Raw genomic sequence first — 55,646 nt, 5'->3', positions numbered from 1 at the left:
CCTGTTGGGCCGTCGAGAAATGGACAAATCCGTCGGTAACGTCAATCGGCGCGCCGTCTGACGCGCCCTGATCCTGCAGCGTGGTCCATTCATCGGACCTGAAAATCTTGTAAATCAGCATGAGGTGGTGATGCCTTGCACGGCGTGGGGAATCAAGGCGGATTTCCCCCTTTGACTCTTTGTTTCAGTCGGCGCACGATCCCTGCAATCAACGACAGGGAGTTTCATTAATGTTGATCCGTTTTCTGGCATCTACTGCCATTGTGGGCCTGACCGCAGGTGTTGCGGCCGCCGACTACAAACTGACCATTCTGCACACCAATGACTTCCATTCCCGGTTTGAGCCGATCAACAAATATGACAGCGGCTGCGACGCCGAAGACAATGCCGAAGGCAAGTGTTTCGGCGGTTCTGCGCGCCTTGTGACCGCAGTGGAAGAAGCCCGCGGCCGCGCTGAGAATTCGATTCTGGTGGATGGCGGAGATCAGTTTCAGGGTTCGTTGTTTTATACCTACTACAAGGGCAAAGTCGCGGCCGAGTTCATGAACCGGCTGGGTTATGACGCGATGACCGTGGGCAACCACGAATTTGACGACGGCCCCGAAGTGCTGCGCGGTTTCGTCGACTCCGTCGATTTTCCGGTTCTGATGTCCAACGCGAACATTGCTGACGAAGAACTGCTGACCGACAAGATCGCGAAGTCGACGGTTATCGAGGTTGGCGGTGAAAAGATCGGCCTGATCGGCCTGACGCCTCAGGATACGGACGAACTGGCCTCACCCGGGCCAAACGTTACATTTTCCGACCCGGTTCCGGCCGTGCAGGGAGAAGTGGACAAGCTGACCGGCGAAGGCGTCAACAAGATCGTTGTTCTAAGTCACTCGGGCTATGGTGTGGACCAGCGCGTGGCGCAGGAAACCACCGGCGTTGACGTGATCGTAGGGGGGCATTCCAACACGTACCTGTCGAACGTGTCCGACAGGGCCGTCGGGCCTTACCCGACCGTCGTGAATGACGTTCAGATCGTTCAGGCCTACGCCTATGGTAAATTCCTGGGCGAGTTGAATGTGACATTCGACGACGACGGAAATGTGATCGAGGCCGTTGGTGAGCCGCTGATCATGGACAACACCGTGACCGAGGATCAGTCCGCGCTGGACCGGATCGCCGAGTTGGCGGTTCCCCTGGATGAAATCCGCAACAAAGTTGTGGCCAATGCTGCCGATGCGATTGAAGGCGACCGCGCGATCTGCCGCGTGCAGGAATGCCAGATGGGCAATCTGGTTGCCGATGCAATGCTGGCCCGTGTGGCGGATCAGGGCGTTCAGATCGCCATCGCCAATTCCGGTGGCTTGCGGGCCTCGATCGATCCGGGCGAAGTGACCATGGGCGAGGTTCTGACGGTGTTGCCGTTCCAGAACACATTGTCGACCTTCCAGATCAGCGGTCAGGGGGTCATCGACGCCCTGGAAAACGGCGTGAGCCAGGTTGAAGAAGTCAAAGGCCGCTTCCCACAAGTGGCCGGTATGGCCTTCACATGGGATCCGTCGGTTGCCCCGAACGAGGGACGCGTAACCGAGGTGATGGTGGCCGAAGGCGATGGCTTCGTGCCGATTGACCCGGCGGCGACATATCTGGTCGTGACCAACAACTATGTCCGCAACGGTGGTGACGGCTATTCCATGTTCGAGGGCGACGACAAGAAAGCTTATGACTTCGGGCCGGATCTGGCGGATGTCACCGCTGAATACCTAGCCGCGAACGCGCCGTATACGCCTTATCTGGACGGACGCATCAAGCAGAAGTAAGCATCCCGACACCAACGACAAAGGCCGCATCCCCGATGCGGCCTTTTCTGTTCGGTGTGATTTGTGTCAGCTGAGATCGTATTCCGGCCAAAGCTCGGGATCGAAGCCGTTCAGCATCGGTTGGATGTGGTCTGCGACTTGACGCCAGCCGCCGATTGATTTGGTCGAAATCTTCTTTCGAACCTGATCAATGCTGGCGGTGCGCACCTGCTTTTTGTTCTTTTCCGGGTGCATCATCGTCTCGTGCCATTCGAGGCCAAGGAAGTCCGCAACCTGCCGGCTATAGGTTTCGGGGTCAGTGACGAGTTTTTCATACGGCACGGTCAGAATCCGGTCGCCGAAAATGGTTTCCCAATGGGCGATGTACTTGCGGTACATGTTCGCGGAATGTCCGATTGCTTCCAGATTGGACGCATATCTCATACCCGGTGCCGGGAAGCGCCTGATCCATTTCGACAAACCGACATCGCGCGGATCGCGCATCATATTGATAACTTTCGCATTCGGGAATGCAGAAAGTAAGAATCCTACCTGCTGGTAGTTGTGAGGCAACTTGTCGACAAACGCGATTGATGTCTCCGGGACCGGTGGCATCAGGCGGCGGAAATCTCGGGCAAATTCCTCCGCGTCTTTCGCGTCATAGGCTTTGCCTTCATGGATAAAGTCGTAGGACAAGTCCGGCCCTACAGTCAGTTCCCCACACCCTGCGACATCCGGAATCGAACTCAGCATCATTTCCATGAGTGTCGTCCCGGAGCGCGGTTGGCCGATGACAAAAATCGGGATCGGCCCATCGACCACCTCGGAGGAGATCGGAGTGTCAATTTCGGGGAACAACTGCACAATGCGCCGAAGTTTCTGGCTTTCGTCGCCGAATTTGTACGGATTCAACTCGTGTTGCAATTCGTTGGCCCGCGCAAACCCGGGCATTGCGGCAGTCAGCCCATGCAGAACGGATGTGATTTGCGCCTTGGCGAACTCAAGCTGCGAGACAGGGTGATCGCTGTTGTCGATGGCAGTAGCTACAAGCGGTTCCAGGTCGCGCGCGCGGTCCTCGTCGGCCATGTTGGACAACTGCAATAGTGACGCCACATGAGCGGGATCATTGGTGATGATCCGGTCGAGAATCTCGGCGGCATCCTTTTTCTTGCCCTCCTGATGAAGAATCGAGGCTTTTTGGAATGCGACTGCGTTGTCGTCTGGCGCCAGTTCATAAGCGCGATAGGCGTCCTGCCTGCAGTTGTCGCTGAACCCAATTCTGTCGTAAGCGCGGGCTCGGGTCGTCAACAGCGTGACATCGTCCGGAGATTTTTTGAGTTTTTCGGTCGCATGTTCAACAATCTCGCGCCAGTTGGATCCTTTGAGTTGGATCTCATCCACAACGCGAACAAGCTCTGCGTTGTTGGGAAACTGCTCCAGCATTTTCTCGGCATAAGCCAGCGCGCGCGGGATCTGGCCTGTCTGCATCAGAGCGTTTGCAAGGTTTTCAGCAAACTGAGGGTCATCGGGTTTGCGACGCGCGGCTTCGACGAAATGGGGAATGGACTTCTTGTACTGTTTCAATTCGGTGAAAACAAAACCCGCAATGGCTTGAAAGTCCGTATCCTTTGGAAACTTCTTGATCCCCAACTGCGCTTTTTTAAGTGCCTGCGGCAACTTACCTGCCTCGAGATCACCAAGCGCTTTGCCCTTCAGGGATTTAGCTGTTTGATTTGCCATGTGACCTCGTGTGAACCTGAGCCTGTAGAAAAAAATGTCAGTGGTTCATTACCTATGTGCGGACGGTTTGCAATAACTCTTCCCAACGACGCAATGGCGCAGCTGTTTTCTGCGCGCCCGGCGAACAGCCTTCCGGGCGTTCCCAATTTCAATGTGTGCCCGACCAATCAGGTGCATGTCGTGCGGACCGGTGAAGGAGGCCGCCAGCTTGATCCGATGCGGTGGGGGTTTCTGCCGCATTGGTACAAGGCGCAAAATGATGGCCCGTTGCTGATCAATGCGCGGGCTGAAACCCTGGCCCAGAAACCCGCGTTCCGCGCGGCCTGCCGCGAGCGGCGTTGCCTGATTTTGGCGACAGGGTTCTATGAATGGACCAAATCCGACCAAGGACAGCGGTTGCCCTGGTATATCTCGCGCCGCAACAACGAACCGATTGCCTTCGGCGGTGTCTGGCAGGACTGGGGTCTTGAAGGTGAACGCCAAAGCACCTGCGCCATCGTCACCACTGCGGCCAACGGAAATCTGGGCAAGATCCATCATCGGATGCCATTGATCCTAGAATCCGACGACTGGGCGCTTTGGCTGGGTGAGGCGGGTAAAGGGGCGGCCCGGCTGATGCGTCCCGGTGCGGAAGATGTGTTGACCTACCATCGGGTTGATCCTGCGGTGAACTCGAACCGGGCCAGCGGCGCAGAACTGATCGAACCAGTCGAGGAGTGAGCTGGCTTTTCTTTCAGCCAAGCCCAAGATAGACCGCAGATATGGTTCTGAAATTCACCACCCTGCCTGACCTCTACACACACGACTTCGATACCGTGATCGATGTGCGAAGCCCTGCAGAATACGCAGAGGATCATTTGCCGGGTGCCATCAACCTGCCGGTTCTGGACAATGAAGAACGGGCGAAAGTCGGCACGATCTACGTTCAGGAAAGCCCGTTTCTGGCCCGCAAGCTGGGCGCGGCTCTGGTGTTTCGCAATGCTGCCGCGCATATCGAAAACAGCCTCAGCCATCACGAGGGAGGATGGCGGCCTCTGGTCTACTGCTGGCGCGGAGGGCAGCGGTCAGGGTCTTTCACCTGGATGCTGCAGCAAATCGGGTGGCGTGCCGACGTAGTTGAAGGTGGCTACCGCACCTACCGCCGGCTGGTGAACCGCTATCTGTACGATGACGTCCTGCCGCACCGCTTTGTGGCGCTGGACGGATATACAGGAACGGCAAAAACCGAATTGCTCGCGCATCTCGCAAAGCGAGGCGTGCAGGTTCTGGACCTTGAGGCGCTGGCCAATCATCGCGGCTCGTTGCTGGGTGAAATGCCCGGAGGACAACCCAGCCAGAAAGGGTTTGAGTCCGCATTATCCGCCGTGCTTTGTCGGATGGACGCCAGTCGGCCAGTGGTCGTCGAGGCCGAGTCTTCCAAAATCGGAAGACTGATCCTGCCGCCCAGCCTTTGGAACGGGCTGCGAGCGGCTCCTCGTGTCCGAATTGATGCCCCGCTTGCGGCGCGGGCAGATTATCTGGTCGCTGCCTATGATGACATTCTTTCAGATCACGAGCGGATGCGTGACCGGCTGTCACCGCTGCGCTTTCATCGCGGCCATGACGTCGTCGATAACTGGCTGTCCCTGATGGAGGCCGGAGATAAACGTGGTCTGACGCGGGCGCTGATGGATCAGCACTATGATCCGGCCTACGCCAAGTCGCAGAAGGGTAGGGGTGCTCAGGTCATTGCGGAGCTTCAGGCCGACCGGCTGGATACCGACAGTCTTGCCGATGTCGCTGCCCGGATCGAACAGGTTCTGGCCCGGCTTTAAAGACGCAAGCCCAGAGCCTTGGTTAACCGACCGACAATAGCTGCGGGATATCCCGCGTCACGAAGCGACGCGCACAGGTCCTGAGCCTGGTCCGGGGCGACCGCAGCCAGCAATCCTCCGGCGGTTTGGGGGTCGAATAACAAGCCTGCTTTACCTTCCGCGGGCAGTTCCGGAGCTATTGCCCTGTTGTCAGCGAAAATGCTCGACCGGATGCCGTTCGAATACAACTCTTCAGCGCCGACCATTACAGGCACGGCCTCAAGATCCAGTGCTGCACCGCAACCCGAAGCCTCGCACATTCCCTTCAGGTGGCCGGCCAGACCAAAACCCGTGACATCCGTCATCGCATGCGCGCGCCTGAGGATTTCGGCGGCTGTGCCCTGTGGGTGGGTCATGTGGCGAAATGCGGCCGCGACCCACGCGCCATCGGCCTGACCAGCCATTTCAGCGGCCATCAAAACACCGCTGCCAATGGGTTTGGTCAGGATCAGTGCATCCCCCGGCAGACCACCGGCCAGAGTAATAGGTTCCTGGGCGCAAAGACCGATGATGGTGAAACCGATGGTCATCTCATCGCCCATAGAGCTGTGGCCGCCAACAATCTCGGCACCAGCCTGCCGCAGAACGTCGCTGGCGGTTGTCATGATTTCCGTCATCGTGCGGTGCTGCAACGTGGCGGACATGCGGGGCAGGATCACAGTTGCAGTCGCCGCCTGCGGCGCCGCACCCATCGCCCAGATATCACCAAGCGCGTGCACGGCCGCGATGCGCGTCATCAACACGGGGTCTGCGGCGAAGCTGCGCAAGTGATCCGACGTGATGACCTGACGCGCCCCACCCGTTGTCAGCAGGGCCGCATCATCGCCGGGCAGGGGGGTGACATCCGAGCGTTCGGGCGCAGGCAACGTCTGCAAGGCTTGCTGCAAGGCACCACGCCCAACTTTGGCACCGCAACCGCCGCACATCGGTTTGTCACCCAATGCTTCGCGCAAACCGTCCGCATGATGCCCGGGCAGTTTCGGTATTGCCATCTGCGGCAGGTCACGAAATCTGTTCATGAATTTCTGGTCGATGTGGTTTTTCCATTTCCACATCAACGGACCGCTGAATGACGTTCCCAACTTTTCCGCAAGGGCGGACTTCCTGCCCAGCGAAATCAGTTTCAGATAATCTTTCTGCGGCACGTACCGCCGCATCCGTCCCGCTCCCAATGCCGCGCGCAGATTGTCAAACAAAACCGGCGCTTCACGGACCGCATAGACGCCGGCCTTGGGGCGCGGGTTGTCGGACAGGTGCGCGCAATCGCCGGCGGCAAAGATCAAGGGGTGGCTGGACTGCAGATGCGCGTCGACACGGATGTAGCCACCCTGCATCTCTAACCCTGTTTCAGCGATCCAGTCATAGGGTCGCGCACCAGCGGCTCCGGTCACGAACGCGGCTGGGATGTGGCGGCCATCCTCCAGTTCAACATAATCCTTGCCGATCTGGCGAATGGAAGCGTTTTCGAAGATCGCGATCCCCAGGCTTTCCATCGCCTGTCGGATGGTTTCCCCGGCCTTGGGGCCTGTGGCCGTCAAAGCCGTGGCGTTGTCGATCAACGCGACCCGGGCGTCGCGGCCCTGCGCCCGCAACGCATGCGCCATCGCCATGACCAGTTCGACCCCGGCAACACCGCCGCCAATGACCGCGACTGACGCGGGCCCGGGCGTCTTCAGGTAGTCGGCCCAACGTGCCGCAAATAGGCCCAGAGGCTTCGCCGGCACCGCATGTTCCGCAAATCCGGGCAAGGCGGGCATGTCAGAAGTTATGCCCACATTGACCGATGCGACATCAAACGAAACAGGCAGGTGCCCTGAAACGTGAACAACCCGTCTTGCTGGATCCAGGCCGTTTACCGCGCCCAGAATGATGCGCGCCCCGGCAAATCGCGCCAGCTTTACCAGATCGATGTCCAGCTCGTCCCGCCTGTAATGCCCGGCCACATAACCCGGCAACATGCCGGAATAAGGCGCGGTTGGGCCGGGATTGATGATGGTCACTCGCGCGCCGGGCAAGGGGTTCATTCCCCACTTGCGCAGCACAAGCGCGTGCGTGTGGCCCCCGCCGATCAGAACCAGATCGCGGGTCAAAGGCAACGGAGGTGTATGCATCAGGTTCAGTTCGCTGTGTGATCCGGGACGTCTTCGACCTGCTCGACCGCGTGGGTGGCCCAAAGCTCATCCTCGCCTGCATCCGGCAGATCGCCGGGCGATTCATGGCGATGAATGTGCCATTTGGCAATGAACAGGGCCGTGATCGGCGCGGTCAGGAACAAAAACAGCGTTATCAGCAGCTCGTGCAGCGACGCGTGATCCTCCAGCAGGACGGAATGAAAGATCGACGCCAGCAGAACGCCCCCAACGCCCAGAGTTGTGGCCTTGGTCGGCGCGTGCAGCCGGGACATCGGATCCTTCAGCTTGATCATGCCAAACGATCCCACGAAACCAAATATGCCCGAGACGATCAGGAAGAAAGCGATGAGAAATTCGAAAACGAAACCCATGTCGCCCTCACTCGATAATGTTGCCACGCAGCATGAAGCGTGCGTAAGCCACCGTTGAAACAAAGCCCAGCATGGCGATGATCATGGCGGATTCAAAGAAGATCTCGGTTCCCAGCCTGAGACCGTAAAGGATCATCAACGCGATGGTGTTGATGACCATGGTATCCAGCGCCAGTACCCGCGTGCCGACACCGTCGGCCGTCACGATCCGCCATAGACACATCATGATCGCCGCGCCAAAACAGGCAAAGGTGAAATAGATGGCATAGGTGATCATTCGAAAATCTCCTTGAGGCGACGTTCATAGCGTTGCTTGATCTGGTCCCGAACCTCGTCAGGGTTCGGGGCGTCAAGGCAATGGACCAACAGATTGTGCCCCTGCGCAGACAAATCGCAGCTGACGGTGCCCGGCGTCATGGTGATCGTTCCGGCCAACACGGTAATCGCCTCGGGTGTGCGCAGTTCAAGCGGAATACAGACCCAGTTTGGTTGCCGATCACTGTCGCGCTTGAACAGGATGATCCGGGCGACCGCGATATTGGCCATCACAATGTCCCATAGAACGACAAGCATGTATTCCACGATCATCGGCCAGTTGCGCAGTATGGGACGGTCCGGCCAGTAGGGCTGCGTGATGAACGGGATGATGATCCCCAGAATCAGACCAAACACCAGCGAATTCAGCGAGGGTTGGTTGGCAAGCAACATCCACACAAACGTCAGCAGAATGGTCAGATGCGGGTGCGGAAATATCCGGTGTAGCAGTTTGATCATTCTTCACCTCCCATGACGGCCGAGATGTAATTTTCGGGCGAGAACAATTGTCCTGCCGTGCCTTCAGCGTAGGTCAGCGCCGGGCCAGCGAACAAGGTCAACAGCATCAGGCCAAGGACCAATCCGAATACCGCCGTGAATGCCAGCGCCGGTTGAGGTTCGGGCGCAGGCAGAACGACGTCTTCATCTTCATTTTCGGTCTCTGCTGTGGTGTTAAGCTGCGCGTCGTGGCTTTTCCAGAAGATCAGCGAACCGGCCCGGGCCAGTCCGACGATGGTCACAAAAGACCCGATCAGGATCACCGCCCAGATTGCGTTGGCGTCCGGGGCATCCCGCGCGGCGTCCAGTACCAGCAGTTTACCGACAAAACCGGACAGTGGCGGCATACCGGCCAGCGCAATTGAGCCCACGAAGAACAGCGCCGAAATCAACCCGCTTTGCGGCATCGGATTACCGGGCTCAATGGCACCGCCGCGCCGCTGCATCACAAGGTCTGCCACAAGGAACATAAGCGCTGTCGCCAGTGTCGAGTGGAAAATGTAATATAGCGCGGCAGCGGTTGCGCCGGGCGAGAACAGCGAAATCGCAATCAGCAAAGTGCCCATCGACGCAATCGCGCAGAACGCGACCAGGCGCGCGATGTGCTGTGCTCCCAGAATGCCGATTGCTCCGACCGCCAGAGTGACCAATGCAGCTGGTTGCAGCCAAGCTCCGACCAGGCCTTCTGTCACTGCGACGTCGGGACCAAAATCCAGGGTATAGACCCGCAGGATCGAGTATGCGCCCACCTTGGTCATGATCGCAAATAGCGCGGCCACAGGCAAAGGCGCGTTGGCATAGCTGGCGGGCAGCCAGAAATGCAGCGGCAGAACGGCGGCCTTGATGCAGAAGACCAGCAGCAGCAGTACCGCGCCGACCCGTAGCAAAGCTGTATCTTCAGGTGGAATTTCGGCCACGCGCAGCGCCAGATCGGCCATGTTCAAAGTGCCGGTCACGGAATAGATGGTGCCAAGTGCAAACAGGAACAGGGTCGAGCCAAGCAGGTTGTAGGTGACGTACTGAACCCCGGCTTTCAGCCGTACAGAACCACCTCCGTGCGTCATCAGGCCGTAAGAGGCGATCAGCAGAACTTCGAAGAAAACGAACAGGTTGAACGCGTCTCCGGTCAGAAAGGCGCCACAAACACCCATAAGCTGGAAGTGGAACAGGGCGTGAAAGTGCTTTCCCCTGTCGTCCCAGCCGGAGGCAATGGAATACAGAACGATGGGAAGGGCCAGCAATGCCGTCAGCAGCACCATCATGGCCGACAGTTTGTCCAGCACCAGCACGATCCCGAATGGCGCGGGCCAGTTGCCCAGTTCATAGACCTGAATGTCGCCGCCCGACGCTTTTGCGGTGATGGTCAGGGCGATACCCAGCAGGCCTACGACACCGGCGACCGAAAAGATGCGCTGCAGGTCCAGATGGAATCGCAGTACCATGATGATGAAGGGGGCCAGGATCGCGGGCAGGACGATCGGCGCAACGATCCAGTGATTCATGCGTCTTCTCCTGCGCCGTCCACGCTGTCCTGCGCGCTCATGTCGATGTGGTCATCCATGGACGACAGATAGGCGGACAGGGCGATCATCACGATCACCGCCGTCATACCGAACGAGATCACGATGGCCGTCAGCACGAGTGCCTGCGGCAGCGGATCGGTGTAGGGCACGTCCTTGTACTTGTTCAGAACCGCCGGCGCATTCAGCGCCAGCCGCCCGGTGGCAAACAGGAACACATTGACTGCATAGGTCAGCAAAGACAGGCCCAGAATGACGGGGAAAGTCCTGCGACGAAGGATCAGGAAGATCCCGGCTGCGGTCATGACGCCTACGGCAGAGGCTACGAGCGCTTCCATCAGGCCTGCTCCTTCTCTTGGTCTTCTTCTGGCGGATCATCCCGAAGCGGGTTGATATCCATCGGGAACTCCTGCGCCATGCCCGGTTGCCATGCAAACCGTGACAGGCTGTCCAGCGCCAGCATGACAGCACCCAGAACGGCGAGGAATACGCCGGTGTCGAACAGGATGGCGGTGGCCCATTCGAACTCTTCCAGCGGCGGCCAGTGAATGTAGCCGAAATCGCTGGTCAGGAACGGCCTTTCATTGAACCACGCGCCCAGTCCGGTCGCAGCGGCTATCAGAACGCCCCAGCCGATTGTTCCGTGGTAAAAGAACCTCTGCCGTTCAATGGCCCAGGTGTATCCGCTGGCCATGTATTGCATCAGGTAGGCGATCGCGACGATCAGACCCGCGATAAAGCCGCCGCCGGGCTGGTTGTGGCCGCGGAAAAAGATGTAGGCGCCCACCATCAGGGCAATCGGCATCATCACGCGGGTTGCAACCACCATCATAAGCGGGTGCGAGTCGCCCGATTGCGGCCAGTGCGGTTTGCGGTTCAGAAGATAGGCCCGGACATTTGTGCTCAGAACCGCCTCGGTCAGGGCAAAGATGATCAGCGCGGCAATGCCCAGAACGATGATCTCGCCAAAAGTATCAAAGCCCCGGAAGTCGACGAGAATGACGTTGACCACGTTGGTGCCGCCGCCGCCCTTGTACGAGTTCGCCAGATGGAAATCCGATATCGTCGGAAAAGCGAAATCGCGCAGCATCAGCGCATAGATCAAGGCGCCGCTGCCGATCCCCGCCACGACAGAGATCGCCGCATCCCGCCAGCGGCGCTGGGCGCTGCTGTCCCGTGGGGTTTCGGTTGGCAGAAAGTTCAGCGACAGCAACAGCAGGATCATCGTGACCACTTCGACCGAAATCTGCGTCAGCGCCAGATCCGGAGCGGACAGGTAGTTGAACGCCATTGACACGATCAGACCCACAACACCGATCAGCACCAGTGACAACAGGCGGTTGCGGTGGAACCACATGATCGCGAGCGTTGCTCCCACCAGACAGATCCAGCCGATAATCGGTATGATTGGTGCGGGCAGCGGCACCCGGGTCTCAAGCCCGATTGTGCCGGTCGAATAGGCGTAAAAACCCATCCCCAAGGTAAAGGCGATCATGATGATGGCATAACGCGAGATGACGCCATTGTGCAGCTCGTCCGTGACCCACTGGCTGAGCTTTGTCAGCGCGCCGATCACTGCGTCGAAGATGTCTTTTGCCTCGGGCCGGGGCAGCGCGTTCCAGACCTGTTCTCCGCGCTTGTGCAGCGACACCAGGAAAAAACCTCCCAGCGTTGCCACGATGGACATGTAAAGCGCCGGAGTAAAGCCATGCCACAGTTTGAGCGAATAGTAGGGCAGCTTCTCTCCGCCGATCACCGCGCTGGAGACAACGGCGACCAGCGGGCCAACGATGGCGGCGGAATACAGACCGATCAGCACAACCAGAACCACAAGAAATGCGGGGGCCAACCACAGCCCGACGGGCGGATCATGCGGATGTGCCGGGTAATCGTCCCGCTCGGGGCCAAGAAAAACGTGGCCCACAAAGCGGAAGGAATAGGCCGCTGAGAAAAGCGCCGCCAACAGGGCCAGACCGGGCACCAGATAATGCGAGTTCAGCCATGTTGTATGGACTGTTTCCTCAAGCATCATTTCCTTGGAAAGGAACCCGTTCAGCGGTGGCAGGCCAGCCATCGACAGGGCTGCAATCGTCCCGATGGTGAAGGTGATCGGCATCAGGTGCCGCAACCCGCCCAGCCGTTTGACGTCACGGGTTCCGGTCTCGTGGTCGACGATCCCTGCGGTCATGAACAGGGCGGCCTTGAACGTTGCATGGTTGATGATGTGGAAGATGGCGGCCACGGCGGCAATCTTAGTGCCAAAGCCCAGCAGCATGGTCACAAGACCCAGATGCGACACGGTCGAAAACGCCAGCAAGGCCTTGAGGTCATCCTTGAACAGCGCAATGCAGGCACCGATCAACATCGTTACCAGACCGGTTGTTGCCACTATGTAGAACCAGGCCTCGGTCCCGGCCAGAACCGGCCACATCCGCGCCATCAGGAACAGCCCGGCCTTTACCATCGTGGCTGAGTGCAGGTAGGCCGAAACCGGTGTTGGTGCGGCCATCGCGTGCGGCAGCCAGAAATGGAACGGGAACTGCGCTGACTTGGTGAAACAACCCAGCAGGATCAGGATCAGCGCGGGCATGTAGTAGGGCGACGACTGGATCAGCTCCTTGTTCTGGAGGATAACGCTCAGGTCGTAGGACCCCACGATATTACCAAGGATCAGCATCCCGGCGATCATCGCCAGCCCGCCTGATCCGGTGACAGCCAGCGCCATGCGCGCGCCCTGACGCCCCTCGGGCAGGTGCCGCCAGTATCCGATCAGCAGGAAGGAACTGAGCGACGTGAGTTCCCAGAAAATCAACAAAAGCAGAATGTTGTCGGACAGAACGATGCCCACCATCGCGCCCTGGAACAGAAGAAGATAGGTATAGAACTGCCCCATCGGGTCTTCGCGGGACAGGTAGAACCGCGCATAGAGGATGATCAGCAAACCGATCCCCAGGATCAGCAGGGCAAACAGAAACCCCAGCCCGTCCAGCATGAAATTCGCGTTCAGTCCCAGCCCCGGTATCCAGTCGAACCTGGCCGTCACCACCTCGCCGCGCATGACGGACGGAATGTGGATCAGCAGCCCCATCAGTGCCAGAAATGTGGTCAGTCCGGCAGCCGAGGCCGCCGCGTTTCGTCCCGCCCGGATCAGAAGGGCTGGGAACACAGCTCCGAGGAAGGGAAGGGCCGCGATAAGGAATAGGGACAAGTGCGATACTCCGGTCTGGGCGGTCAAAGTGGTATTGATTTTGTAAGGATAATTCTCTGACTGTCCAGCGATTGCAAGATTATGCGCCCGTTTCGGCGTGAAGGGCGCGCGGATTTTCCTTTGGGGCGAAAATGACGCGAACTTGATCCGGCCGATGCCAATTCGACGCGGCAATGTGCTTCGCCCTGTGATAAAACCGATTTGTCGGCATGGGAGCGCGGCGTGGCAGAAAAAGTGAACCTAACGCGAAGGCGGGTAGTTTTGGGTGTTGGTGCCGCCATCGCCGCCGGCTTTGCGATACGGCAGTACCGTCTGATTCCACAGGATTATTCCGGTGGACGGGTTCAGGTCGCCGGCGCGTATCAACAGGCAGTTTCGGGGGACATCCTGCTGGTGGATATCCGCACCCCCCGGGAATGGCGCGCAACCGGGATTGGCAGGGGCGCGCATCCGCTTGATATGCGCCGCGAGGACTTCGTGCAGGCGCTCACGCAGCTTGCAGATGGCGATCGGTCTGCACCTGTTGCACTGATCTGCGCCCGTGGCGTCCGGTCGGCGCGGCTGAGCAATCAACTGACGGCTGCCGGTTTTACCAATATTATCGACGTCCCCGAAGGCATGCTGGGCTCGGCCGCCGGACCGGGTTGGCTGCGCGCAGGGCTGCCGGTCGAAGCTTACAAAGAGGACATTTGATGAAAGCGAAATTCTGGCTGGCGCTGAGCCTTTCATTCGCCGGACAAACGGCTTTGGCCACTTGTGCCGAATCTGAAGGTACGTGCGAGACCCCGTCCGGCGAATACCACATCGAATTGCCAAAGGCCGAAAACCCGGCGCTGGTCGTGTTCCTGCATGGCTATGGCGGCAGCGGCAGCGGTACGATGAAGAACCGCAATATGGTTGATCCGCTGCTCGCGCGTGGCTATGCGGTGATGGCACCCGAAGGGGCAATGAGCAACGGGCGCAAAAGCTGGAACTTCTATCCCGGCTGGGAGGGGCGGGACGATACCGCCTTTCTGACCGAAGTGGTGCAGGACGCAGCCGACCGATTTGGCATCGACAGCGACCGGGTTGTGCTGGGCGGGTTTTCCGCAGGCGGGTTCATGGTGAACTATCTGGCCTGCGATGCACCAGAGACGTTTTCGGCCTATGTGCCCGTGTCAGGAGGCTTTTGGCGGCCAAATCCCGAAAGCTGCGCAGGGCCGGTCAAGCTGTTTCACACCCATGGCTGGGCAGACAATGTAGTCCCGTTGGAGGGGCGCATACTGGGTGGGGGCCGGTTCCATCAGGGGGATATCTTTGCAGGATTTGAAATCTGGCGTGAAGCCAATGAATGCCCGGATACCAAACCATCCGGGTTTTCGATCACGGGCAATTTCATGCGCCGAAACTGGACAGGCTGCGCCGAAAACAGCGCGCTGGAGTTTGCGCTGTTTCCTGGTGGTCACGGTGTTCCCAAAGGGTGGGCGGACATGATGGTGGACTGGTACGAAGGCCTGCCCGGAAGCTGATCATTCCGCCGGGGTCATCGTCCCCTTGCCCTCGATCAGGCGTTTCAGTTCGTCACGGTGGCGGCGGGCCGAACGGGTGATTGCGGGTTCGGCGAAGTCCTCGCGCATACCGACCATGCGCCGGGCCGTTCCTGCGGACACGCCGCTAAGCGCGGACAGCGGTATAGCCAGGGCCAGGCTGATGGCGATCGGGGCCAGCCAGACCGATACCAGCCCGGCCAGAATCCCAACGCTCAGTGCGATCCCGCTGATCGTTTCCAGAGCGTGGCATAGAACAAGGGTGCGCAGGCTATAGCTACCGCCGTCGCGGGCTTGCGGGGACCAACCTTTTTGGATGCCCAACGCTGTTCGGAAGACTGCGATCATCTGTTGTACCATCAGGATCGGGGCATAGAGGATCGACAGGATCACCTCGGACAGAAACGAGATGAAAAACCGCCGCCCGCCACCGAAATCGGAATAGCGAACACCGCTAAGGGGCAGGGCCACGACGCCCAGTACCTTGGGCGCCAGCAACATTGCATACATGACCAGAATGATCAGCACGTGGCGGGTTTCAGTCATTTCCGGCCATTGCGGAAATAGCGGGTTGTCTGGGCTGAAATAATGTAGAACCGACGCATCCTCGCCCTGACCGATCAGCGCCCACATGACCAGCAGCGCGAACCACAGCGGTGACATCAGATAGCCGACCGCACCATGAAACATGTGGAAGCGGGACACCGCGCGGAATCCGGCGGAGCCCAGCAGTTTCAGGTGCTGCAGGTTGCCCTGACACCAGCGGCGGTCGCGCATGGCGTGGTCAATCAGGGTGGGCGGTGTCTCTTCATACGATCCGCGAATACGCGGCAGGAATCGCACACCCCAGCCGGCGCGGCGCAGCAACCCGGCCTCGACAAAGTCGTGGCTCATGATCAGTTGGTCCTGCCCGCTGAAAGATCGCAGTTTGGGCAGCCCGGCGCAGCAGGCAAAGGCACGGGTACGAATGATGGCATTGTGGCCCCAGTAGTTGCCTTCCTGCCCGCACCAGCGGGCCAGACCTTCGGCAAAGGCAATGCCATAAACTCCGTTGGCGAATTGCTGCATCCGGGCAAAGACCGACTGCGCACCGATCAGTTGCGGATAACTCTGGATCAGGCCCGCGCCGGGATCACGCGCCAGAGAATCCGTCAGGCGGGCGATGGCGCGGCCGGTCATCAGACTGTCGGCATCCAGCACCAGCATCGCATCCCAGTCCGCGCCCCATCGACTGACCCAGTCGGCGATGTTGCCGACCTTGCGGTCGGTATTCTGTTCGCGGCGGCGGTAATACAACTCCAGCCCGGGTGCGAGCGAGGTTCGCAGCGCCTCGACGCTGGCCTGTTCCTGCGCGGCAATCTCGGGGTCGCGTGTGTCGGACAGGATGAACATGGCATAGTGATGCTGGCCGCCGCGCGCCCGCAATTCTTCCAGCATGGTCCGGGCATTGCCCAGAACGAACCACGGCACTTCGTTATAAACCGGCATCAACAACGCGACGCGCAGCGGGGTCGGGCGGGTCTGGTGTTTGGGCTGCTCCTGCCGCGCAAGCGACGCCATGCCCAGAAGAACGGTGCAGACCGTGAACGAGATCCAGAAGAAATTGAACGAGATCAGCGTCAGCAGAATGCCCTCGATCAGGTTGATCCCTTCGGCTCCGAACCAGTCGGACATCACCCACAACAGGCCCAGCGTTGCGGCCATCGCGGGTGAAAAAGCCAAGGCGCGCCAGAACCCGGCAGACGGATTGTCCGTCCGGGAAGGAACCTGTGCGTCACGGAACCCGGCGCTGAAATCCTGCGCCGGCATGGCCAAAAGCGCCTCGGGGGGCATGATATGCAGATCGCGGTTCATATGGTCCATCTGTACAGCCAGACCTCGGAGGCCGGTTGTTTTCCGACAAGCAACTGCGCGCGCAGTTCGACATGATCCCGTTCGGCGGGTTCAAATGAAAATGCCAACCGCATTCCGCCGGTATCCGGGTTGCGTTGCAACACACCGTCCGAGGTTTCGGCATGAGGCGAATCCACAAAGATCGAAATCGTCTCGAGGTCGTCGAACAAATCGCTGGCCTCAAAGTCGATGACGGCCAGACGCCCTTCGCCGAACGTGTTTTCGCCCATTGCCGTGTTGATTACGCTGGCCATCGGCGTACGCTGAGGATTGTCGCCCCAGATCAGGCGGTAGGATATATCGATCTGGCTGCCCGCAGCATACGGGGCAGCCGGTCGCCAATAGGCAACGATGTTGTCGTAGATTTCCTGATCGGCAGGAATTTCGACCAGCGTGACCGAGCCTTTGCCCCAGTCGCCTTTGGGTTCGACCCAAAGGCCGGGGCGTTTGTGATAGTTCGCTTCAAGATCAGCGTAATCCGAGAACTCACGCTTCCGTTGCATCAGGCCAAACCCGACCGGGTTGGTGTCGACGAAGGAAGAAATCTGCAACCGCGTCGGGTTGGCCAGCGGCCGCCACAGCACTTCACCCGCGCCGTTGCGCACCATCAGCCCGTCGCTGTCATGCACGGCGGGGCGGAAATCGTCGAAGCGGCTGTGATTGGTCTGATCGAACAGGAACATCGAGGTTCCGGGCGCGATGCCCACATGGGTCAGATCCTCGCGCGGGAACAGGGTCGCCTCGACCTCCATCACGCAATCCGCGCCTGCGGTGACATCAAAGCGGTACGCGCCGGTTACGCTGGGGCTGTCCATCAGCGCATGGACGATCATGTTGCGTTGCCCCGGCGCGGGGCGCTCCAGCCAGAAACGGATGAATTCGGGGAATTCCTCGCCATCCGGGTCGCCGGTCTTCAGCGCCAGCCCGCGGGCTGACAGGCCATAAACTTCGTGCAGGCCAATGGCGCGGAAATAGCTGGCACCCTGCCAGACGCAGAATTCATCGGTTTTACCGGGGCGGTGCATCTCGGTGCGCAGGCGCAGACCGGAGAATCCCAGAGTGTCGTCCACGGGCAGGTGTGGCACGTCTTCGGATTTGTCGAACATCGCCAGATCGAACGCGACCGGTGTCGTCATGCCGTTTTCAACGGTCGAGACCTGAACAGTGCGCGGGAAATAAAGGCCCGGGGTAAAGAAATCGATGTTGAAGGGTGTCTCGGTCTCGTACCACAACGCCCGGTCCAGCCGGAACCGGATCGAGCGATACTGCTGATATGTCAGGTCCTGCCATTCCTGCGGCACCATCTCGCGTTCCGCATAGGGGCGGCTGGCCAGATCGCGGGCAAGCTTAATCACATCATTGCGGTCAAACGGAACCTCACCGCCAGTCGCAAACGCGGATGGGGCAAATGCCAGTGCCGTCGATAAGGTCAGAAATGCGCGGCGTGTAAGAATCATTTCTTAGATTTCCATGGTTGCGATTTGAACCATGCGGCCAGATAGGCCACACCGATGATCATGGCAAAGCCAATTATGTTGGCGGCAAAGACAGCGGCGGAATCCCGCCCGGTCTGGTCCAGTCCAACGCCGATAAGTCGTGCCGCTGCCATCGAAAATACGAACACTGCCAGCGATTGCTGACCCACCTTGGTGATGACGGTCAGCAGCCATTGCCAGATCCGCGCCGTCACGCCGTGTCCCGAGGCGATCAGGCGATGCCCGTGTTCCCCGGCGGCGACCCAGCCCAGATAGGCCAGCGACAGGAAATGGAGATAACGGAACAGACCGAATTCCGTCTTGCTCCGCAATTCCTCGGTTAGGGGCCAGGCCTTTCGGATCAGCGCGCCCAGTTCCGGTGCTGCGGAATTCACCCAAAGGAACACCTTCCACGAGCCGAAGGGCGCGGACAAGATCAGGAACAGCGCCGCGATCCAGATCAGTGTTTTCGACACAGGCGGCGCGGGAATCCAGCCGCGCATGAATGCAAAACCGGTAAAGAACAGCAATTGCCAGCCAAATGGGTTGAAGAACCACTGGCGGTCCGACCACGGCTCGGCGGGCAGGGCCAGCACTCCGAACTGGGCGACAAGCCAGATCGCGATCGAGGTTGCCGCAACCGCCCAGAAACCGATCCGGGACAGGCCCATGAACAAGGGCATCATCGCAAGAACCACCAGATACATCGGCAGGATGTCGAAATAGTTCGGTACATAGGTGAGTGTGAAAATCCCGACCATCTGCGGCGCAGGATCGTTGAAGAAATGCTGCAGGTTCAGAGACGAGACATAGGTTTTCTCGAACGTGCCGGTTTGGTCCAGTGCGGCCATGGTCATGGCGACAAAGAAAAACAGGCCGATATGTGCCCAATAGACCTGCCAGATGCGGAAGGCGACCCGGGCGGTGCCCAGCCACCAGCCTTTGCGCAGAAAGGCCCCGCCAAAGGCAATCGCCGAGGCCATGCCGGAACAGAACACAAAAATCTCTGTCGCATCCGAGAAGCCGAAGCGTGCCGGAATCCATTTGGCCCACGGATCGTTCGGGATATGCGCGATCAGAATGATGAACATCGCGATGCCGCGATAGAAATCCAGCCGCGGATCGCGCGTGCTGGCAGAGGTCGCAGCCGAAGCTGCAACCGATGCAAAATCAGTAGCGGGCGAAACAGTCGCCATACGTTCTCTGTCCTTCCTGGTCTTTTTTATTGTTATTCGGCGGGCACGCTTTGCATGTCACCGCTGTCGCGTGCCGCTGCGATCAGTGCCCGACGCGCGAGGGCATAGTTGTCCTCGCCTCCGGCCCGCTTGGCACGACGGTCGTCAAGAATGTGCTCAACCTCATCCAGACGTCCGGCGCGCAGGCCGGAATCGATTGTAATACGTTCAAAAACATCACGTTGCGCATGGCTGCCACCTGCCAGTTGCATTGATCCGCGCGCGGTACACAGATGGTCAAAGGCGGTGCCATGCTGGCCGTCGGCGAATGCCTCAAGACCCAGTGCCGCGGCTACGCCGGGATCGGCCATGCGGCGGGTAGTGTCATCCTTGGCGCGTTTTGCGTCTTGCTGGATGCGGTTCAGCATCTTTGCCGTGGCGTCTGCGCGGTTGTCGCCGGTCAGCGCCAGAAGATAATGCAGGTCCGCGAAAATCAAACAGCCATCTTCGGTTCGCGCGGCGGACAAATCGGCCAGTTCTTCCCAACGATTTCCGACATTTACACCCTCAAGTTCCAACCGCATCAGCAACGAGGTTCCGTTCGAGATGTCTCGGTAATCGTCGGTCTTGTCTTGGCGGATGTGGTGATCATACAGCTCCATCACCTGATCGATCTGACCCAGATCAAGATGCATCAGCGCCTTGTGCCACCACACGTGATAGCGGAAGTTGTTGCAGTGCGACCAGGCGTTTTCGCGACCGGCCAGCCAGTCCAGACCCAGCTGCGCGTTACCGGTCATCTCATGCACATGCGCGACCGCATGCAGCCCCCATGCGTCGTCCGAAACCATCCACAGTGCCTGACGGCCCGCGATTTCGGCCTTTTCATAGGCACCGGTTTCCTCGAGCGCGAACGAGTGGCAGCCCAGCAGGTATCCGCGCCCTGGATGATCCGGCGCATAAGCGGGCAGGATGCGTTCGATCGACCGGCGCATGCCCGGGGCATCGCCCAGCACAAATCGGGTCGCGTGGCTGAGTTTCATGGCCAGCGTATCCTGCGGATGGTCGCGCAGCACCGCTTCGAACTTCTGAACCGCCTGCTCCAACTGACCGGCCAGATAAAGCGCCAGTGCATCGACATAAAGACGTTCGCGGGCCGAGATCGGCTGCCGCGCCATTGCGGCATTTGCAGCCGTCAGCGCTTCGACTGCGACAGGCATCATTTCACGCCGGCCCAGCAACGCCATGAACAAACCTTTGATGGCATGACCCAGCGCAAAATCCGGCTCAAGCTCCAGCACTTTGCCCAAGTGTTGGGGCGTGACCGCTGAATGCGCCACGAACCCAAGCAGAACACCATTCCACGCTTCGACGCTTGCCGGCTGGGCCAAAGTGTTCATTTGTCCAAAAACGTCTTGTTTCATACTTGGGTCCAATCTGATTGCGATATTTGACACTGTTCGATTTATCAGAGTGTGCCGACGGGACGTAACAGTATCGACCCAGCTCTCGAATTGGTGAAAGGCTGTGTGTGTAAAACGCGAAAAAAACCGCCGATTCAAGGGCATGTTTCAGCAACATGCCGCCGAAACGGGCACTGTGTTTCAATCGTCGAAGGGATTTTCGGCGCTCAGAACGGCCTGGGTATCGGCGCCAAATACTGGCGGAGCCGCACGATAGGTGACCGGCGTGCGCGAAAAATTGAGCGGATTTCCGATCAGTTGCACCGGCCCAGGTTGCGCTTGCATGGCGATCTGCATGTTGCGGGCCGCCGCCTGATCGGTGGCAAAAACCTGATCCAGTGTTTGTACCGGACCAACGGGAACTTTCAGGTTTTCCAGACCCGCGATCACCGTTGCGGTGTCCATGCCTTGCAGGGCAGGTCGCAGCATTGCGTTCAGAGCATCGCGGTTTTCAAGGCGGGCCGGGTTTGTTGCAAAACGGGGATCGTCGGCAAGGTCTTTGCGGTTTATGAAACGGCAGAATCTTTGAAACTGTGTGTCATTGCCAACCGCCAGAATGACGTGGCCATCTGACGTTTCATAGACGTCGTAGGGCACGATATTGGGATGCCCGTTACCCCGCCGTTGCGGTACGTTGCCGGATGTCAGGTAGTTCACACCTTCGTTGATCAGCCACGCGATCTGCGTATCGACCAGCGCCAGATCGATCTGCTGTCCTTCGCCGGTCTGGTCGCGGTGCCGTAATGCCGCCAGTATGCCGACGGTGGCGTACATGCCGCACATCACGTCGGCAATGCCGACACCCACTTTCATCGGCGCGCCTTCGGGGTCGCCGGTCAGCGACATGATCCCGCCATAGCCCTGCGCCATCAGATCATAGCCGGGTTTGCTCGCATTTGGTCCGGTTTGCCCATATCCCGAGATCGAGCAGTACACGAGCCCCGGAAGCTCCTGCGACAGAGACACATAGTCCAGCCCGTATTTGGCCAGCCCGCCGGGTTTGAAATTTTCGATCAGGATATCGGCATGAGATGCCAGCCGTTTGATTTCGGCCTGACCCTTGGCGGTCGTGATGTCGATCGCCACGGATTTCTTGTTGCGGTTGGCTGCCATGAAATAAGCACTCAGGTCCGAGCGGTTTCCGTCCCCATCCTCGACATATGGCGGGCCCCACTGCCGTGTGTCGTCGCCACCCGTTGCCGGGTTTTCGATCTTGATGACACTGGCGCCCAAGTCGCCCAGCAATTGCGTGCAGGTCGGCCCGGCCAGAATACGGCTGAGATCCAGAACCTTGACGCCTTTCAGCGGCCCTTCAGATGCGGCCATCGTAACCTCCGCGCTCAATCTCAGCGGCGATGACCGTGAATGTGTCGGCTTTTACGGCGGCATCCAGTGCCGCGCGCAATTCGGCGCGATTGCGAACAGTGTGGCCATTGCCGCCAAAGGCGCGCCCCATGGCGGCAAAATCGTGGCGGTCGAAGTCAACGCCCCGGTTGCCCATCTGACGCTGGCGCTGCTTTAGCTCGATCAGCGCAAGGCTGGCATCGACAAAGACCAGAAAGATCGGATTGCCACCCACTTCAGCAGCCGTCGAAAGCTCACCGGCGACCATCAGGAACCCGGCATCGCCGGAAAAGCTGATCACGGGACGGTCCGGTTCTGCCAGTTTCAGGCCTATGGCCATCGGCACAGCGCAGCCCATGGTACACAGGGCCGAGGATTGTATCAGCCCGCGCGGCTCGGAACATTCCCACATCTGGCTGAGCAGGATGCGATGTGCGCCGCTGTCGGCCGTCGTCAGGGTTTCAGGTGGAAGCGCGGCGCGGGTCTCAGCGATAACTGCCGCGGGTCCCCAGTCGTCATCCATCGGGAACGCTTGCGCCAGCGCCGCTTTCACTTGTTCGGGCTCACCACCAGGCCACGTCGCGCGCGCGGGATTGCCCTTGGCGATGGCCTCCAGCGTGGCCGCTGTGTCGGCAACCAGATTGAGCCCGGCCTGATGCATGTAGTGATCGTTGACGACCGCCGAGATGTCGATCACGCGCTTTTCCTCGGGGTCCCAGATCTCGCGCCAGCCGGGGCGCATTTCGATTGGGTCATAACCCAGGCACAGGACCAGATCGGCCTGCTCCACCAATGGCACCAGATGCTTGTCCGCCAGCGGGGACAGCCCTGCAGCGCCCAGACACAGGGGATGATCCTCGGGCACCACGCCCTTGGCCTTGTAGGTGGTAACAAAGGGAATTCGGAAGTGCTCAAGAAAGGCCCGCACTACACAGCGCGAGTCGTCATAGAGGACATCGAGCCCGATGATGCCCAGCGGTCGCTCGGCGTCGGCGACCCAGCGCCGGGCCTTTTCAAGGCAGTTACCTTCGGGGGCAACGGCGGCGGGCTTGGTCAGCCGGCGCCGTTTCGTGTTGCTGACACGCGTATCGGCAACCGAGATCGGCACGTCGATATGCACGGGGCCAGGACGCGGCTGATTGGCAAGTGACACGGCCTTGTCCGCGACGATATCCGCGCCCTCGGCGGTCATTACAAACGTGCCCTTCGTGATCGAGCGGTAGACCCGGGAATGGTCCATAACCTGATGCGTATAGGTCAGCGCTTCGTCCGCGTCGACGCAGCCGGTCAGCACGATCATGGGAACCCGGTCCTGCAACGCGTTCGCCACCACGTTGATCCCGTTCATCGCACCGGGGCCTAATGTCGCCACCAGAATTGCAGGCGCACCATCGCGATGATGTACCGCCTCGGCCATAAAACCGGCCGAGTTTTCGTGTTTGGCCAGATGAAATGTGATACCCGCCCTCTCAAGCGCGTCGACCAGCGTCAGAACTTCTCCTCCAGGCATACCGAAAGCATGGCGACAACCGGCCTCGTACAGGCGTTGGGCCAGAATATCCGCCGCGCGGGGTGAAAGGTCCTGCATCCGTCATGCTCCGATACACAAGTTGCACAGCAGATTGCGGAGGACGCCGTCGGACGCAAGGCAGATCACGGCAGTGTGACTATTTGACTGCCGCTTCGGCCACGGCCTGAAACTTTTCGTCCAATTCCGTGGCAATTTCGCTCAGCTTTGCGCCACCTTCTGAGGCATAAGGAGCAAACACAAATCCGGGCGTTTTATAGGACAGGGTGGCAGTTCCGTCTTCGTTTTCGGTCACGTAAAACCTGATCGGCGCCTCGATCATCGCGTTGGTCGATGTTTCCAAAACACGCACAGCAAAATCGTTGTTGAATGCGCCGATCACCAGGTTGCCGGGAATGGTGATCCCGCGCGCAGCGGCGACCTTTGTTGGCCCGGCTTGCGTCACCACGATCAGCCCATTTTCCTTGATCGCTGTTTTGGTGGCGTCCACCAGGTCCTCATATGACTTGTCAGTCACGTAAACCGCCCAGCCTTCGGGGATGTCGGAATCATCAGCCCAAACGGGATAGGCCAGCAGACAGAACAGGACCCGGAGCAATCTCATAACATTGCCTCATTTGGTGTGGACGACCTTGTGATGCCAGAAATTCAGCACCGACGCATTCACATTCTTGTGGGGTGGAACGTCGGAGGAGTGCGCCGTCCATCAGACGTTCGATTGAGCCATGAGGCTTTTCGCATCGAAGCTTCCCGCCTGATAGACAAATTCACCTGCTATGCCACTTTGCGTCAAACCGCGCGCTTTTTCAGCAGATAGATATCCATGATCCAGCCATGCTCGGCTCGTGCGCTGGCGCGAGTCTCCAGAATCTCCTGCGCCACCTCAGAGAGTTGGCCATGGATCAGCAGCTCTTCCTTCATGCCGACGAACGCGCCCCACCAGATGTCATAATCCTTCATCTCCAGAGACTGGAACGAACATTCACCATCCAGCATGACCGCCACCTTGGTCGCGGCTTCGGGCCAGCCCTGTTCGCGAAGCCTTCGGCCAGTCGTGACAACATAAGGCGCGCCAATATCGTTGACAGGAATTCCGTGTGCTGCTGTCAGCGCCTGCAAAGCGGTGATGCCGGGGATTACCCGTTTTCGTGGCGGCGGGGTCAGTCGCGCGGCAATTCGCAAAGAACTGTCGTATAGTGACGGATCACCCCAGATCAGTAGCGCCACATTCCGGGCCTCTGGATCAGCCTCCATCGCCTCCTGCCAACGCAGGGCGATGGCGTCGTGCCACTCATCAACTCCGCGCAGATAGCCGTCCTCGGCCCGGCGTTCGGGAATGTCAAAATAAGCGATCCGGGGCGGGATATCTGTCACCTGCGCGATGATCTCTTCACGCAGTCCTGCCAGATCGGCCTTGTTCTCGCCCTTGCGCGGGATCAGGATCAGATCGGCCGCACGGATTGCCTTTGCCCCCTGAAAAGTCACGTGATCCGGGTTGCCCGTGCCAATGCCGATCAGGGACAGCTCATACATTGTCAAACTCCGCCAGCGGGCCATACAGGATCAGGGCAGGGGCTGTGCCGATTTCGGATTGCAACTGTTCCGCCAAAGCGCCGATGGTGGCACGGCGAAGCTTCTGGTCGGGGGTCGAGACGGACTCGGCCATCAATGCCGGAGTATCCAGCGGCAAGCCATGGGAGTGAAGTGCCTCGACTAGCAAGGGGAAGGTGCGTTTGCCCATGAAAACCACTGTTGTCGCGGAAGGGTCCGCCAGTGCGGGCAGATTCAGATCTTCCGGTAACTGGCCGCTGACATCGTGTCCGGTCACAAATTGCACGCGGCGGGCAGTCAGACGACGGGTCAACGGGATGCCCGCTGCCGCCGCGGCCGCAACGGCTGACGGAATGCCGGGAATGATTTCATAGTCGATACCAGCATCCCGCAACGCGACAAGCTCTTCTTCCAGACGACCGAACAAGCCGCCATCACCGGATTTCAGGCGCACGACATGCTGGCCAGTACGGGCATAGTCCACCAGCAATCGGCTGACATGATCCTGTTTCGGCGACGGGCGGCCGGCCCGTTTGCCTACCCCGACCAGATCGGCATCATCGCGCGCATGGGACAGGATTGGGCCACTGCTGAGATCGTCAAACAGCACCGCGTCCGCCTTTTGCAACCGATTCACCGCCTTGAGCGTCATCAACTCGGGATCGCCAGGGCCAGAGCCGATGAAGGAAACAAAACCGCTCATGCCGAGGCCTCGGCTATCAGATGAAAGAAGGTGCCTGTCACGTGTCCGCGTACCGATCCGGTCTGCGGTCCTTCGGTGCCTTCTGCGTCAAACACGCGCGCCAAAGGGGGGTCTGGCTGTTCGACAATCGACGAATAATGAAACTCATGCCCACGCAATGCCGTACCGGCGGCAAGTCCCGGCATCGGCGACAGCAATTCCGCCCGACGATAGCCCAGATTGAATTTGCGTTTTTCGTAAGATGTCACCAGACCCAGCAATCCGGCCATCCGGTGCCGGGTGCCGTCCTTGTCGATCAACCCCTCGCCCAAGGCCATGTAGCCCCCACATTCCCCGTGAACGGGCTTTGTATCGGCATGTTTGCGCAGCCCGGACAGGAACGTATCAGCCGCCGCCAGCGTTCCGGCGTGCAGTTCCGGATACCCGCCGGGCAGCCACACAAGATCAGCATCCGCGGCCGGAGCTTCGTTCGCCAGTGGCGAAAATGGCAGAACTTCAGCCCCTGCTGCGCGCCACCCTTCCAGCAGATGCGGGTAGGTGAACGAAAACGCCGCATCCTGTGCCAATGCGATCCGTTGCGCCGGAGGGCGCGGCAGCGCGGCTGACGATGGCCCCTTGGGGCCTGAGGAGGCCGCAGCCTTGATCGCCTCAAGGTCCACATGTTCACGCAGAAATGCTGCATACCCGGCAATGGCACTTTCCAGATCCGGGTGTTCGACTGCCTGAATCAGGCCAAGATGGCGTTCAGGCAGGGTCAGATCACCGCGCCGCGGCAGGACGCCCAGCACCGGCAGACCCGCGCGTTCCATCCCCAGACGGGTCAGGCGTTCATGCCGTGGGCTGGCACAGCGGTTCAGGATTACTCCGGCAAAGGGCAGGTCCGGATTGTACATTCGGAACCCAAGTGCTGTCGCCGCCGCAGATTGCGCCTGACCGCCTACATCCAGCACCAGTACAACGGGCCAGCCCATGCGCTGCGCTGTCTCAGCGCTGGACCCGTGCCCGAGTTCTCCGGGTTTTGCGACGCCATCGAACAGGCCCATCGAGCCTTCGGCCACAACGATATCCGCGCCTTCGGCCTGGGCTGAAATCGCGTTTAGCAAGGTGTCGCCCATCGCCCAACTGTCCAGATTGAACGAGGCCCGCCCGGCTGCCGCCCGATGAAACGCCGGGTCGATATAATCCGGCCCGCTTTTGAACGGCTGAACTGACAAACCATCTTCGGCCAGCGCACGCAAAAGGCCCAGCATGACTGTTGTCTTGCCGGTTCCCGAAGAAGGGGCGGAAATCAGCAATCCCGGGGGGTTAGTCATCGCCGTGGCTCCAGCTCGACCAGGGGCTTTCCGCATTTTGCGGGCGGTAGCGACGATCATAGGTCTTTGAATACAGGCAACTTTCGTCAAATCCTTCACCCGTCAATGCAGGACCGACGAGGATTAGCGCGGTACGCGAAATGCTCTCGTCCAGCGACTCTTTCAATGTTTTCAACGTCGCGCGGATGATCCTCTCATTCGGCCAGCTTGCCCTGTACACGACGGCGACCGGACAATTCGCGCCATAGGCCGGTGTAAGGTCGGCGATCACCTTGTCCAGATTGCCAATCGACAGGTGGATGGCAAGTGTTGCGCCGGTGCGGGCAAAGTTTTCCAGCGTCTCGCCTTCGGGCATGGACGATGCGCGGCCCGGTGTACGGGTCAAAACAACAGATTGTGCCAGTCCGGGCAGGGTTAGTTCCGTGCCAAGCGCCGCGGCGGCCGCAGCGAAGGACGGAACGCCGGGGGTGACGCTGACCGGGATGCCCATCTGTTTCAGGCGCCGGATCTGTTCGCCCATTGCCGACCAGACCGACAGGTCGCCGGAATGCAGCCGCGCCACGTCGTGACCAGCCTGATGCGCGGTCTCGATCTCCGCCATGATCTGATCCAGATCCATCGGTGCGGTGTTCACGATCTTCGCGCCTTCGGGGCAATGACCCAGAATTTCTTCCGGCACCAGTGATCCGGCGTACAGGCATACCGGGCAGGACGCGATGATATCGCGCCCGCGCAGCGTCAGCAGGTCGGCGGCGCCCGGTCCGGCGCCAATGAAATGAACGGTCATGTTTGTCCTCCGATGGCGACGGCGCAGGTCGCAAGCCGGTCGTCCGAAATCAGTCTGGGTGAGAGAAGCCGCGCCCCGGAACCGGCGGCGGCAAGGGCGGATGCTTCGGCCACGCTGCCGGTGCCATAAGTGGCCCGGCTGCGGTTCGAGCAGGTGAGGGTCCGCTGCCCGGCCAGATCGGCGGGCGCGATGAAATGCAGAGGCAAGGCCAGCTTTTGGGCAAAATCAGTCAGGGCAGGGTGGCCTTGCTTGTCGGCAACAGTGGCCAGCGCATCCACACGATGCCCGGATGCGGCAGCCTTGAACGCCGCCTGCAAACTGTCCGCCGTGGCGGAGGACGAAAAGCCTAGGCCCGCGACGATCATAGTGTCACGCTCCATTGCACGACCGGATAAGCGGCCTTCCAGCCGCGACGCGGGCCAAGCGGTACCGCATGAGACAGGTCAATGCGCAACAGGTCGCCGCCGAGTTCCTCGTGCCATTGGGCCAGCAATGTCTCGCTTTCCAGTGTGACCGCATTGGCCACCAATCGCGTACCTTGGGGCAAATTGCTCCGCAGCCATTCCAGCAGGTCAACGCTCAGCCCGCCGCCAATGAAAACAACGTCAGGCGGGGTCAAGCCACCCAGCGCCTCGGGGGCCGTACCGTGAACCACATTCAGCCGGTCCTGCCCCAGTGTATCGGCATTCCGGCGGATACGCTCGGCCCGGTCGGCGCGAGGCTCGATCGTGGTCGCGGTCAGGCTGGGGTCGCACATCAGCCACTCGATACTGATCGAGCCTGTGCCGCCACCGATATCCCACAGATGTTCGCCGCGTTGTGGGGCCAGCGCAGACAGGGTCAGCGCGCGGATGGGGCGCTTGGTGATCTGCCCGTCGGTTTCGAATATCTCATCCGGCTTGCCCGAGGCTTTGGGCAGGGCGCGGCCCGCACCCGCGACGTCAAGTCCGACGCAAACCGGGTGCTCGAAGGTTCCCAGAAGCGCCTCGGTCAGCGAGACACTGCGGGCCCGTTCACGCGGGCCGCCAAGCGCCTCCATCACGTGCAGTTGCGTGTCGGCAAAGCCGGTCTCGGTCAGGTAATTGGCCAATTCGGCCACCGCCGCGCCATTGCGCAGCAGCAGGATTGCACGCAATCCCGGGGACAGATGCGGGCGCAAGCGGGTCAGAGGGGCGGCATGCAACCCGAAGGTCAAAGTGCTTTCCAAGGGCCAGCCCAGCCGCGCGGCAGCCAGGGAAAAGGTCGACTGACCCGGCAGGGCCAACCACTCACCGGGATCGAAATTGCGCGCGATCACCGACCCGGCACCGAACCAGAACGGATCACCCGAGGCCAGTACCACGGTGGCGCGACCGCGCAGCCCGGTCAGAATGGGCAAACCATCGGCAAATGGCACGGGCCACGCGATCCGCTCGGCCCCGTTTTCGGGAACCAGCGCCAGATGGCGCGGTGGCCCCATGACGACTTCGGCGCGGTCCAGCACTTGACGGCTTGCAGGTGACAGGCCATCCAGTCCATCTTCGCCCAGTCCAAGAACGGTCAGCCACGGAGCTTCATGCATGTCCCACCTCCTGATCCTTGGCGGCACGACCGAGGCCAACGCGTTGGCCAAGGCGGTTGCCGACCGGGGCATAGCTGCAACCTACTCCTACGCAGGCCGGGTGGACAATCCGCGACCGCAGCCGTTGCCGGTCCGTGTTGGCGGGTTTGGCGGGGCGGAAGGGCTGGCGCGTTACATTCGTGATCACGGCGTCAGCCATGTAGTTGATGCCACCCATCCCTTTGCCGCGCAGATGAGCCGGAATGCGGTTCAGGCATGTGATGAAACAGGTATTCCGCTGGCCGCGCTGACCAGGCCAGCCTGGACCCCGCAGAACGGAGATTGCTGGACACACGTGGCGGACATCGCCGCGGCGGTGGATGCCCTGTCCGGGGCGTCTCAGCGCGTTTTTCTTGCGGTTGGCCGGATGCATCTCGGGGATTTCGCCGCCCAGCCCCAGCATCATTACCTGTTGCGGCTGGTGGATAAGCCCGAATCCCTGCCGTTGCCGGATTGCGACGTCGTCGTTTCCCGCGGACCGTTTACGGTTGAATATGACCGGGCGCTGATGGCGCAGCACGGCACAGAACTGGTGGTGTCCAAGAACGCGGGCGGAACCGGCGCACGGGCCAAACTGGACGCCGCGCGGGCGCTGGGCCTGCCGGTGCTGATGATCGACCGTCCGGTCCTGCCGCAGCGAACCGAATTGTCGAATGTTGCAGACGTTCTGGACTGGCTGGGTCATTCCTGATCCCTGGCCTGAGTAAACCTTGGAGTGTAGACAATTGGCCCGCGGTCCCTGTCAATCACACGGGTCAGTGAAGATCCGACTATCACCACGGTCTGCATGTCGGCCATGTCAGGTGTCGCCTCGGCAAGGGTCGAGATGCGAATGGCCTCGTCGGGCCGCGTAACCGCTCGGGCGAACAGGATCAGCCGCTCTGGTTCGCATTCCTCGCGCAGGATTTCCAGTGTCTTTACAAAGCCTTCTGGACGGGACTTGGAGCGAGGGTTGTAAAACGCCATCGCGAAGTCCCCTTGCGCGGCCAGTCGCAGACGTTTTTCGACCAAAGGCCACGGCTTGAGATTGTCGCTGAGGTTGATGGCGCAGAAATCGTGACCCAGCGGCGCACCTGCGCGGGCCGAAGCAGCCAGCATCGCCGTAATCCCGGGCAGCACCTCAATCGGAATTTCACGCCATTCCGAGGGGCCGTTTTCCAATGCCTCGAACACGGCGGCGGCCATGGCAAAGACACCCGGATCGCCCGAGGACACAACCACCACGCGCTTGCCCTCTGACGCCATCTGCAACGCGTGCCGCGACCTGTCGATCTCGACCCGGTTGTCGCTTGCGTGCAGCGTCAGGCCGGTGCGCTCTGCCACCCGTGCGACGTAGGGAATGTACCCGACAACGTCGGTCGCTTGGGCCAATGCAGCCGAAACCTCGGGCGTGACCAGATCCTCATTGCCGGGGCCTAGCCCCGCGATTTTGACCCAGCCGCTCATGGACGACGACCCTGGCCATGGACAACGATGATCGAGAAATAGGGCGTGATCTTGCCGCACGCCTCGGACAGCTTCGTCACTGTTTGGTTCGGCATTTGCGCGTATTCAACGATCCAGGCACGGTCATAAAGCCCGGCTGTCTGCAATGCGCGTTTGACCTTGTCGATATTGCGGCCGATTTTCATCACCACCAGCGCATCCGTCTGGGCCATGCGCTGGGCCAGATCGTCCTCGGGCAGGGTGCCGACCAGTACTGTCAGCACGTCATCGCCCCAGGTGATCGGATCGCCGGTTGCGGTCCACGCGCCGGACATGCCGGTGATGGCAGGCACCACCTCGACCGGAGCGTTGTCGCGCAACCGGCTGTATAGATGCATGAAGGAGCCGTAAAAGAACGGGTCACCTTCGCACAGAACCACCACGTCTTCGCCGTTTTCAGACAGCGCCTTTAGATGCGCGGTGCAGTCTTCGTAGAACTCAGACATCAATTCGTTGTAGCGCGGGTCCGTGACGGGAATTTCCGTGGTGACGGGGTATTCCATCGGGAATTCAACTGCCCCTTCCGGGATCATCCCGTTTACGATCTTGCGGGCCTGACCGCTGCGGCCCGGCTTGCGGAAAAAGGCGACGTGTTTTGCGTTGCGCAGCAGGCGATCCGCCCGAACGCTCATCAGGTCGGGATCGCCGGGGCCAAGGCCCACACCGTATATTGTGCCCATCTTCATTCCGCCCGGCTTGCGATGGCGTTGATCGCTGCCACGGTAATGGCGCTGCCGCCCAGCCTGCCTTTGACGATGCAGGACGGCACGGGCTGCGCTTCCCATAAGGCGTCCTTGGATTCCATCGCGCCGACGAACCCCACGGGGCAGCCGATGATGGCGGCGGGACGGGGGCAGCCGGGGTCTTCCAGCATGTTGAGCAGATGAAAAAGGGCGGTAGGCGCGTTGCCGATGGCGACCAGAGCGCCTTCCAGATGAGGGCGCCACAATTCCAGCGCGGCGGCGGACCGGGTGTTGCTCATCTCGGCGGCCAGCGGGCGCACGCGTTCGTCATGCAGGGTGCAGATCACCTGGTTGTCGGCGGGCAGGCGAAAACGGGTCACGCCTTCGCTGACCATGCGCGCGTCACACAGGATTGGGGCGCCGCTTTCCAGCGCCGTGCGGGCCGCGGTCACAAATCCCGGCGAGAAATGCACGAACTCTTCCAGCCCCACCATTCCGGCGGCATGGATCATGCGAACGGCGACCTGTTCCTCGTCGGCGTCGAACCGGGCCAGATCTGCCTCAGAGCGGATGGTGGCAAAGCTTTCCTTGTAGATCGCCGCACCATCGGTTTCGTATTCATAGGGCATCAGGTCAGGTCCATAGTCATGAGTGTTTCGGGGCTCAGCCCGCGCTGGCTGGGCTCATCCCCCGCGCGGCCCTGATTTACAAGATCAAATCGGCCGTTCCGGCCAATCAAAGTGACGTCGGCCGGGCCCATTCGGGCACATCCCTTGGAGCAACCGGACACGTGCAGTGTGCCGGCCACGCGCGGGGCCAGGGCACGGGCAATGTCGCGGGTTTCTGCCTGCGCCTGAGGGCAGAATGGCGCACCGGGGCAGGCATCTGTGGTCATGAGTGGGTCGGCGTCATCGGTGACAAAGTCTGCAGCAGGTATCGACGCCCCGCCTTCCAGCAGGATCAGCCGCCAAGGTGTGACACGCAGAGCAGTCGCGCCAGTCACCGCGATCAGTTCGGCAAGTGGCTGGGCGGGCAGTTGCCCGAACGCCGCGCCATAGAATGTACCCAGATCGTGAGTGCCAGGCTGAAGCGGTTCGCCAGTTGGGGCAGGGTTGCTGCCCTGCCACTCCTGCGGCAGGCCTAGTGCTGCCACGACCCGCGCCATGCGGCGATTTTCCGGGGTGAAGTTCCTTGAGAACCATTGTGCCAACGCGATCAATTGGTCGATCGCTTTGGCCTCGGTGACACGTCGCCCGGTGTCAGACCCGTCCGCGCGCAGGATCAGGCCGTCAGGACCGGTTTCCAGCCGGATATCCGCTGAATCCGCTGCAAGCAGACGGTTCGGGCCGGTGTCGATGGCAAAGCCGAACTTGGCGGGCAAGTCGGGCAATTCACCCAGCCGGTCAGTCAACTCCGTAGTCAGACGGCTGGTCAGATCGCCGGTTTGATACAGCGGCGAGACGAGTATGTTGCGCCGCACCTCAATGCCGGGCTCTGCATCCAGCAAGTCCAGTGCAGAGAGTTTTTGAAGCAGAGGCTGGTGATCAGCTTCGCTCACGCCGCGCAATTGCAGGTTGGCCCGGTTGGTCAGATCGATGGTGCCGTTGCCGAATTGCCCTGCCAGCTCGCACAGGCCCAATGCCTGTTTGGCATCCAGCCGCGCCAGCCTAGGGCGCACACGAACGACCAGCCCGTCGCCGGACATCATCGGTCGATGCGCGCCGGGGCACCAGCCTTGTACGATCGGTGCGCTCATCTCAGACCCTCCAGATCGGCCCGGATCGAGTTCCGGCGCGTGTTCCAAAGCCCGGCCTCCAGCAGCGCGCGGAACCGGTCCTGCATGGCCTGATGCGCTTGCGGGTTGGCCTGTTGCAGGAACGCGTCCACCTCGACATCGCCCAGCGTCGCGTCATGGTAGAGGTCAAAAAGATGTGGCGCGACCGTACCGGACAGGTGGGCAAAAGAAGCCATGTGATCCAGCGTCGCCGCGATCTCGGCCGCCCCGCGGAAACCGTGGCGCTGCATCCCCGCGATCCAGGCGGGATTGGCGGCCCGGGCATGGACGACGCGGCTGATTTCTTCCGGCAGGGTGCGGGCGCGGGGTTTATCCGGATTGGTGTTGTCGAGGTGATAGAGTTGCACCTCGCCGCCGGTAATCTTCTTGGCCGCCGCGAAACCGGCCTCATGCGTGGCATAGTCGTTGGCCAGCAGCAGGTCGGTTTCGGTCAGGTCCTGAAGGTGCACGAAGCTGTCCGCATTGGCGACCTGCCGGGTAATGCCGTCGATATCCTGTGCGACGTGTTCGCCTTCCAGTGCGAATGAACTGGCCTGTAGCCAGGCCTCACCCGCCTGCGTGCGGGCCTCGTCGGTGTAGGTTTCCGACAAGTGTGTCATGTTCAGACCATAACTGCCCGGAGCCGGGCCAAAAACCCGAGGGTTCGGGGTCTGCCCCGCGAAAGGGTTCCAGTCCGGCGCTTCGTCCCGCTGGGACAGCGCCCGAACGGCTTGGCCAAATAGAGCGGAGAGCGTCGGGAATACATCCCGGAACAGGCCCGAAACACGCAGGGTCACGTCCAGACGTGGACGGCTGAGGTCGGTGATTGGAAGCACTTCGATGCCTGATACCCGCTCTGATCCCTTGTCCCAGACCGGTTTTACGCCCAGCAGGTGCAGCGCCATCGCGAATTCCTCGCCGGCCGTGCGCATGGTGGCAGACCCCCATAGATCGACGATCAGGCCTTTCGGATAATCGCCTTCCTCCTGCAGGTGCCGCCGAACCAGTTCCTCGGCCAGTTTCACGCCTTGTGAATAAGCCGCGCGGGTCGGGACCGACCGGGGATCAGTGGTGAAGAGGTTCCGCCCAGTGGGCAGCACATCCGACCGCCCGCGATAGGGCGAGCCGGACGGTCCAGCCTCAATTCGCTTTCCGGCCAGCGCGTCCAGCAAGGCGGTGCGTTCGGCGTGTGCAGATGGCGCGGGGTCGAAATTGCCGGTCACTTCAGGCACGCGGCCAAAGATGTGCAATCCGTCGCCAAACTGGCTTTCCTTGATGTCGCAGACAAAGCGGTCGATGCGGGTGATTGCCTCGGCGATACAGGTGGCCTGATCAAGACCAAGATCGCTTTCCAGACCGATGGCCTGCGCTTCCTGCCGGATATCTTCCTGCAAGCGGTCGCGTCGTTTTGGGTCAAGCCCGTCTGCGTTCGAGAATTCGTCCAGCAGCGATTCAAGCCGAACCATTCTGTCCGGCGTGCCGTTCTCCTTCATCGGGGGCGGGATGTGACCCAGCGTGACGGCCCCGATCCGGCGCTTGGCCTGTGCGGCTTCGCCTGGGTCGTTGACAATGAAGGGGTAGATCACCGGCAAATCACGGATCAGCGCCTCAGGCCAGCACTCGGCGGACAGGGCAACGGATTTTCCCGGCAGCCATTCCAGAGTGCCATGGGCGCCAATATGGATCAGTGCGTCGGCGTGCAGGCTTTTGCGCAGCCAAAGGTAAAACGCGACATAGCTGTGACGCGGTGTGCGCGAAAGGTCGTGATAGTCGTCATCGCGCAGTTCAGGCGTGCCACGTTCGGGTTGCAGCGCGACCAGCGCCTTGCCCCGGTGCAGCGCGGTAAAATGAAACGCGCCATCAACAAAGGTCGGATCATCCTCGGGCTTGCCCCAGACTGTTTGCAGGTCCGTATTCAGTTGATCTGGCAAGTGTGCAAGCGCGGCCAGGTAATCTTCGACCGACCAGGCAATCCGGGCGCCCAGCAATGTGTCGGCGATCGGTTCGGCAGGGGCTGTGTCATACCCGGCGCATTGCAAATCTGACAGCATCGCTTCGGCTGACGCCAGCGCATCAAGGCCCACCGCATGGGCCATCTGCCAGTCCTTGCCGGGATAGGTGGACAGGACCAGAACGGGCACCTGTTCCGCTTTGGGCCGGTCGTTCAGATTCAGCCAGCCGGTTACACGATCAATGATCGCTTCGATCCGTTCAGGTTCAGCGCGGTGGGCAAAGCGGGAATACTCCAGGTGCGGATCGCGTTTGCCCGGTTCCTTGAATGAAGCGATGCCCGCCGAGATCCGCCCATCCACTTCGGGCAGCACGACGTGCATGGCAAGGTCGGCGGGGGAAAGACCGCGTTCGGCCTCGGCCCACGCTTTGCGGCGTGAAGTTGCCAGAGCGACCTGGAAAACCGGCACACCCGCCGCGTCAAGCGGAGAGGTTCCCGACGCGCCTTTGCCGGAGAAGGATGTGGCATTGATGATCGCAGAAGGTTCCAGTGCAACGATGTTTCGGCGCAACCAATCGGCGGCGGCAGGTGCCTTGAGGGAAGGGGCGAACATGCCCATTGCCTCGAACCCACGCGCACGCAGGCTGTGGATCAGCGCGGCGACCGGGGCGGTGTCGGCGGAGGTCAGGTAGGCGCGATAGAAAGTGACAATGATGCGTTTCGCATCGTTCGTAAATGCGGCTTCGACCGGGGTTACGCCGCGGTCAGGGCACCATACACCGCATTCCGGAAGGGTTTTGGCCCCCAACACCGGTCCGGCATAAAGACCTGCCGCCAATGCCATCTGCGCCAAAGCGGCCTGCGCCGCGACCTCGCCGCCGGTGTCGCAGAGATGCGCCAGCCGCCGCAGGGTCGAGACGGGCAGGGTGGAATAGTCGTCCAGCCGGGTATCCTCACGCCCGTCGGCGGGCAGAACCGCCAGCGCGATGCCTTTGGCCTGCGCCAACGCAAGAACCTGTTGCAGCCCGTATGACCAGTAAGGCACCCCACCAATCAGGCGGATCAGGATACCTTTTGCACCGTCAAGCGTCTGTTCCACATATGTGTCAACGGACAGAGGGTGCTTCAGGGCCGTCAGATTGGCCAACCGCATCGTCGGCATTCGCCCTTCCGGCCCACCGCCGCGATGCCAGCCTGCCGCGAAAGCACCGAGATCGCTGTCCGAAAAGGACAACATCACCAGATCCGCCGGGCTCTGGCCCAGATCGGTCGGGGTCTCGGTTTCTTCAAGCCCGTGGCTTTCGCGGAAGACGACGTGCATGGCTTACTCGGCGGCCTCGGTCACACCCACGAGGATATCCCGGATTTCGGCCTCTTTGATGTCGTCGTGCTCGGCAATGACCACAAGACACGAGCGGCGCTCCTCGCCGGGTTCCCAGGGGCGGTCGTACTGATGACGCACCCGGGCACCGACAGCCTGAACCAGCAGACGCATCGGTTTGCCGGCAACTGCCGCATACCCCTTGACGCGCAGGATGTTCAGTTCCCTGGCCAGACGTTCGATCTTGGCAACCAGATCGAGTGGGTCACTTTGCTCCGGCAGTTCGACGATGATGCTTTCGAAATCGTCATGTTCGTGGTCGTGGTGACCGTCGTGATGCGACGGACGCGCGTCCATGTCATCCTCGGCTGCGGCTTCCAGACCGAGCACGACGCGGACGTCTACGACGCCTTCGGCAACCTCTACGACGGGCAGCGGGCGCGGGGCCTCGGCTGCGATGATCTCTTTGGCTTTGGCAACACCCTCTGGCCCGGCCAGATCGGGCTTGGTCAGCAGGATGATATCGGCGCAGGATATCTGATCCTCGAACACCTCGGAAAGAGGCGTTTCGTGGTCGATCGAGTCATCGGCCAGGCGCTGGGCATCCACCGCCTCGACATTCGGAGCGAAGCGACCTGCCGCGACCGCCTCGGCATCGGCCAGAGCGATCACGCCATCCACAGTGATTTTCGAGCGGATATCGGGCCAGTCAAAGGCTTTCAGCAGCGGCTTGGGCAGGGCGAGGCCGGAGGTTTCGATCAGAATGTGATCGGGGCGCGGGTCCAGCGCCATCAGCGCTTCGATGGTCGGAATGAAATCATCGGCCACGGTGCAGCAGATGCAGCCGTTTGCCAGTTCCATGATGTTCTCTGCCGGACAATCGGGAATGGCGCAGGATTTCAGAATATCGCCATCGACGCCCACGTCGCCGAATTCATTGACCACGACCGCCAGACGTTTGCCCTGCGGGTTCTGCATCAGGTGCTTGACCAGCGTTGTCTTCCCCGAGCCCAGAAAGCCGGTGATCACAGTGACGGGTAATTTCTCAAGAGTGCTCATTTCAGGGCTCCAATCGGGGGAATGCGGGAGGCGCAGTTTTTGCGGAAATGTTCGGGGCGCTCACGCCATTTGACCAAGCCGTCCTCGGTCGCCAGATATTTGGTCGCACCGTCGACAATGGCGTCAACGTGTTCGGCTTCGTTCAGGTTCTCATAGACAAAGGTCCAGCGACCCGGTCCACCGCGCAGCACGATCGAGCAGCCCTGATCGCAGTTCGACAGGCATTCGACGGGTTTCAGCGTGATGCCTTCGGGCAGGTCGGCCTGTTGCAGCGCTTTGTGCAGCAATGTGCCGGGGCGTTTTTCATCATCCTCGACGGGCAGTCCACGGCGGCACGTGGTACAGACCAGCAACTCGACTGGTGCGGTCTCGGTCATGTCTCTCATCCCCCCAAATCCTCTTCGCGGGGGACGGGGTTTCATGCGGGCCACGCGTCTGCACATGGACCCGACACCGGAACACCCCGCCCGGTTTCTTCTTCGGGTGCTGGCAGGTCTCCCGGCTTGCGGATGTCAGAGACTTGCTCTGGCAGATGTCCCGCCTTCCCGGCCTTTCGGCCAGTGGCTATGGGCACCCTCTCCGGTCACGGTCGCGGGGGCGGCTGCGTTTGACGGAAAAACCGCTGACGCATTCCCTTTTCATCCATCCAGGGATGGACACCAACGGGTCGGACATGCGGCACAGGCGGGGGACTTGTCAAGCTTCAGGATGCGCGGTTTCGCCGCCGGAAGGAAAAAGCGACCTGAGGTGGTCACTCAGCGGCATCGCCGGGCGTTCACGGCGCCCGAAAACCTGCGTGATTGAGGTGTTCCGTGTGATGTTCGCTGATTTTGGAAGGGGTCGGCGGGAACCGGACGGGCGGGGCGGATTCGGCTTCAGAACCACTGGGGCAGGCCGCGTGTGGACGTTGCGGCGACCAACCGCCTGTCATTTCGGGCATCGCTAAACTGAGGGATTGGGGTTTCGTTGATTAAGTAACCGCTGTTCCGACCGGCTCGGGATACTCCATTTCAGTATTCGCGCAAGACCCGGCAAAAACGACCGCTTCGAGATCAAATCTGATGGCCGTCTTGCCGTGCACAGAGTAGCCAGATTTTTTGCAAAATTATGCCTCAAACTGCCCTTAGCGGGCGTCGGCGAACAGAATATGCCAGGAAACAAAAAATGAAAAAGTTAGCAGCTTTTCTTGTGTACTTACCCGTCGCTGCAGTTGCGGAAGACCGGGTGTTCGAGTGTGAAGCGGCGGATGCAAAATACCCGGAAATGGCGGCCACGCTGGTCAAATACGAGGGCCAGAACAAAGGGCATATTACCATTGGTGATATCGACAATAAGGCTGAGGTGTATCCCGGCCTCGACACCCTGACTTACCTGTATATCGGTGACGGCTTCACGTTAAATTACAACGTGAATCTCAAGACTGGCACGTTTGACTATTCGGCTTCGGGCAGCAAATCCGGATGGGGCAAAGGCAGTTGCAAGGAAGTTGTGGCCCAGTAATTCGCTAATGCCCGGTCTGCGGGTTGGGCCTTTCGGTTGCCGAGAAAAGTACTTGCCTGGTTCCGTCCGGAGGCCAATGCAGTTGGCCGTGGACGGAACCCGGTTAAAAGCGGCCGATCCAGTATGTGTCCAGGCCATCTGGGCGGCGTGCCAACCAATCAAAGCTTTTGATCAGCAAGGTTCGGCACGCCCCGAACACGCGGGCGCTATTGATCTGCCGGCGCTGAAGGTATTCGCGTTGGACCAGATATCCCGCGCCACGCGCCATGTTCCGTCATCTTCGAGATGGTAGATATTGATGCCATGGCCGGTGGAAACAGTGGCAGGGCCCGGGTCACGCGGAACATCGGTGGCGGTAAACTCATAACGCTCAAACGCCCAGTCCGCCGCCACAACAAATCCCAGCGATTGCTTTTTCCAACTGGTGTGAACGGCGTCGAAATACCCGCGCACCCAGGGCCCGACCTTGGCTTTGCCTTCCATGACAGGCGCGCCAGGAGCGATGAACACCACGTCAACAGTGACCGTCTCAAGGAATTGATCCAGTTTGTTCGAGTTGATCGCTGCAAGATACGCTACGTGTGCGGCTTGCGGAGTCTCGGCTTTGGTGTCGGGCAGCGCCGGTGCCGCGATGGCCAACCCTATTCCAGTAAAAAGCATGGTTATCCTGATAGTCATATCGGCCTCCAAGCATTTGCGGCGATTGGACCTTGCCGGTTGTTCAAACCCGCCTGTCAACGCAAAACGCATTGCAGGACGATCGCATTGCAACGCAATTCGACAGGCTTTTAGGGCAATCGCAATTTCAGATAGCTACACCACTGATTGTTCAACTCGTATCGGGTGTATTTCTCGACAATAGTTACGTTTGGTGTACCTTGCGAGGCAGGAAAAAATAGCAATCATTAAGTATTTCTACTGAATGAACCTTATTGACTGGCATAAGTTGCCGCCGCTTACGACCCTCAGGGCGTTTGAGGCGACCGGCCGTTTAGGCGGCTATTCTGCCGCGGCACGTTCACTGAACGTAACCACTGCGGCAATTGCCCAACAGGTGCGAAAGCTTGAGGCTGATCTGGGGATTCCACTTGTGCGCCGAGAGGGCCGTGGACTTGCTTTGACCGAGGCCGGTCGGACGCTGGCCAGCACGCTCAACGACGCATTCGAGCAGATCGCAAAGGGCATTGATGATGTGACGGCTCAGGAGGCCGCTCGCGGTGTGAGTGTGTCTACGACTGTCCGATTTGTCGACGCGGTCATCATGCCACGTCTTGGCGGCTTCTGGGCGGAACACCCCGGCATCCAGGTGTCCTTCGCTGCGGAAGGAAATTCGTGGGACGTCGATCTCGAAGCCTTTGACATTGCGATACGCGGAGGCCCGCCAAACCATGTTTGGAGCGGCGCGGCCCAGAAACTGCTTCTAAAGTCGCCGTTCGTACTATGCGGCACACCAGAGCTTGTCAGGTTGGGTGCGAAAAACCTGACCGATGTGCCGTGGATACAGGACAAGAGCATCGGTTCCCAAGTCTTTGAAGGTGTCGTCCGGGACTTCGGCCTGCGCGTCGACGACCTTCAGCCTGTTGATCCGGGGGGATCGAAGTTCGAGCTGGACGCCGCCTTGCAAGGCTACGGATTGCATCTAAGCCCTCTAGTGACCGTCAAAAAGTACCTGGATAAAGGCAGACTGGAAGCTATCGACGTGCCGCCGAAATGGGTGGCCTGCTACTTTGCGGTCTACCGAAAGGGGCGCATTTCCGATCAGGTAGGTGCTTTCTTGAAATGGCTTGAAGTGACGTGCGCACCACTTTCTCAGGAGGCTTGAGAACCTCGAACTGGATTCCGTCCAACGTCATATCGGGCACTGGCCCGTCATTATGTTCACGCTATCGGGCCGGGGGCTGATCAGAGTTGCCTCGTGCAGGATTGGTTTTTTTGATTTCAATCGCTTATCCTTGCCGGGGATCATTTGGAAACAGGAGGTTCACGTGAACAGCTCTATCTCTGATGAGGCGATGGCGCGGCTCCCGTTTTGGGTGACACCTCCGGGGGAAACAGACGGCTTTTTGATCGTTGTTGGGTTTCTTCTTGTAGTTGTCCTGCTGGGCTTCGGCGCATTGTATTTTACCGTGCAGGCTATCCCCGACCGCATGGCGGCAGGCGCGCACAAGGTTCAAATGCAACTGGTTGGTGTGCTTGGGTTGATCTCGCTGTTCACACTGAACAATGCCTTCTGGATCGCCGCCATTCTGATTGCCGCTGTGCCTCTGCACGAGATATTCCCGCTCAGGACCGAAGTGGACCTTTCGGAGAACCGCGATGCTTGAGTTGGTATTCTCTGCATTGATCACGATTGTCCCGGATTACCTGTACCGTCGCTACAAGCAGGGCAAGAGATGGGGCCATGAAATAACCCTGTTCAACGTCTGGTATGAATTGCGGTGGGGTTTGACCGCCTGCGCAATACTGGCCGTTACGCTGATCACAGTGATCTTCTATTTTCACCCCTCAACGCGGAACGTGTCCGCCGCATTTCGCACGGTTACCATACTGTCAGATCGCGGTGGCCGCGTCTCAGAGGTCTATGTCGCCAACAATGACGCGGTTGATGCCGGTGACGCCATTTTCCGGTTGGACACGACCCGACAAGAAGCAGCAGCGGATACCGCTCAACGCCGTATAGAAGAGATCGAGGCCGCATTGGGCCTGACCGCAACAGAAATCGCGGCAGCCGCTGCTGGTGTTGAGGCGGCAGAATCAGATCTTACGCAGGCCACAAGCGATCTGGATCGACGCCTAGAGCTTGCCGAGCGAAACGATACTGTTGTGAGCGAGCAGGAGCTGGAGCGGTTGCAGACGGCAGTGTCCGGGGCGGAGAGCCGTCGCGCAGCCGCACTCGCGGCACTCGATGGTGCCAAGCTTCGCCAAACCTCACTTCTTCCTGCGCAGCTTGAAAGCGCGCGCGCCGTGCTTCGGGAGGCCGAAAACGAGATCTCGAAATCAACCGTATTCGCTGAGGTGGACGGGGTTGTGACCCAATTCCTACTGAAGCCGGGTGACATCGTTAACCCAATTCTGCGTCCCGCTGGTATTCTGGTGCCAGACGTCTCAGGACAAGGGCGTTTCATAGCGGCTTTCGGTCAGATTTCAGCCAGCGTGCTCAAGCCCGGCATGCTGGTGGAAATCACCTGCGCATCCAAACCCTTGACCATAATCCCGATGGTCGTGGACGAGGTGCAAGACGCGATTGCTGCGGGACAATTCCGACCGGGTGACGCGCTGCTGGATCAGCAGGATCGGGCGCGACCCGGCACTGTGACGGCCTTTCTTGCGCCAATCTTCCCGAAACATCTGGAAGATATCCCCCCGGGAAGTTCATGCGTCGGCGTTGCCTATACAAGCCGGGCGAAGGAAATTGATGCCGGTGAAATAACGGGTTTTTCGGCTTTTCTTGCACGGATTGTGGACGGGATGGGAATCGCAAACGCGATCGTCTTGCGCGCACAGACAATTTTGCTGCCCGTTAAGGCGTTGGTTTTCAATTAAGGCTGATCTCGTTGAGAGGAAGGGCTTTGCCATGGGCGGCAATGCCAGCACCAATAACACGTTTCTCTCAGTCTTTTTGGGTCGCGATCTATCTGTCATCTTAACTTTGGCTCCACACTCATAACGCGACCCTTTGCTACTAATAAATCCGCTGAATTCTTCACGCCGGAACGCACATCGAACCGCATCGAAGCGACTGCTTATGCGAAGTCGCCATTCTTTTTGGATTTCCTGCCATCTTGTTTTAGCGCCCTAGAAGCCGTGGAAGTCAGGAGCTAACTGAAATCCAGCAAGTTATTTGGCCTTATGAAGAAAAGGAAATGAACCGTCACAAAGCGCACCCAGTGACCTTTTGGGAGAGGCAATGAGGTCACATCTTATTGGGTGAATATGACATGCTCTAGAAATTCAACCCTGGCGTGTGCTTGAGTTGATCCAGTTCTAGTGAAGCCATTTTTTCTGACAAACTATGGGAGACCTGTTTCGTGGAAATCTTGATAGTATTGGGCCTGGTTCTGGCAGGTGCGGTTTTTTTGGCGCTTCGCAGCAACAAACCTGACAACACGATTGCGCGACCCTGGCAGCCTCGAGTGGGCGAAAAGCCCAAGATAACCACCGGCCCGCAGCAAAGCTCTTCGCAGCTGCCGCGTTTCGACCCAAGCCATACGGTCCCGCGTCCAGAGGTATCGGTATTGACTGGTTCCGCGTATGTAGTTGATGGTGACACTCTGGTGATCAAAAAAACCCAGATCCGTTTGTTTGGTGTAGATGCACCAGAGATGAGCCACCCATATGGAAAGAAAGCGAAGTGGGCGCTGGTGTCCCTCTGCAAAGGACAAAAAATCAGGGCGGAAGTAACCGAGCAGGACACCCACGGGCGAACTGTCGCCAGATGCTTTTTGGAGGACGGTCGTGATTTATCGGCAGAAATGGTCAAACTTGGGCTTGCGATAGACTGGGGAAAGTACTCGGGCGGGAAATATCGATCTTTGGAAATGCCTGATGCTCGAAAAAAGCTCTGGCTCGCAAACGCGCGGCAAAATGGACATATGGGGCTATGGGAGCGATATGAAGCAAAGCAGGCTGCCCGGAAACTGAACAACTAGCTGTAATAGAATGCATCGCCCATGCGCCCCGAATTTGCACGGCCACCTGTACGAGCCGCAAATTGGGCGCCATCAGCGTCCTACTTCTGTGCGGGTCTGGGGGGATGAGACGGGGGAAAACCGGAGTGTCTTCAAGAAGGTTTGGTGGAGCCTAGGGGAGTCGAACCCCTGACCTCTTGCATGCCATGCAAGCGCTCTCCCAACTGAGCTAAGGCCCCATGCAGGTACCGCCTGTGCGGTGGACGGACGTTTATGAGACGGTGCCGGATAGTGCAAGTCCAAAAAATCGGTTTTGCAAAATTTTTGCCGTCTTGCTGATCCGCAAAAATGAAACGAGGCGGCCGGGGGCCGCCTCGGGACGAATTCAGTTTTCGTCTTCCGATGACATGTCAGTGATGTCGTCCAGCGACACGTTGTCATTGTCATCGTCATCATCCAGCAGATCATCGTCCAGATCGACATCGACGTCATCGTCCAGAGCGATGTCATCGTCAGACTGCGATTCACGCGCCTTGGCGGATGCAGCATCCTCGGCGTCGGCGGCGATCATCCGGCTTTTGCCGGTTTCCATAACCACGATCTCGCCGGTGTAGGGGCTTACGATCGGGTCCTTGTTCAGGTCATAAAACCGCTTGCCAGTGGTCGGGCAAACGCGCTTTACGCCCCATTCTTCCTTGGGCATGTCAAATCCCCTTGATATCAGGTGAGTCGTATCAACGATTCAGGTCACGTGCCACATGCGGCGGGCACTGTCAAAGCCTTTGCGCAGGAGAAGTTGGGATATGGGGAAACATGCATTGCCCGGGACGCCTCCGGTGCCTTTGACATTGCGCAAGTCGGCGCGGGCACGGCGGATCAGTCTGCGGATTTCCCAACTGGACGGGCGGGTCACGCTGACCTTCCCGCAAGGCGTGCCCGAGGCCGAAGCGCTGAGTTTCGCCCGCACAAAAGAAAACTGGATCCGGCAGCATCTGCAGAACCAGCCCGGCCGGACGCCGGTGGAAATCGGCGGTTTCCTTCCAATCGAAGGGTCCGAGCGAAAAATCGTTGCCGCGACGGGGCGAAGGATCCTGATGCATGGCGACCAGATCGCGGTTCCTTCGGGGGCCGAGGGGCGGCGACTGGCCCGATTCCTAAAGGAACTCGCGCGCGACCGGTTGACAGAAGCTTGCGATGACTATGCCGCCATGTTGGGCCGTCCGTACAAAAGCCTGACCCTTCGGGATACGCGGTCGCGCTGGGGATCGTGCAGTTCCGCCGGTGCGCTGATGTTCTCGTGGCGCCTGATTCTGGCACCCTCAGAAATTCTGCATTATGTCGCGGCCCACGAGGTGGCTCATCTGGTTGAGATGAACCACTCTCCGGCCTTCTGGGCGCAGGTCGAGCGGATTTTCGGACCCTGCAAGGATCAGCGGCGGTGGTTGCGCGACAACGGTGCGCGGCTGCATCAATACCGATTTGAAGCCGGGACGAGTTGACCCGGCTGATATTTGTGATCACATGGGCGCATGTTGAGCACACGTTCCACCGAGTCCCAGACCGCAACGCACGACCGCGTCTACCGGACGCTCAGGTCCCGTATCATGCATGGGGATATTGCCCCGGGGCAGGCGTTGACCCTGCGCGGGATCGGCAAAGAGTTTGGCGTATCCATGACACCGGCCCGCGAGGCGGTGCGCCGATTGGCGGCCGAAGGGGCACTGACCCTGTCGTCGTCAGGTCGCGTATCGACCCCGGAACTTGGCAATGACCGGATCGAGGAACTGGCGGCCTTGCGCGCCCTGCTTGAGGTTGAACTGGCAAGCCGGGCACTGCCGCGGGCGCACATGGCGCTGATTGACCGGCTGCAGAGCATCAACATGACGGTTGCGGAAATGGTAACCAAACGGGATGCGGTCGGGTATATCCGCGCCAATCTTGAGTTCCACCGCACTTTGTACCTTCGGGCGCAGGCGCCGGCGATGCTGGCAATTGCGGAAACCGTTTGGTTGCAACTGGGTCCGACGATGCGCGCGCTCTATGGGCGGCTCAGGCGCACAGAGCCGCCGCACTACCACAAGCTGATCATAGCTGCGCTCAAGGCTGGTGATGAGCCAGGATTACGGCTGGCGGTACGGTCCGATGTGACGCAGGGCTTGCGGTTGCTGGTCAGCTAGGCGGCTTATTGCCGACGATACCCCGGTTGCCCCATTCGCGACAGGCGCAGGCCAGCGTCGTTCTGGCTCAAAAGCGCGGTCTGCGTTACTCTGGCCAAAACCACAACAAGAGCAGATTTCAGACATGATCAATCGACGGACCTTTTCTATGGGGCTTGGGTCGGCGCTGCTGGCCGCCTGTTCCGATATCAGTTCACCTGCGCGCGCGCCGGCTACACGGATGCGGGCTGTGCCCAATGCAGGCTGGGAGGCCTGGGTTGCCGGGTTCAAGGGACGCGCGGCGTCTCAGGGTATTTTGCAGACCACAATCAATCGTGCGTTTCAGGGGGCTGGATATTTGCCCGGCGTGATCGAACGCGACCGCAACCAGGTCGAGTTCAAGCGCTCGCTCGAGGATTATCTGGCCATTGCGGCCTCGGACGAGCGGATCAGCACCGGCAAACAGATGCTGCAGCGCCATGGCGCAACCTTGTCGCAAATTGAAGCCCAATACGGCGTCGACCGTGAAATCGTGGTGGCGGTCTGGGGGCTGGAAAGTCGCTATGGCGCGCGTCGGGGCGATGTGCCGGTGATCTCGGCTCTGTCGACGCTGGCCTACGACGGACGGCGCGGGGAGTTCTTTGAAAAGCAGTTGATCGCAGCGATGAAGATCCTGCAGAACGGCGATACGACGCCCGACAAAATGACCGGCAGCTGGGCCGGGGCGATGGGGCATACCCAATTCATTCCGACGTCGTATCTGGCCTACGCGGTGGATTTCACCGGTGACGGGCGACGGGATATCTGGTCGGACGATCCGACCGACTCACTGGCCTCGACCGCAGCCTATCTGGCGCGCGCCGGTTGGGTGCGGGGCCAGAATTGGGGTGGCGAGGTCGGAACGGTGTCAGGCACACCTGTCGCAGTGCTGCAGCCGCAGACGCCCGGACCGCGCATCGCGGTGTTCCGCAATTTTCAGGTGATCAAGCGCTACAACAACTCGGACAGCTACGCGATCGGTGTCGGGCATCTGGCCGACCGGATCGCCGGCGGCGCGCCGTTTCAGGCCTCATTCGGTCCGGACGAGAACGGCCTGACCCTCGAGGACCGCAAGGAGTTGCAGCGTCGTTTGACGTCGGCCGGGTATGATACGGAAGGGGCGGATGGTGTGATCGGCAAGAAGTCCGAAGCCGCCATCAGCGACTACCAGCGGGCCAGTGGTCTGGCGGTAACTGGGACACCTTCGGCAGACTTGCTGCGCAGGCTTGGGGGCTGACGGCTCAGGCCGCCAACCCTTTCGATCCGATGTCGAGGAATTTCTGGCGGCGGTCCTTAATCAGGGCCGCTGCGTCTTTGCCTTCCAATTCGGCCAGCATGGCCGTGATTGATGCACGCACTGCCTCAACTGTCGCCGGACGATCACGATGGGCACCGCCCTTGGGCTCGGCGATGATGTGGTCACAGACGCCCAACTTGTGCAGATCCTGCGCGGTCAGGCGCAGGGCCTCGGCCGCTTCGCGCATTTTCTCGGAGTCCTTCCACAGGATCGAGGCGCAGCCTTCGGGTGAGATCACCGAATAGACCGAATGCTCCAGCATCGCGACACGGTTTGCCGTAGCGAACGCAACCGCACCGCCCGAACCGCCTTCGCCGATGATGACCGAGACCAGTGGTACACCGATTTTCAGACACATCTCGGTCGACCGGGCGATTGCTTCGGACTGGCCGCGTTCTTCGGCGCCTTTGCCGGGATAGGCGCCTGCGGTGTCGATCAGCGTGATCACCGGCAGGCCAAAACGGCCAGCCATCTCCATCAGACGTACGGCCTTGCGGTAGCCTTCAGGGCGGGCCATGCCGAAATTGCGTTCAATCCGCGACTTGGTGTCCGAGCCTTTCTCGTGCCCGATCACCATCACCGGCTGGTCTTCGAACCGCGCCAGACCGCCAATCACGGCCAGGTCGTCGGCAAAGTTCCGGTCACCGGCCAGGGGCGTGAACTCGGTAAACAGCGCGTCGACATAATCGTTGCAATGGGGGCGTTCCGGGTGGCGCGCCACCTGACATTTCCGCCACGGGGTCAGATCGCCGTACAGTTCATCCAGAAGTTTGGCCGCCTTGGCGTCCAGCGCAGCAGCTTCTTCGGCCACGTCCATCTCTTCGTTGGCACGGGCCAGCGCGCGCAGTTCCTCGGCCTTGCCTTCGATCTCGGCCAGGGGTTTTTCGAAATCCAGATACTGGGTCATGACGCCTCTCAACGCGGAAGTTCCCCGCTATATGAACTTGCCGCCAGAGGAATGCAACACAAGGCAAGCGGGGTCCTGAACCTGATCCGTAACGGGTATGGCTGTTTCTCAGGCGCAAGGCCATTGGCGCCCGCCTTCAGCATTTAGACACCTTTCTCGCTTTCATCCCGTGTTTTTGGCTCGACAGATCTGACTATCGCTCGTGGCATCGACGGATCCCAGATGTTGATGAACCGCATCCGTAATGTCGCCGAACGGATCGCTGATCAGTTTCCGACCAAGGCTTGGCTGATCTTCAATTAGGGTTTCAGACCTGGGATCGTTCTGAGCCAAATGCCCTGCGTCGGCAGAAGAGTGTTTTTGGCTTCTCTGCAAGTAGTCAAAAAATGCGGAAGCAGCCAAACCGCGGCCAAACTAGTGAGTGAGACATGTCATGCAAGTCCATTGTTTTGGGCCATCGTTCGGGCTCAGGATTGGTCCAAGCGAAGATCGTAGCGTTTCAGTGGGTGGGGTGTTGGTTGGTGAGAATTCAGCAAGATTTGTGGTCGCGGAATATGCGATCCCGGTGCGGCAGGAAGAAGGAAGGGAACCGATGACAGCCAGTTACGAAGATCGTATCCTGCGTGTTTTGGCCTACATTCATGACCACCCGGCAGGCGATCTGTCACTGGACACGCTGGCCGACGTCGCCGCCATGTCGCGGTTTCACTGGCATCGTGTGTTTCGCGCCATCACGGGCGAGACCTGTGCGCAGGCCGTGCGCCGGATCAGGTTGCATCGGGCGGCGTGCTGGCTGGTGCAATCCGACAAGCCGGTTGCGCAGGTGGCCACTGATATCGGCTATCACAACCTGAAATCCTTTGCGCGGGCCTTTTCCGAGGCCTATGGCAGCAGCCCCGCCGGTTTTCGCAAGGCCGGGCAATGCCTGCCAGCCAACCCACATTTCAGAACCGGAGAATATCCAATGCACCCTGTTACGAAACGAACCGAACCCGCCCGCCGTGTCGTCGCGCTGCCACACAAAGGCGCTTATGCCGAGATCGGCAAAAGCTTTGAAGCCTTTGGTGCCTTGTGCGAATCCCGCCAACTGTGGCCGCAGATGGGTCCTGCTATCGGGGTCTACCTCGACAGTCCCGATGACGTGCCCGAAGATCAACTGCGCAGCTATGCCGGTGCCGAACATCGCGGTGGTGCGACCCCCGATGGTATGGAAGCGCTGGAAATCCCCGGCGGCAATACCGCTGTGCTGACCTACAAGGGCCCGTATTCAGTATTCACGCTGCCTATCACAGCCTGTTCGGCAACTGGCTGCCTGAATCCGGTGAGGAACCGGCGGATCGGCCTTGCTATGAAATTTACCTCAACGATCCGCGCGACACCGTGCCAGAAGACCTGCTGACTGAAATCTGTCTGCCACTGAAATAGCTCAACTCGGCCACAGCACCGGATAAAGCGAGGCCACCAGCAGCACCGCCATGGTCCAGTTGAAGGGCAGCAGGCGGCGCGGGTTTGTTAAAACGCGCGCCATCTGTTGCCCAAGTACGGTCCAGACGCTGACCGAGGGAAGGTTGACCGCTCCGAAAACCAGTGCAACCACCATGATCGCACCCAGCGTCTGATCCGGCGTATAAGCGGCAGTTGCTGTCAGGGCCATGGCCCACGCCTTGGGGTTGACCCATTGAAACGAGGCGGCCTGAAGAAACGTCATTGGTGTACCCTTCGCGGCCTGATCTTGCGTGGGCGCGGCATTGGCAATCTTCCAGGCCAGGTACAGCAGATAAATCACGGATGCGATTTTGAGTATCGTATAGCTGACCGGATAACGGTCAAAGACCTGAACCAGCCCGGTTCCCACCAGCAGAACCATAAAGGTAAAGCCCAGCCCGACCCCCAGCATATGCGGGACGGTGCGCCGGAACCCGAAATTGGCACCCGATGCCATCAACATCAGATTGTTCGGCCCCGGCGTGATCGAGGAAACGAATGCAAAAGCGATCAGGGCGAGTAGAAGTTCATAGGTCATGAAGCGAATAATTGCGGCAAAACCGGTAAATGAAATTGCGTTTTGATGCGTGCTTCCCTTAGTTTTGCAATCAATGACCAAGATTGACGAAACAAACCGCCAAATATTGCGAGAGCTGTCCCGGGACGGTCGTATCAGCAACCTGGACCTTGCTGACCGTGTTGGTCTGTCGCCATCTGCTTGTCTGCGCCGCGTGCAGGAGCTGGAACGTGCCGGTGTCATCACGGGTTATCGCGCGGTTCTGAACCCCGCAGCCCTGGGAGTGGGGTTTGTGGCCTATATCGGCGTAGGGCTGGGCGAGCATACCAAGGCTGCGCAGGAAGGGTTCGAGCGCGCATTGCAGCGTGCGCCGGAAGTGGTTGAATGCCACAATACTACCGGAACAATCGAGTATCTGCTGCGGGTGGAGTGTGCCGACCTGCCGTCCTACAAGACTTTCCATACCGAGGTGCTGGGAACCCTGCCGCATGTGACCTCAATTACGTCCTATGTTGTAATGGATTCACCAAAGGACGTAAGGGCCTGACGTTGAGATTGTGAACTTCAACCGACTTGCGAGGTGAATTTTCACGTCCTAGTGTCTTCGCAATAAAAAGGTCGGAAGGGGAGAAACCCCAAAAGACCACACTCAGGGAGAAGACCATGAAACTCTTTCGGATCGGTGCGCTGGCCGCAGTCGCGGCAGTAATCGGCAGCACGGCCATGTCCGCGCCATTGAAACTGCAACCCGCAAACCCGCAGCCCAACGCGAAGGCGGGACTGAATGTGAAATACGCATGGGAGGGGAATCCACCGCGCAAGATCCAGAACCTCGCCAAAGTTGATTTCCTGTTGAAAAAGGCCAAGGCGGGTCCGCCTTTGAGGGGACTGGATTACCGTGACACATCGGATGGTGATCCTGTCATGACTTTCAACGAAGCCTATAATGTGGCGGCGGAGATCACCGGGTTTATCCGTTTTGACTCGCCCGGCGTTTACGAGTTGGAAACCTGGTCCAACGATGGAATTGACGCCTATGTCGGCGGTCAACAGATTGGGTATGTCAACGGACGCCAGGGCTGCGAAGCCAACCAGCGCACCGAGGTCGAAGTGCCAAAGGCCGGATGGTACCCGCTGAATATCAAGTATTTCCAGAAGTACGGAACATCCTGCTTGATGATGAAATGGGGCAAAGCGGGTGAAAAAATGAAATGGACCCCGAACAGCGCATTCGGGCGCTGACGCCAAGCGGGGCATCAGTCGGTTGGCCCAACAGGTCTGTTTGATCAGGCATGTCGGGCTTTTCCCAAAAAATGCACGAATTTTCACAAGGCCGCCTGCAAGTCTTTTTCATCGCACCTATCTTGGGTATGAAAACCACACCCCGGGTGCGATCCCCGGGGTCAACAAAGTAACTGATGGACTTTCGGGAGCCCGCACATGTTAATTCGACGTCTCGCGCTAGCCGGGCTCTTTCTGGGAATGTTGCCCGCCATGGCGCTGGCGCAATCTGATGAAAACTCTGCGGCGGAACTGTTTGTCGAACTCAACACACTTCAGGATATTGATGACGCCTGCCAGATGACTTTCGTGGTGAGAAATGACACGGGGCAAGGTGTTGACGCTGTTTCGTTTGAAGCCGTGATTTTCGACACCTCCGGAGGCGTGGATCGCCTGACGCTCCTGCTTCTGAGGGACCTTCCCGAGGGCCGTATGCGCGTGCGCCAGTTCAACCTTTCCGGATTGTCCTGCGAGAAGATCGGTCAGGTTCTTTTTAACGGTACGAATTCCTGTCAGGTCAACGGGGCAGAAAGCGACATATGCCGGGAAACGCTGACGCTTGGCAGCCGTGTCGACGTGGAGCTACTGGGATGAGCCCGCTGGTTGCGCTGCGCGAGATCGTGGCCCTGGGTGGGCCGGTGGTTGCGATCCTGATCGTGATGTCGGTGCTGACGCTCGCCGTCACGCTGTACAAGCTCTGGCAGTTTGCCGCGTGCGGCGTGGGTCGGCATCGGGTGTTGTCTCAGGCGCTGGCGGCCTGGGATGCGGGTGATCGGCAGCTTGCGCGTGACCGTCTGACCCAAAGCCACAGCTACCTTGCTCCGCTCGTGAATGCGGCGATGGACGCACCGGATGCACCGGGCCTGTCCGAGCGGCTGGATGCCGAGGCCGGGCTGGCGCTGGCGGGGTTAGAGCGGGGTTTTCGCCTGCTTGATACCGTTGCGCAACTCGCGCCGCTGCTAGGGCTGTTCGGAACCGTTCTGGGTATGATCGAAGCGTTCCAGAGCCTGCAATCCGCCGGGGCTTCGGTCGATCCCTCGCTTTTGGCTGGCGGTATCTGGGTTGCGCTGATCACCACGGCAGTCGGGCTGGCGGTCGCTATGCCAACCTCGATGGTTTTGTCGTGGTTCGAAAGCCGGACAGCACGCGAGCGTGTGTTCGCTGACAAGGCACTGCGAACCGTGCTGGTTCCGGGGCAGGGCATTCAGGCCGCGACGGGCAGAGCGCATACCCCGGTCGCGCCCGAACATGCGTAATACCGCACCCTTCGTTCGCCGCCCATTGTCGATGACGCCACTCATTGACGTCATTTTCCTGCTTTTGTTGTTCTTTATGCTGTCCTCGACCTTTTCCCGCTTTGGCGAGATCGAACTAAGCAGCGCAACCAGCGGTGGGGCGGCCTCGGATGCGCCGTCGGAACGTGCTTTCGTGCAATTGGGGGCGACCCGGCTAGTACTGAACGGCGCGCCGGTCACGCCCGAGGAACTGGCGGCCCGGGTCGAAGCGGGTCAGGTTCTGATCAGCATGGACAACGACGCCACAGCACAGCATCTAGTTGATATTTTGGCTCTGCTGCGCGGCCGTGAAGACCTCAGCGTTCTGGTGCTGGAGTAAGGCCATGATCCGCCGTACCCGCCCCAGCCGTAAACGTGATTCCACCATCGCGCTGATCAATGTCATCTTCCTGATGCTGATTTTCTTTCTGATCACGGGCACGCTGGCACCACCAATGGACGGGGATCTTGAGCTGGTGAACACGTCCGATCTGGCCGGGCGCGAACCACCTGACGCGCTGGTGCTGCACAGCGACGGAACACTTAGTTTTCGCGGTGCTCCATCCAGCGCCGAGGCCTATATGCAAACCCATGATGCAGGTCCGGTACGGATCGTTCCGGACCGCAATGCGCAGGGTCAGCGCCTGATCGAAATCACCACTTCCTTGCGCCGTCTGGGGGCAACATCGGTCTTTGTCGTGACCGAACAGGCGCTCGAATGATCCGCGGGTCTGCCTTGATTGCCGCCGTGGCGATCGCGATTTCGGTGATGGTTCACTTGATGGGGCTTACCCTGACGACACCGGCGCTGCCCGGATCTGAGACACCGGATACCCGGCCTGACAGGGTGGCAATGGGCAATGCCTTCGAGGACCTGGTCGAGCCCGTGGCGGAGCCCGTCGAACCCGAGCCTGCTGAAACGCCCGAGCCGCCAGAGGAAACGCCGCCCGAACCCGAACGGACGGAACCGGTTCCGATCACCGAGGCGCTGGTCGCCTCAAACGACCCAAAGCCGTTGCCGTCCCCTGATACCGGCGAAGCCGAAATCGTTCAGCCAGAGATCGCAGAACCGGTCCAGCCTTCAGTTACAGCCGAAGAAGCCGATGGTGACGACAAACCCAGCGCCGATGAAGCCAATTCCGACCCGGTCGAGGCGGAAGCCGCAGCCGAAGCGCCTCAGGGCGATCCTGATGCAATCGAGGCAGCGGCAGAACCCGAACAGCTTGCCGCTCTGCCTGTCGTACCCGAAGCGGCCGCCACCCCGCCGGTCACGGCCATTGTTCCACCCGTGCAGGAAGCGGTGGAACCGGAGATCGCCGCTCTGTCACCGATACCGGAAGCGGCGGAAACAGTGGAAGAATCTGAAGATTCAGAGCTCGCCGTGACCACCTCAATCAGGCCACGCGTTCCGGACCGGCGGCCAACATCGGAACGGCAAGGTGTATTGAAGGGATCGAGGGATTTCAGCGACTTGCGTTTTCCTGATCAGGTAGTCGATTCGCCTTTGACCGTTTATCGCCGCGAAGGCATCGATAGGTTCAGGCAGGGCAGCGGGGGATCGCGCTCGGGCGGGCGCGGGCCTGGGAATTCCGATGTAACCAACTATGCCGGGCAGGTTCTGGTACATCTGAATCGCGCACCGGTTGTGTTTGTTTCGGCCCGAGGTTTTGCGCAGGTGTTTTTCCAGATCGATCCCGACGGTTCGCTGGCCTGGGTCGAAATCGTGGACAGTTCCGGCTCGCTCGAAGTTGAACGCGCGGCCCGCGAACAGGTCAGGCGCGCCGCGCCGTTCCCACGCCCGCCCAGCGGAACCAGCCGCAAGCTGTCATTCTTCTACCAGAACAACTGATTACGGCGGGAAGTTGATGTCAATCGAACAGGGTGACAGTCGACCCGTTCGTGAGTGCCGTAAATGCGGCTTCGATATCTGACCGCAGATTCCGAACCAAAGACAGCTCCGGAAGATCCTGGGGCGCAAAAAACGCGACCTCACTTGTTTCCATTCCGGGTTCTGGTGCTGTGATGCTGCTTTCCTCGCACAGAAAGAACAGTTTGTAGAAATCCCGTATGTCCGCCGGATACGGATGGCGTGCCTTGTGTCGCAGCGCGTAAAGCTGACGTGCGCGGACCCGCAGTCCGGCCTCTTCCCAGACTTCACGTTCTATGTTTTCCGCCGGGGAACTGCCGATATCGGCAAAACCGCCCGGCATTGCCCATCGTCCGTCGCTGCGTTCACGGACCAGAAGGATTCGGCCGTCGCGAATAATTGCGCCGCGAATATCAATGCTGGGCGTTGCGTAACCGCCGGTATGGTCGGATATCAGCCCTTCGATCCGTGACAGCGGGACGTGGCCAAGATCAGCCAGCATGGCGCGCGCCAAAGCGGCGATCTCGTCATAGCGTTCGCGATCAAAACCGTCCGTGGTAAAGTGCTGCCCGGTCTCGGACAGCGCCAGCAGACGTTTCGCCCGGGCAAGCCAGGTATCCTCCAGCGCGGTCGGATCCTG

General features: G+C 59.9%; 55 protein-coding genes, 1 tRNA gene, 1 pseudogene and 1 riboswitch (2 of these 58 cut by a window edge). Of the genes and pseudogenes, 22 read left to right on the top strand and 35 right to left on the bottom strand.

Translation table 11 applies throughout. The annotated features are described in order from the left end of the window. A protein-coding gene (locus ACR0FE_RS19285) for a DUF952 domain-containing protein (protein ID WP_480490343.1) crosses the window boundary here: on the bottom strand, positions 1-121 show its 5' end (the start). The gene continues 218 nt to the left of window position 1, outside the view; 121 of the gene's 339 nt are visible here — the first part of the coding sequence; its start codon is at positions 119-121; the stop codon falls past the left edge of the window. A 109-nt stretch (positions 122-230) separates the two neighbouring features. On the opposite strand from ACR0FE_RS19285, the gene ACR0FE_RS19280 reads away from it, so the two are divergent. Further along, complete coding sequence (locus ACR0FE_RS19280; protein ID WP_480914706.1) at positions 231-1,808, top strand: bifunctional metallophosphatase/5'-nucleotidase; 1,578 nt, start codon at positions 231-233, stop codon at positions 1,806-1,808. Between the two features lie 66 nt (positions 1,809-1,874). Here the strand turns inward: ACR0FE_RS19280 and ACR0FE_RS19275 are convergent, their stop codons facing one another. Next, the gene (locus tag ACR0FE_RS19275) at positions 1,875-3,527 is read right to left on the bottom strand and encodes a tetratricopeptide repeat-containing sulfotransferase family protein (protein WP_480914704.1); all 1,653 of its coding nucleotides are present in this window, start codon (positions 3,525-3,527) and stop codon (positions 1,875-1,877) included. Between the two features lie 54 nt (positions 3,528-3,581). Here ACR0FE_RS19275 and ACR0FE_RS19270 point away from each other — a divergent pair, with 54 nt between their 5' ends. Further along, positions 3,582-4,247 (top strand): SOS response-associated peptidase, encoded by a 666-nt coding sequence (locus ACR0FE_RS19270; RefSeq protein ID WP_480914702.1) that lies wholly within the window; start codon positions 3,582-3,584, stop codon positions 4,245-4,247. Positions 4,248-4,288: 41 nt separating this feature from the next. Then, complete coding sequence (gene mnmH / locus ACR0FE_RS19265; RefSeq protein ID WP_480914700.1) at positions 4,289-5,341, top strand: tRNA 2-selenouridine(34) synthase MnmH; 1,053 nt, start codon at positions 4,289-4,291, stop codon at positions 5,339-5,341. Here mnmH and selD read toward each other — a convergent pair. From selD to ACR0FE_RS19230, 7 genes are read right to left on the bottom strand one after another with little or no spacing between them, the layout of a single operon-like run. Continuing rightward, a complete protein-coding gene (selD, locus tag ACR0FE_RS19260; protein WP_480914698.1) occupies positions 5,338-7,491 on the bottom strand; it encodes a selenide, water dikinase SelD in 2,154 nt (717 codons plus the stop codon). The two genes, mnmH and selD, sit on opposite strands and share 4 nt — an antisense overlap. A gap of 5 nt (positions 7,492-7,496) precedes the next feature. Then, entirely contained in the window at positions 7,497-7,883 is a 387-nt protein-coding gene (locus tag ACR0FE_RS19255; RefSeq protein ID WP_480914696.1) for a Na+/H+ antiporter subunit G, read from the bottom strand. Between the two features lie 7 nt (positions 7,884-7,890). Continuing rightward, positions 7,891-8,160, bottom strand: coding sequence for a K+/H+ antiporter subunit F (locus ACR0FE_RS19250; RefSeq protein WP_170609575.1), 270 nt, complete (start codon positions 8,158-8,160; stop codon positions 7,891-7,893). Beyond that, positions 8,157-8,654, bottom strand: a complete 498-nt coding sequence (locus ACR0FE_RS19245) for a Na+/H+ antiporter subunit E (protein ID WP_170682411.1) — start codon at positions 8,652-8,654, stop codon at positions 8,157-8,159. The genes ACR0FE_RS19250 and ACR0FE_RS19245 overlap by 4 nt, the downstream gene beginning before the upstream one ends. Then, positions 8,654-10,198 (bottom strand): monovalent cation/H+ antiporter subunit D, encoded by a 1,545-nt coding sequence (locus ACR0FE_RS19240; protein WP_480914694.1) that lies wholly within the window; start codon positions 10,196-10,198, stop codon positions 8,654-8,656. Before ACR0FE_RS19240 ends, ACR0FE_RS19245 begins: the two co-directional genes overlap by 1 nt. Further along, entirely contained in the window at positions 10,195-10,554 is a 360-nt protein-coding gene (locus tag ACR0FE_RS19235) for a Na+/H+ antiporter subunit C (RefSeq protein WP_170609578.1), read from the bottom strand. The genes ACR0FE_RS19240 and ACR0FE_RS19235 overlap by 4 nt, the downstream gene beginning before the upstream one ends. Then, entirely contained in the window at positions 10,554-13,424 is a 2,871-nt protein-coding gene (locus tag ACR0FE_RS19230; protein WP_480914692.1) for a monovalent cation/H+ antiporter subunit A, read from the bottom strand. The genes ACR0FE_RS19235 and ACR0FE_RS19230 overlap by 1 nt, the downstream gene beginning before the upstream one ends. 222 nt (positions 13,425-13,646) lie before the next feature. On the opposite strand from ACR0FE_RS19230, the gene ACR0FE_RS19225 reads away from it, so the two are divergent. After that, positions 13,647-14,117, top strand: coding sequence for a rhodanese-like domain-containing protein (locus ACR0FE_RS19225; protein ID WP_480914690.1), 471 nt, complete (start codon positions 13,647-13,649; stop codon positions 14,115-14,117). Further along, the gene (locus ACR0FE_RS19220) at positions 14,117-14,932 is read left to right on the top strand and encodes a CE1 family esterase (RefSeq protein ID WP_480914689.1); all 816 of its coding nucleotides are present in this window, start codon (positions 14,117-14,119) and stop codon (positions 14,930-14,932) included. Before ACR0FE_RS19225 ends, ACR0FE_RS19220 begins: the two co-directional genes overlap by 1 nt. Here the strand turns inward: ACR0FE_RS19220 and mdoH are convergent, their stop codons facing one another. The 13 genes from mdoH to cbiE form a co-directional block, all read right to left on the bottom strand. Then, complete coding sequence (gene mdoH / locus ACR0FE_RS19215; RefSeq protein ID WP_480914740.1) at positions 14,933-16,804, bottom strand: glucans biosynthesis glucosyltransferase MdoH; 1,872 nt, start codon at positions 16,802-16,804, stop codon at positions 14,933-14,935. Further along, entirely contained in the window at positions 16,801-18,300 is a 1,500-nt protein-coding gene (locus ACR0FE_RS19210) for an OpgD/OpgG family glucan biosynthesis protein (protein ID WP_480914688.1), read from the bottom strand. Before ACR0FE_RS19210 ends, mdoH begins: the two co-directional genes overlap by 4 nt. After that, on the bottom strand, positions 18,297-19,514 hold the full coding sequence (locus ACR0FE_RS19205) for an OpgC family protein (protein ID WP_480914687.1): 1,218 nt from the start codon (positions 19,512-19,514) through the stop codon (positions 18,297-18,299). Before ACR0FE_RS19205 ends, ACR0FE_RS19210 begins: the two co-directional genes overlap by 4 nt. Positions 19,515-19,546: 32 nt before the next feature. After that, positions 19,547-20,917 (bottom strand): tetratricopeptide repeat protein, encoded by a 1,371-nt coding sequence (locus tag ACR0FE_RS19200; RefSeq protein WP_480914685.1) that lies wholly within the window; start codon positions 20,915-20,917, stop codon positions 19,547-19,549. Positions 20,918-21,097: 180 nt separating this feature from the next. Beyond that, a complete protein-coding gene (locus ACR0FE_RS19195) occupies positions 21,098-22,282 on the bottom strand; it encodes a CaiB/BaiF CoA transferase family protein (protein ID WP_480914683.1) in 1,185 nt (394 codons plus the stop codon). After that, positions 22,269-23,888: a thiamine pyrophosphate-binding protein gene (locus ACR0FE_RS19190; RefSeq protein WP_480914681.1), complete on the bottom strand. Its 1,620-nt coding sequence runs from the start codon at positions 23,886-23,888 to the stop codon at positions 22,269-22,271. Before ACR0FE_RS19190 ends, ACR0FE_RS19195 begins: the two co-directional genes overlap by 14 nt. Before the next feature lie 79 nt (positions 23,889-23,967). Next, the gene (locus ACR0FE_RS19185) at positions 23,968-24,432 is read right to left on the bottom strand and encodes a DUF302 domain-containing protein (RefSeq protein ID WP_480914680.1); all 465 of its coding nucleotides are present in this window, start codon (positions 24,430-24,432) and stop codon (positions 23,968-23,970) included. A 185-nt stretch (positions 24,433-24,617) separates the two neighbouring features. Beyond that, positions 24,618-25,361, bottom strand: a complete 744-nt coding sequence (cobF, locus tag ACR0FE_RS19180; protein WP_480914678.1) for a precorrin-6A synthase (deacetylating) — start codon at positions 25,359-25,361, stop codon at positions 24,618-24,620. After that, positions 25,354-26,082 carry a uroporphyrinogen-III C-methyltransferase gene (gene cobA, locus ACR0FE_RS19175; RefSeq protein ID WP_170816726.1) on the bottom strand — a complete coding sequence of 243 codons (729 nt, stop codon included), beginning with the start codon at positions 26,080-26,082 and terminating at the stop codon, positions 25,354-25,356. The genes cobF and cobA overlap by 8 nt, the downstream gene beginning before the upstream one ends. After that, positions 26,079-27,395 carry a cobyrinic acid a,c-diamide synthase CobB gene (locus ACR0FE_RS19170; protein WP_480914676.1) on the bottom strand — a complete coding sequence of 439 codons (1,317 nt, stop codon included), beginning with the start codon at positions 27,393-27,395 and terminating at the stop codon, positions 26,079-26,081. Before ACR0FE_RS19170 ends, cobA begins: the two co-directional genes overlap by 4 nt. Further along, positions 27,388-28,182 carry a precorrin-4 C(11)-methyltransferase gene (cobM, locus tag ACR0FE_RS19165; RefSeq protein ID WP_480914674.1) on the bottom strand — a complete coding sequence of 265 codons (795 nt, stop codon included), beginning with the start codon at positions 28,180-28,182 and terminating at the stop codon, positions 27,388-27,390. The genes ACR0FE_RS19170 and cobM overlap by 8 nt, the downstream gene beginning before the upstream one ends. Beyond that, the gene (locus tag ACR0FE_RS19160; protein ID WP_480914738.1) at positions 28,179-28,547 is read right to left on the bottom strand and encodes a cobalamin biosynthesis protein; all 369 of its coding nucleotides are present in this window, start codon (positions 28,545-28,547) and stop codon (positions 28,179-28,181) included. Before ACR0FE_RS19160 ends, cobM begins: the two co-directional genes overlap by 4 nt. Next, entirely contained in the window at positions 28,544-29,743 is a 1,200-nt protein-coding gene (gene cbiE, locus ACR0FE_RS19155; protein ID WP_480914673.1) for a precorrin-6y C5,15-methyltransferase (decarboxylating) subunit CbiE, read from the bottom strand. Before cbiE ends, ACR0FE_RS19160 begins: the two co-directional genes overlap by 4 nt. Here cbiE and ACR0FE_RS19150 point away from each other — a divergent pair. Next, complete coding sequence (locus tag ACR0FE_RS19150; protein ID WP_480914671.1) at positions 29,742-30,473, top strand: cobalt-precorrin-6A reductase; 732 nt, start codon at positions 29,742-29,744, stop codon at positions 30,471-30,473. The two genes, cbiE and ACR0FE_RS19150, sit on opposite strands and share 2 nt — an antisense overlap. Here ACR0FE_RS19150 and cobJ read toward each other — a convergent pair. Genes cobJ through ACR0FE_RS19115 form a run of 7 tightly spaced genes read right to left on the bottom strand, consistent with a single transcriptional unit; the run spans position 30,464 to position 38,432 of the window. Beyond that, positions 30,464-31,228, bottom strand: coding sequence for a precorrin-3B C(17)-methyltransferase (gene cobJ, locus ACR0FE_RS19145; protein ID WP_480914669.1), 765 nt, complete (start codon positions 31,226-31,228; stop codon positions 30,464-30,466). The genes ACR0FE_RS19150 and cobJ overlap by 10 nt on opposite strands. Beyond that, positions 31,225-31,953, bottom strand: a complete 729-nt coding sequence (locus ACR0FE_RS19140; RefSeq protein ID WP_480914668.1) for a precorrin-2 C(20)-methyltransferase — start codon at positions 31,951-31,953, stop codon at positions 31,225-31,227. The genes cobJ and ACR0FE_RS19140 overlap by 4 nt, the downstream gene beginning before the upstream one ends. Continuing rightward, on the bottom strand, positions 31,950-32,579 hold the full coding sequence (locus tag ACR0FE_RS19135) for a precorrin-8X methylmutase (protein ID WP_170609609.1): 630 nt from the start codon (positions 32,577-32,579) through the stop codon (positions 31,950-31,952). Before ACR0FE_RS19135 ends, ACR0FE_RS19140 begins: the two co-directional genes overlap by 4 nt. Then, positions 32,579-33,706 carry a precorrin-3B synthase gene (gene cobG / locus ACR0FE_RS19130; RefSeq protein WP_480914665.1) on the bottom strand — a complete coding sequence of 376 codons (1,128 nt, stop codon included), beginning with the start codon at positions 33,704-33,706 and terminating at the stop codon, positions 32,579-32,581. The genes ACR0FE_RS19135 and cobG overlap by 1 nt, the downstream gene beginning before the upstream one ends. Beyond that, positions 33,703-36,996, bottom strand: a complete 3,294-nt coding sequence (cobN, locus tag ACR0FE_RS19125) for a cobaltochelatase subunit CobN (RefSeq protein WP_480914664.1) — start codon at positions 36,994-36,996, stop codon at positions 33,703-33,705. Before cobN ends, cobG begins: the two co-directional genes overlap by 4 nt. A 3-nt stretch (positions 36,997-36,999) precedes the next feature. Continuing rightward, positions 37,000-38,055, bottom strand: a complete 1,056-nt coding sequence (gene cobW, locus ACR0FE_RS19120) for a cobalamin biosynthesis protein CobW (RefSeq protein ID WP_480914662.1) — start codon at positions 38,053-38,055, stop codon at positions 37,000-37,002. Next, entirely contained in the window at positions 38,052-38,432 is a 381-nt protein-coding gene (locus ACR0FE_RS19115) for a DUF1636 domain-containing protein (protein WP_170609617.1), read from the bottom strand. Before ACR0FE_RS19115 ends, cobW begins: the two co-directional genes overlap by 4 nt. Positions 38,433-38,526: 94 nt before the next feature. Further along, a riboswitch (cobalamin riboswitch) is annotated at positions 38,527-38,734 on the bottom strand. A gap of 485 nt (positions 38,735-39,219) precedes the next feature. Between ACR0FE_RS19115 and ACR0FE_RS19110 the strand changes: the two genes are divergently transcribed. Continuing rightward, positions 39,220-39,555, top strand: a complete 336-nt coding sequence (locus ACR0FE_RS19110) for a hypothetical protein (RefSeq protein ID WP_170609619.1) — start codon at positions 39,220-39,222, stop codon at positions 39,553-39,555. A 171-nt stretch (positions 39,556-39,726) separates the two neighbouring features. Here ACR0FE_RS19110 and ACR0FE_RS19105 read toward each other — a convergent pair whose 3' ends face one another. Further along, complete coding sequence (locus ACR0FE_RS19105; RefSeq protein WP_480914660.1) at positions 39,727-40,233, bottom strand: YybH family protein; 507 nt, start codon at positions 40,231-40,233, stop codon at positions 39,727-39,729. Between the two features lie 244 nt (positions 40,234-40,477). On the opposite strand from ACR0FE_RS19105, the gene ACR0FE_RS19100 reads away from it, so the two are divergent. From ACR0FE_RS19100 to ACR0FE_RS19085, 4 genes are all read left to right on the top strand, one after another. After that, positions 40,478-41,377: a LysR family transcriptional regulator gene (locus tag ACR0FE_RS19100; protein ID WP_480914658.1), complete on the top strand. Its 900-nt coding sequence runs from the start codon at positions 40,478-40,480 to the stop codon at positions 41,375-41,377. A 163-nt stretch (positions 41,378-41,540) separates the two neighbouring features. Beyond that, on the top strand, positions 41,541-41,879 hold the full coding sequence (locus tag ACR0FE_RS19095) for a hypothetical protein (RefSeq protein ID WP_480914656.1): 339 nt from the start codon (positions 41,541-41,543) through the stop codon (positions 41,877-41,879). Then, positions 41,872-43,098: an HlyD family secretion protein gene (locus tag ACR0FE_RS19090; RefSeq protein ID WP_480914654.1), complete on the top strand. Its 1,227-nt coding sequence runs from the start codon at positions 41,872-41,874 to the stop codon at positions 43,096-43,098. The genes ACR0FE_RS19095 and ACR0FE_RS19090 overlap by 8 nt, the downstream gene beginning before the upstream one ends. 485 nt (positions 43,099-43,583) lie before the next feature. Beyond that, entirely contained in the window at positions 43,584-44,204 is a 621-nt protein-coding gene (locus ACR0FE_RS19085) for a thermonuclease family protein (RefSeq protein ID WP_480914652.1), read from the top strand. Between the two features lie 142 nt (positions 44,205-44,346). Here the strand turns inward: ACR0FE_RS19085 and ACR0FE_RS19080 are convergent. Beyond that, a tRNA-Ala gene (locus ACR0FE_RS19080) sits at positions 44,347-44,422 on the bottom strand. A gap of 146 nt (positions 44,423-44,568) precedes the next feature. Beyond that, on the bottom strand, positions 44,569-44,886 hold the full coding sequence (locus tag ACR0FE_RS19075) for a TIGR02300 family protein (RefSeq protein WP_170609631.1): 318 nt from the start codon (positions 44,884-44,886) through the stop codon (positions 44,569-44,571). 100 nt (positions 44,887-44,986) lie between these two features. Here ACR0FE_RS19075 and ACR0FE_RS19070 point away from each other — a divergent pair, with 100 nt between their 5' ends. From ACR0FE_RS19070 to ACR0FE_RS19060, 3 genes are all read left to right on the top strand, one after another. Next, positions 44,987-45,682: a M48 family metallopeptidase gene (locus tag ACR0FE_RS19070; protein WP_480914650.1), complete on the top strand. Its 696-nt coding sequence runs from the start codon at positions 44,987-44,989 to the stop codon at positions 45,680-45,682. Between the two features lie 30 nt (positions 45,683-45,712). After that, positions 45,713-46,360 carry a GntR family transcriptional regulator gene (locus ACR0FE_RS19065; RefSeq protein ID WP_170609635.1) on the top strand — a complete coding sequence of 216 codons (648 nt, stop codon included), beginning with the start codon at positions 45,713-45,715 and terminating at the stop codon, positions 46,358-46,360. Positions 46,361-46,484: 124 nt separating this feature from the next. Then, a complete protein-coding gene (locus ACR0FE_RS19060) occupies positions 46,485-47,615 on the top strand; it encodes a lytic murein transglycosylase (RefSeq protein ID WP_480914648.1) in 1,131 nt (376 codons plus the stop codon). Positions 47,616-47,619: 4 nt separating this feature from the next. On the opposite strand, the gene ACR0FE_RS19055 is transcribed toward ACR0FE_RS19060, so the two are convergent. Further along, positions 47,620-48,582: an acetyl-CoA carboxylase carboxyltransferase subunit alpha gene (locus tag ACR0FE_RS19055; protein ID WP_170609638.1), complete on the bottom strand. Its 963-nt coding sequence runs from the start codon at positions 48,580-48,582 to the stop codon at positions 47,620-47,622. Between the two features lie 592 nt (positions 48,583-49,174). On the opposite strand from ACR0FE_RS19055, the pseudogene ACR0FE_RS19050 reads away from it, so the two are divergent. Then, positions 49,175-50,007: pseudogene (locus ACR0FE_RS19050) on the top strand (AraC family transcriptional regulator). 1 nt (position 50,008) lies between these two features. Here ACR0FE_RS19050 and ACR0FE_RS19045 read toward each other — a convergent pair. Further along, a complete protein-coding gene (locus ACR0FE_RS19045) occupies positions 50,009-50,605 on the bottom strand; it encodes a LysE family translocator (protein ID WP_480914646.1) in 597 nt (198 codons plus the stop codon). A 73-nt stretch (positions 50,606-50,678) separates the two neighbouring features. Here ACR0FE_RS19045 and ACR0FE_RS19040 point away from each other — a divergent pair, with 73 nt between their 5' ends. The 7 genes from ACR0FE_RS19040 (at position 50,679) to ACR0FE_RS19010 (ending at position 54,988) form a co-directional block, all read left to right on the top strand. Next, positions 50,679-51,131: an Lrp/AsnC family transcriptional regulator gene (locus ACR0FE_RS19040; RefSeq protein WP_480914644.1), complete on the top strand. Its 453-nt coding sequence runs from the start codon at positions 50,679-50,681 to the stop codon at positions 51,129-51,131. A gap of 116 nt (positions 51,132-51,247) precedes the next feature. Beyond that, complete coding sequence (locus tag ACR0FE_RS19035; protein WP_480914643.1) at positions 51,248-51,826, top strand: PA14 domain-containing protein; 579 nt, start codon at positions 51,248-51,250, stop codon at positions 51,824-51,826. Positions 51,827-52,024: 198 nt separating this feature from the next. Beyond that, positions 52,025-52,459 carry a hypothetical protein gene (locus ACR0FE_RS19030; RefSeq protein ID WP_170609648.1) on the top strand — a complete coding sequence of 145 codons (435 nt, stop codon included), beginning with the start codon at positions 52,025-52,027 and terminating at the stop codon, positions 52,457-52,459. Continuing rightward, a complete protein-coding gene (locus tag ACR0FE_RS19025; protein WP_170609650.1) occupies positions 52,456-53,121 on the top strand; it encodes a MotA/TolQ/ExbB proton channel family protein in 666 nt (221 codons plus the stop codon). The genes ACR0FE_RS19030 and ACR0FE_RS19025 overlap by 4 nt, the downstream gene beginning before the upstream one ends. Continuing rightward, a complete protein-coding gene (locus ACR0FE_RS19020; RefSeq protein WP_480914640.1) occupies positions 53,114-53,479 on the top strand; it encodes an ExbD/TolR family protein in 366 nt (121 codons plus the stop codon). Before ACR0FE_RS19025 ends, ACR0FE_RS19020 begins: the two co-directional genes overlap by 8 nt. Before the next feature lie 4 nt (positions 53,480-53,483). Then, a complete protein-coding gene (locus ACR0FE_RS19015; RefSeq protein ID WP_170609652.1) occupies positions 53,484-53,861 on the top strand; it encodes an ExbD/TolR family protein in 378 nt (125 codons plus the stop codon). Further along, positions 53,858-54,988 carry an energy transducer TonB family protein gene (locus tag ACR0FE_RS19010; RefSeq protein WP_480914638.1) on the top strand — a complete coding sequence of 377 codons (1,131 nt, stop codon included), beginning with the start codon at positions 53,858-53,860 and terminating at the stop codon, positions 54,986-54,988. The genes ACR0FE_RS19015 and ACR0FE_RS19010 overlap by 4 nt, the downstream gene beginning before the upstream one ends. A 19-nt stretch (positions 54,989-55,007) precedes the next feature. Here ACR0FE_RS19010 and ACR0FE_RS19005 read toward each other — a convergent pair whose 3' ends face one another. Then, positions 55,008-55,646 carry the 3' portion of an NUDIX hydrolase gene (locus ACR0FE_RS19005; protein WP_480914636.1) on the bottom strand. Its footprint extends 6 nt past the window's final position, so 639 of the gene's 645 nt are visible here — the last part of the coding sequence; its start codon lies off the right edge, out of view; the stop codon is at positions 55,008-55,010.

The sequence above is a fragment of the Ruegeria sp. K7 genome (assembly GCF_056531785.1).
Note: the sequence above shows the minus strand (reverse complement) of the source record. Positions and strands in the feature narration are given on the sequence as shown.

Coding starts and splice junctions, on each gene's coding strand:
- ACR0FE_RS19070 (WP_480914650.1), top strand. CDS start 44,987: ATGGGGAAACATGCATTGCCCGGGACGCCTCCGGTGCCTTTGACATTG.
- ACR0FE_RS19045 (WP_480914646.1), bottom strand. CDS start 50,605: ATGACCTATGAACTTCTACTCGCCCTGATCGCTTTTGCATTCGTTTCC.
- ACR0FE_RS19185 (WP_480914680.1), bottom strand. CDS start 24,432: ATGAGATTGCTCCGGGTCCTGTTCTGTCTGCTGGCCTATCCCGTTTGG.
- ACR0FE_RS19150 (WP_480914671.1), top strand. CDS start 29,742: ATGTCCCACCTCCTGATCCTTGGCGGCACGACCGAGGCCAACGCGTTG.
- mnmH (WP_480914700.1), top strand. CDS start 4,289: ATGGTTCTGAAATTCACCACCCTGCCTGACCTCTACACACACGACTTC.
- ACR0FE_RS19195 (WP_480914683.1), bottom strand. CDS start 22,282: ATGGCCGCATCTGAAGGGCCGCTGAAAGGCGTCAAGGTTCTGGATCTC.
- cobW (WP_480914662.1), bottom strand. CDS start 38,055: ATGAGCACTCTTGAGAAATTACCCGTCACTGTGATCACCGGCTTTCTG.
- ACR0FE_RS19110 (WP_170609619.1), top strand. CDS start 39,220: ATGAAAAAGTTAGCAGCTTTTCTTGTGTACTTACCCGTCGCTGCAGTT.
- ACR0FE_RS19255 (WP_480914696.1), bottom strand. CDS start 7,883: ATGGGTTTCGTTTTCGAATTTCTCATCGCTTTCTTCCTGATCGTCTCG.
- ACR0FE_RS19205 (WP_480914687.1), bottom strand. CDS start 19,514: ATGGCGACTGTTTCGCCCGCTACTGATTTTGCATCGGTTGCAGCTTCG.
- ACR0FE_RS19240 (WP_480914694.1), bottom strand. CDS start 10,198: ATGAATCACTGGATCGTTGCGCCGATCGTCCTGCCCGCGATCCTGGCC.
- ACR0FE_RS19170 (WP_480914676.1), bottom strand. CDS start 27,395: ATGACTAACCCCCCGGGATTGCTGATTTCCGCCCCTTCTTCGGGAACC.
- cobJ (WP_480914669.1), bottom strand. CDS start 31,228: ATGAGCGGCTGGGTCAAAATCGCGGGGCTAGGCCCCGGCAATGAGGAT.
- ACR0FE_RS19160 (WP_480914738.1), bottom strand. CDS start 28,547: ATGATCGTCGCGGGCCTAGGCTTTTCGTCCTCCGCCACGGCGGACAGT.
- ACR0FE_RS19015 (WP_170609652.1), top strand. CDS start 53,484: ATGATCCGCCGTACCCGCCCCAGCCGTAAACGTGATTCCACCATCGCG.
- ACR0FE_RS19115 (WP_170609617.1), bottom strand. CDS start 38,432: ATGACCGAGACCGCACCAGTCGAGTTGCTGGTCTGTACCACGTGCCGC.
- ACR0FE_RS19010 (WP_480914638.1), top strand. CDS start 53,858: ATGATCCGCGGGTCTGCCTTGATTGCCGCCGTGGCGATCGCGATTTCG.
- ACR0FE_RS19140 (WP_480914668.1), bottom strand. CDS start 31,953: ATGAAGATGGGCACAATATACGGTGTGGGCCTTGGCCCCGGCGATCCC.
- ACR0FE_RS19220 (WP_480914689.1), top strand. CDS start 14,117: ATGAAAGCGAAATTCTGGCTGGCGCTGAGCCTTTCATTCGCCGGACAA.
- ACR0FE_RS19270 (WP_480914702.1), top strand. CDS start 3,582: ATGTGCGGACGGTTTGCAATAACTCTTCCCAACGACGCAATGGCGCAG.
- cobG (WP_480914665.1), bottom strand. CDS start 33,706: ATGAGCGCACCGATCGTACAAGGCTGGTGCCCCGGCGCGCATCGACCG.
- ACR0FE_RS19025 (WP_170609650.1), top strand. CDS start 52,456: ATGAGCCCGCTGGTTGCGCTGCGCGAGATCGTGGCCCTGGGTGGGCCG.
- cobN (WP_480914664.1), bottom strand. CDS start 36,996: ATGCACGTCGTCTTCCGCGAAAGCCACGGGCTTGAAGAAACCGAGACC.
- ACR0FE_RS19030 (WP_170609648.1), top strand. CDS start 52,025: ATGTTAATTCGACGTCTCGCGCTAGCCGGGCTCTTTCTGGGAATGTTG.
- cobA (WP_170816726.1), bottom strand. CDS start 26,082: ATGAGCGGTTTTGTTTCCTTCATCGGCTCTGGCCCTGGCGATCCCGAG.
- ACR0FE_RS19090 (WP_480914654.1), top strand. CDS start 41,872: ATGCTTGAGTTGGTATTCTCTGCATTGATCACGATTGTCCCGGATTAC.
- ACR0FE_RS19040 (WP_480914644.1), top strand. CDS start 50,679: ATGACCAAGATTGACGAAACAAACCGCCAAATATTGCGAGAGCTGTCC.
- ACR0FE_RS19280 (WP_480914706.1), top strand. CDS start 231: ATGTTGATCCGTTTTCTGGCATCTACTGCCATTGTGGGCCTGACCGCA.
- mdoH (WP_480914740.1), bottom strand. CDS start 16,804: ATGAACCGCGATCTGCATATCATGCCCCCCGAGGCGCTTTTGGCCATG.
- ACR0FE_RS19020 (WP_480914640.1), top strand. CDS start 53,114: ATGCGTAATACCGCACCCTTCGTTCGCCGCCCATTGTCGATGACGCCA.
- ACR0FE_RS19105 (WP_480914660.1), bottom strand. CDS start 40,233: ATGACTATCAGGATAACCATGCTTTTTACTGGAATAGGGTTGGCCATC.
- ACR0FE_RS19210 (WP_480914688.1), bottom strand. CDS start 18,300: ATGATTCTTACACGCCGCGCATTTCTGACCTTATCGACGGCACTGGCA.
- ACR0FE_RS19235 (WP_170609578.1), bottom strand. CDS start 10,554: ATGGAAGCGCTCGTAGCCTCTGCCGTAGGCGTCATGACCGCAGCCGGG.
- ACR0FE_RS19190 (WP_480914681.1), bottom strand. CDS start 23,888: ATGCAGGACCTTTCACCCCGCGCGGCGGATATTCTGGCCCAACGCCTG.
- cbiE (WP_480914673.1), bottom strand. CDS start 29,743: ATGCATGAAGCTCCGTGGCTGACCGTTCTTGGACTGGGCGAAGATGGA.
- ACR0FE_RS19065 (WP_170609635.1), top strand. CDS start 45,713: ATGTTGAGCACACGTTCCACCGAGTCCCAGACCGCAACGCACGACCGC.
- ACR0FE_RS19275 (WP_480914704.1), bottom strand. CDS start 3,527: ATGGCAAATCAAACAGCTAAATCCCTGAAGGGCAAAGCGCTTGGTGAT.
- ACR0FE_RS19055 (WP_170609638.1), bottom strand. CDS start 48,582: ATGACCCAGTATCTGGATTTCGAAAAACCCCTGGCCGAGATCGAAGGC.
- selD (WP_480914698.1), bottom strand. CDS start 7,491: ATGCATACACCTCCGTTGCCTTTGACCCGCGATCTGGTTCTGATCGGC.
- cobF (WP_480914678.1), bottom strand. CDS start 25,361: ATGTATGAGCTGTCCCTGATCGGCATTGGCACGGGCAACCCGGATCAC.
- cobM (WP_480914674.1), bottom strand. CDS start 28,182: ATGACCGTTCATTTCATTGGCGCCGGACCGGGCGCCGCCGACCTGCTG.
- ACR0FE_RS19060 (WP_480914648.1), top strand. CDS start 46,485: ATGATCAATCGACGGACCTTTTCTATGGGGCTTGGGTCGGCGCTGCTG.
- ACR0FE_RS19200 (WP_480914685.1), bottom strand. CDS start 20,917: ATGAAACAAGACGTTTTTGGACAAATGAACACTTTGGCCCAGCCGGCA.
- ACR0FE_RS19135 (WP_170609609.1), bottom strand. CDS start 32,579: ATGCCCTATGAATACGAAACCGATGGTGCGGCGATCTACAAGGAAAGC.
- ACR0FE_RS19035 (WP_480914643.1), top strand. CDS start 51,248: ATGAAACTCTTTCGGATCGGTGCGCTGGCCGCAGTCGCGGCAGTAATC.
- ACR0FE_RS19100 (WP_480914658.1), top strand. CDS start 40,478: ATGAACCTTATTGACTGGCATAAGTTGCCGCCGCTTACGACCCTCAGG.
- ACR0FE_RS19250 (WP_170609575.1), bottom strand. CDS start 8,160: ATGATCACCTATGCCATCTATTTCACCTTTGCCTGTTTTGGCGCGGCG.
- ACR0FE_RS19075 (WP_170609631.1), bottom strand. CDS start 44,886: ATGCCCAAGGAAGAATGGGGCGTAAAGCGCGTTTGCCCGACCACTGGC.